Origin of the sequence: Streptomyces sp. F001 (genome assembly GCF_004187715.1) — a bacterium.
GTDB lineage: Bacteria > Actinomycetota > Actinomycetes > Streptomycetales > Streptomycetaceae > Streptomyces > Streptomyces flavusporus.
In genome coordinates this window covers 505,804-562,567 of record NZ_QZWF01000002.1, presented here as the reverse complement: position 1 = coordinate 562,567, position 56,764 = coordinate 505,804, and the positions used below count along the sequence as shown (strand labels likewise).

Annotated in this window: 51 protein-coding genes and 3 pseudogenes (2 of these 54 running past the window's edge); 33 read left to right on the top strand and 21 right to left on the bottom strand. The window is 70.9% G+C overall.

The features are described from left to right. On the bottom strand, window positions 1-408 hold the 5' portion of the coding sequence (locus StrepF001_RS10230) for a DUF4360 domain-containing protein (RefSeq protein ID WP_129797980.1). It extends 243 nt beyond the left edge of the window; 408 of the gene's 651 nt are visible here — the first part of the coding sequence; it begins with the start codon at window positions 406-408; its stop codon lies off the left edge, out of view. A gap of 612 nt (window positions 409-1,020) precedes the next feature. Then, window positions 1,021-1,446 carry a VOC family protein gene (locus tag StrepF001_RS10220; protein WP_129797979.1) on the bottom strand — a complete coding sequence of 142 codons (426 nt, stop codon included), beginning with the start codon at window positions 1,444-1,446 and terminating at the stop codon, window positions 1,021-1,023. Between the two features lie 120 nt (window positions 1,447-1,566). On the opposite strand from StrepF001_RS10220, the gene StrepF001_RS10215 reads away from it, so the two are divergent. Together StrepF001_RS10215 and StrepF001_RS10210 are read left to right on the top strand one after the other, a co-directional pair. Beyond that, window positions 1,567-2,004, top strand: a complete 438-nt coding sequence (locus StrepF001_RS10215; protein ID WP_129797978.1) for a hypothetical protein — start codon at window positions 1,567-1,569, stop codon at window positions 2,002-2,004. Window positions 2,005-2,139: 135 nt separating this feature from the next. Beyond that, window positions 2,140-2,850, top strand: a complete 711-nt coding sequence (locus tag StrepF001_RS10210; RefSeq protein WP_129797977.1) for a class I SAM-dependent methyltransferase — start codon at window positions 2,140-2,142, stop codon at window positions 2,848-2,850. A gap of 53 nt (window positions 2,851-2,903) precedes the next feature. Here the strand turns inward: StrepF001_RS10210 and StrepF001_RS10205 are convergent, their stop codons facing one another. The 4 genes from StrepF001_RS10205 to wecB are packed head-to-tail and all read right to left on the bottom strand — an operon-like array spanning window position 2,904 to window position 8,599. Then, window positions 2,904-5,087: a glycosyltransferase gene (locus StrepF001_RS10205; protein WP_129797976.1), complete on the bottom strand. Its 2,184-nt coding sequence runs from the start codon at window positions 5,085-5,087 to the stop codon at window positions 2,904-2,906. After that, the gene (locus tag StrepF001_RS10200) at window positions 5,084-6,889 is read right to left on the bottom strand and encodes a hypothetical protein (protein ID WP_129797975.1); all 1,806 of its coding nucleotides are present in this window, start codon (window positions 6,887-6,889) and stop codon (window positions 5,084-5,086) included. Before StrepF001_RS10200 ends, StrepF001_RS10205 begins: the two co-directional genes overlap by 4 nt. Next, window positions 6,889-7,518, bottom strand: coding sequence for a class I SAM-dependent methyltransferase (locus tag StrepF001_RS10195; protein WP_129797974.1), 630 nt, complete (start codon window positions 7,516-7,518; stop codon window positions 6,889-6,891). The genes StrepF001_RS10200 and StrepF001_RS10195 overlap by 1 nt, the downstream gene beginning before the upstream one ends. Next, on the bottom strand, window positions 7,511-8,599 hold the full coding sequence (wecB, locus tag StrepF001_RS10190; protein ID WP_129797973.1) for a UDP-N-acetylglucosamine 2-epimerase (non-hydrolyzing): 1,089 nt from the start codon (window positions 8,597-8,599) through the stop codon (window positions 7,511-7,513). The genes StrepF001_RS10195 and wecB overlap by 8 nt, the downstream gene beginning before the upstream one ends. Window positions 8,600-8,636: 37 nt before the next feature. On the opposite strand from wecB, the gene StrepF001_RS10185 reads away from it, so the two are divergent. From StrepF001_RS10185 to StrepF001_RS10175, 3 genes are all read left to right on the top strand, one after another. Beyond that, entirely contained in the window at window positions 8,637-10,085 is a 1,449-nt protein-coding gene (locus tag StrepF001_RS10185) for a glycosyltransferase family 4 protein (protein WP_240797360.1), read from the top strand. A 63-nt stretch (window positions 10,086-10,148) separates the two neighbouring features. Further along, window positions 10,149-11,477 (top strand): nucleotide sugar dehydrogenase, encoded by a 1,329-nt coding sequence (locus StrepF001_RS10180; protein ID WP_129797972.1) that lies wholly within the window; start codon window positions 10,149-10,151, stop codon window positions 11,475-11,477. Window positions 11,478-11,517: 40 nt separating this feature from the next. Continuing rightward, entirely contained in the window at window positions 11,518-12,684 is a 1,167-nt protein-coding gene (locus StrepF001_RS10175; protein ID WP_129797971.1) for a glycosyltransferase, read from the top strand. A gap of 7 nt (window positions 12,685-12,691) precedes the next feature. On the opposite strand, the gene StrepF001_RS10170 is transcribed toward StrepF001_RS10175, so the two are convergent. Then, window positions 12,692-13,066, bottom strand: coding sequence for a transglycosylase family protein (locus StrepF001_RS10170; protein ID WP_240797359.1), 375 nt, complete (start codon window positions 13,064-13,066; stop codon window positions 12,692-12,694). A gap of 212 nt (window positions 13,067-13,278) precedes the next feature. Between StrepF001_RS10170 and StrepF001_RS10165 the strand changes: the two genes are divergently transcribed. Together StrepF001_RS10165 and StrepF001_RS10160 are read left to right on the top strand one after the other, a co-directional pair. Continuing rightward, on the top strand, window positions 13,279-14,547 hold the full coding sequence (locus StrepF001_RS10165; RefSeq protein WP_129797970.1) for a GAF domain-containing protein: 1,269 nt from the start codon (window positions 13,279-13,281) through the stop codon (window positions 14,545-14,547). Window positions 14,548-14,707: 160 nt separating this feature from the next. Next, window positions 14,708-16,231, top strand: a complete 1,524-nt coding sequence (locus tag StrepF001_RS10160) for an aldehyde dehydrogenase family protein (RefSeq protein ID WP_129797969.1) — start codon at window positions 14,708-14,710, stop codon at window positions 16,229-16,231. Window positions 16,232-16,434: 203 nt separating this feature from the next. On the opposite strand, the pseudogene StrepF001_RS49450 reads toward StrepF001_RS10160, so the two are convergent. Further along, window positions 16,435-16,581, bottom strand: a pseudogene (locus StrepF001_RS49450) (integrase); the annotation flags it as partial. Next, the gene (locus StrepF001_RS10150; protein WP_129797968.1) at window positions 16,575-16,925 is read right to left on the bottom strand and encodes a hypothetical protein; all 351 of its coding nucleotides are present in this window, start codon (window positions 16,923-16,925) and stop codon (window positions 16,575-16,577) included. The pseudogene StrepF001_RS49450 and the gene StrepF001_RS10150, both read right to left, overlap by 7 nt. Before the next feature lie 41 nt (window positions 16,926-16,966). Here StrepF001_RS10150 and StrepF001_RS47410 point away from each other — a divergent pair, with 41 nt between their 5' ends. Further along, a complete protein-coding gene (locus tag StrepF001_RS47410; protein ID WP_240797358.1) occupies window positions 16,967-17,134 on the top strand; it encodes a hypothetical protein in 168 nt (55 codons plus the stop codon). A gap of 5 nt (window positions 17,135-17,139) precedes the next feature. Here the strand turns inward: StrepF001_RS47410 and StrepF001_RS45510 are convergent, their stop codons facing one another. Together StrepF001_RS45510 and StrepF001_RS49445 are read right to left on the bottom strand one after the other, a co-directional pair. After that, entirely contained in the window at window positions 17,140-17,280 is a 141-nt protein-coding gene (locus StrepF001_RS45510; protein WP_165396213.1) for a hypothetical protein, read from the bottom strand. 84 nt (window positions 17,281-17,364) lie between these two features. Beyond that, window positions 17,365-17,493 (bottom strand): hypothetical protein, encoded by a 129-nt coding sequence (locus tag StrepF001_RS49445; protein ID WP_276322807.1) that lies wholly within the window; start codon window positions 17,491-17,493, stop codon window positions 17,365-17,367. Between the two features lie 534 nt (window positions 17,494-18,027). Between StrepF001_RS49445 and StrepF001_RS10135 the strand changes: the two genes are divergently transcribed. The 21 genes from StrepF001_RS10135 (at window position 18,028) to StrepF001_RS10035 (ending at window position 45,555) form a co-directional block, all read left to right on the top strand. After that, on the top strand, window positions 18,028-19,506 hold the full coding sequence (locus tag StrepF001_RS10135; protein WP_129797966.1) for a sugar transferase: 1,479 nt from the start codon (window positions 18,028-18,030) through the stop codon (window positions 19,504-19,506). A gap of 73 nt (window positions 19,507-19,579) precedes the next feature. Then, the gene (locus StrepF001_RS10130) at window positions 19,580-20,896 is read left to right on the top strand and encodes a nucleotide sugar dehydrogenase (protein ID WP_129797965.1); all 1,317 of its coding nucleotides are present in this window, start codon (window positions 19,580-19,582) and stop codon (window positions 20,894-20,896) included. Further along, window positions 20,886-22,151, top strand: coding sequence for a glycosyltransferase family 4 protein (locus StrepF001_RS10125; protein WP_129797964.1), 1,266 nt, complete (start codon window positions 20,886-20,888; stop codon window positions 22,149-22,151). Before StrepF001_RS10130 ends, StrepF001_RS10125 begins: the two co-directional genes overlap by 11 nt. Beyond that, on the top strand, window positions 22,148-23,515 hold the full coding sequence (locus StrepF001_RS10120; RefSeq protein ID WP_129797963.1) for a Wzz/FepE/Etk N-terminal domain-containing protein: 1,368 nt from the start codon (window positions 22,148-22,150) through the stop codon (window positions 23,513-23,515). The genes StrepF001_RS10125 and StrepF001_RS10120 overlap by 4 nt, the downstream gene beginning before the upstream one ends. After that, window positions 23,512-25,014 carry a Wzz/FepE/Etk N-terminal domain-containing protein gene (locus tag StrepF001_RS10115; RefSeq protein ID WP_129797962.1) on the top strand — a complete coding sequence of 501 codons (1,503 nt, stop codon included), beginning with the start codon at window positions 23,512-23,514 and terminating at the stop codon, window positions 25,012-25,014. Before StrepF001_RS10120 ends, StrepF001_RS10115 begins: the two co-directional genes overlap by 4 nt. A gap of 3 nt (window positions 25,015-25,017) precedes the next feature. After that, window positions 25,018-26,940: an asparagine synthase (glutamine-hydrolyzing) gene (gene asnB / locus StrepF001_RS10110; RefSeq protein WP_129797961.1), complete on the top strand. Its 1,923-nt coding sequence runs from the start codon at window positions 25,018-25,020 to the stop codon at window positions 26,938-26,940. Window positions 26,941-26,958: 18 nt separating this feature from the next. Continuing rightward, window positions 26,959-29,130 carry a bi-domain-containing oxidoreductase gene (locus StrepF001_RS10105; RefSeq protein WP_129797960.1) on the top strand — a complete coding sequence of 724 codons (2,172 nt, stop codon included), beginning with the start codon at window positions 26,959-26,961 and terminating at the stop codon, window positions 29,128-29,130. After that, on the top strand, window positions 29,127-31,085 hold the full coding sequence (locus tag StrepF001_RS10100) for an alginate lyase family protein (protein ID WP_129797959.1): 1,959 nt from the start codon (window positions 29,127-29,129) through the stop codon (window positions 31,083-31,085). Before StrepF001_RS10105 ends, StrepF001_RS10100 begins: the two co-directional genes overlap by 4 nt. 8 nt (window positions 31,086-31,093) lie before the next feature. Then, window positions 31,094-32,620 carry a right-handed parallel beta-helix repeat-containing protein gene (locus StrepF001_RS10095; protein WP_129797958.1) on the top strand — a complete coding sequence of 509 codons (1,527 nt, stop codon included), beginning with the start codon at window positions 31,094-31,096 and terminating at the stop codon, window positions 32,618-32,620. 1 nt (window position 32,621) lies between these two features. Then, window positions 32,622-33,926: an O-antigen ligase domain-containing protein gene (locus tag StrepF001_RS10090; RefSeq protein WP_129797957.1), complete on the top strand. Its 1,305-nt coding sequence runs from the start codon at window positions 32,622-32,624 to the stop codon at window positions 33,924-33,926. Between the two features lie 2 nt (window positions 33,927-33,928). Beyond that, the gene (locus StrepF001_RS10085) at window positions 33,929-35,173 is read left to right on the top strand and encodes a glycosyltransferase (RefSeq protein WP_129797956.1); all 1,245 of its coding nucleotides are present in this window, start codon (window positions 33,929-33,931) and stop codon (window positions 35,171-35,173) included. Then, window positions 35,170-36,405, top strand: a complete 1,236-nt coding sequence (locus tag StrepF001_RS10080; RefSeq protein WP_129797955.1) for a class I SAM-dependent methyltransferase — start codon at window positions 35,170-35,172, stop codon at window positions 36,403-36,405. The genes StrepF001_RS10085 and StrepF001_RS10080 overlap by 4 nt, the downstream gene beginning before the upstream one ends. Then, window positions 36,402-37,229, top strand: coding sequence for a glucose-1-phosphate cytidylyltransferase (locus StrepF001_RS10075; protein WP_129797954.1), 828 nt, complete (start codon window positions 36,402-36,404; stop codon window positions 37,227-37,229). Before StrepF001_RS10080 ends, StrepF001_RS10075 begins: the two co-directional genes overlap by 4 nt. Then, window positions 37,226-37,873 (top strand): PIG-L deacetylase family protein, encoded by a 648-nt coding sequence (locus StrepF001_RS10070; protein ID WP_129797953.1) that lies wholly within the window; start codon window positions 37,226-37,228, stop codon window positions 37,871-37,873. Before StrepF001_RS10075 ends, StrepF001_RS10070 begins: the two co-directional genes overlap by 4 nt. A 3-nt stretch (window positions 37,874-37,876) precedes the next feature. After that, window positions 37,877-38,902: an SDR family oxidoreductase gene (locus StrepF001_RS10065; protein ID WP_129797952.1), complete on the top strand. Its 1,026-nt coding sequence runs from the start codon at window positions 37,877-37,879 to the stop codon at window positions 38,900-38,902. Beyond that, on the top strand, window positions 38,890-40,173 hold the full coding sequence (locus tag StrepF001_RS10060; protein ID WP_129797951.1) for a DUF4910 domain-containing protein: 1,284 nt from the start codon (window positions 38,890-38,892) through the stop codon (window positions 40,171-40,173). Before StrepF001_RS10065 ends, StrepF001_RS10060 begins: the two co-directional genes overlap by 13 nt. A gap of 5 nt (window positions 40,174-40,178) precedes the next feature. After that, window positions 40,179-41,477, top strand: a complete 1,299-nt coding sequence (locus tag StrepF001_RS10055) for a hypothetical protein (RefSeq protein ID WP_165396253.1) — start codon at window positions 40,179-40,181, stop codon at window positions 41,475-41,477. Next, window positions 41,474-42,421 carry a glycosyltransferase family 2 protein gene (locus StrepF001_RS10050; protein WP_129797949.1) on the top strand — a complete coding sequence of 316 codons (948 nt, stop codon included), beginning with the start codon at window positions 41,474-41,476 and terminating at the stop codon, window positions 42,419-42,421. Before StrepF001_RS10055 ends, StrepF001_RS10050 begins: the two co-directional genes overlap by 4 nt. Further along, window positions 42,418-43,665 carry a polysaccharide pyruvyl transferase family protein gene (locus tag StrepF001_RS10045; RefSeq protein WP_129797948.1) on the top strand — a complete coding sequence of 416 codons (1,248 nt, stop codon included), beginning with the start codon at window positions 42,418-42,420 and terminating at the stop codon, window positions 43,663-43,665. The genes StrepF001_RS10050 and StrepF001_RS10045 overlap by 4 nt, the downstream gene beginning before the upstream one ends. Continuing rightward, complete coding sequence (rfbC, locus tag StrepF001_RS10040) at window positions 43,662-44,213, top strand: dTDP-4-dehydrorhamnose 3,5-epimerase (protein ID WP_129797947.1); 552 nt, start codon at window positions 43,662-43,664, stop codon at window positions 44,211-44,213. Before StrepF001_RS10045 ends, rfbC begins: the two co-directional genes overlap by 4 nt. Window positions 44,214-44,220: 7 nt before the next feature. After that, the gene (locus tag StrepF001_RS10035) at window positions 44,221-45,555 is read left to right on the top strand and encodes a glutamate-1-semialdehyde 2,1-aminomutase (protein WP_129797946.1); all 1,335 of its coding nucleotides are present in this window, start codon (window positions 44,221-44,223) and stop codon (window positions 45,553-45,555) included. A 7-nt stretch (window positions 45,556-45,562) separates the two neighbouring features. Here StrepF001_RS10035 and StrepF001_RS10030 read toward each other — a convergent pair whose 3' ends face one another. Together StrepF001_RS10030 and StrepF001_RS10025 are read right to left on the bottom strand one after the other, a co-directional pair. Next, the gene (locus tag StrepF001_RS10030) at window positions 45,563-46,246 is read right to left on the bottom strand and encodes a phosphatase PAP2 family protein (RefSeq protein ID WP_129797945.1); all 684 of its coding nucleotides are present in this window, start codon (window positions 46,244-46,246) and stop codon (window positions 45,563-45,565) included. Then, on the bottom strand, window positions 46,243-46,449 hold the full coding sequence (locus tag StrepF001_RS10025) for a hypothetical protein (RefSeq protein ID WP_129797944.1): 207 nt from the start codon (window positions 46,447-46,449) through the stop codon (window positions 46,243-46,245). The genes StrepF001_RS10030 and StrepF001_RS10025 overlap by 4 nt, the downstream gene beginning before the upstream one ends. 15 nt (window positions 46,450-46,464) lie before the next feature. Here StrepF001_RS10025 and StrepF001_RS10020 point away from each other — a divergent pair, with 15 nt between their 5' ends. Continuing rightward, window positions 46,465-47,169: a transposase gene (locus StrepF001_RS10020; protein ID WP_129797943.1), complete on the top strand. Its 705-nt coding sequence runs from the start codon at window positions 46,465-46,467 to the stop codon at window positions 47,167-47,169. 754 nt (window positions 47,170-47,923) lie between these two features. Here the strand turns inward: StrepF001_RS10020 and StrepF001_RS47405 are convergent. From StrepF001_RS47405 to StrepF001_RS47395, 3 genes and pseudogenes are all read right to left on the bottom strand, one after another. Continuing rightward, the gene (locus tag StrepF001_RS47405) at window positions 47,924-48,199 is read right to left on the bottom strand and encodes a helix-turn-helix domain-containing protein (protein ID WP_240797464.1); all 276 of its coding nucleotides are present in this window, start codon (window positions 48,197-48,199) and stop codon (window positions 47,924-47,926) included. 156 nt (window positions 48,200-48,355) lie between these two features. Then, window positions 48,356-48,599 (bottom strand): annotated as a pseudogene (locus StrepF001_RS47400) (PucR family transcriptional regulator); the annotation flags it as partial. Next, window positions 48,509-48,970, bottom strand: a complete 462-nt coding sequence (locus tag StrepF001_RS47395) for a hypothetical protein (RefSeq protein WP_240797483.1) — start codon at window positions 48,968-48,970, stop codon at window positions 48,509-48,511. The gene StrepF001_RS47395 and the pseudogene StrepF001_RS47400, both read right to left, overlap by 91 nt. 286 nt (window positions 48,971-49,256) lie before the next feature. On the opposite strand from StrepF001_RS47395, the gene StrepF001_RS10010 reads away from it, so the two are divergent. The 3 genes from StrepF001_RS10010 to nhaA are packed head-to-tail and all read left to right on the top strand — an operon-like array spanning window position 49,257 to window position 52,770. After that, window positions 49,257-50,537: a nodulation protein NfeD gene (locus StrepF001_RS10010; protein ID WP_129797942.1), complete on the top strand. Its 1,281-nt coding sequence runs from the start codon at window positions 49,257-49,259 to the stop codon at window positions 50,535-50,537. A 31-nt stretch (window positions 50,538-50,568) separates the two neighbouring features. Continuing rightward, window positions 50,569-51,351, top strand: coding sequence for an SPFH domain-containing protein (locus StrepF001_RS47390; RefSeq protein WP_240797357.1), 783 nt, complete (start codon window positions 50,569-50,571; stop codon window positions 51,349-51,351). A 36-nt stretch (window positions 51,352-51,387) separates the two neighbouring features. Next, the gene (nhaA, locus tag StrepF001_RS09995) at window positions 51,388-52,770 is read left to right on the top strand and encodes a Na+/H+ antiporter NhaA (protein ID WP_129797941.1); all 1,383 of its coding nucleotides are present in this window, start codon (window positions 51,388-51,390) and stop codon (window positions 52,768-52,770) included. Between the two features lie 632 nt (window positions 52,771-53,402). Here nhaA and StrepF001_RS09990 read toward each other — a convergent pair. The 5 genes and pseudogenes from StrepF001_RS09990 to StrepF001_RS45500 form a co-directional block, all read right to left on the bottom strand. Beyond that, entirely contained in the window at window positions 53,403-54,512 is a 1,110-nt protein-coding gene (locus tag StrepF001_RS09990; protein ID WP_129797940.1) for an SPFH domain-containing protein, read from the bottom strand. A 29-nt stretch (window positions 54,513-54,541) separates the two neighbouring features. Then, complete coding sequence (locus tag StrepF001_RS09985) at window positions 54,542-54,979, bottom strand: NfeD family protein (protein ID WP_129797939.1); 438 nt, start codon at window positions 54,977-54,979, stop codon at window positions 54,542-54,544. Between the two features lie 352 nt (window positions 54,980-55,331). Then, window positions 55,332-55,586: pseudogene (locus StrepF001_RS09980) on the bottom strand (site-specific integrase); the annotation flags it as partial. A 318-nt stretch (window positions 55,587-55,904) separates the two neighbouring features. Continuing rightward, window positions 55,905-56,261, bottom strand: a complete 357-nt coding sequence (locus StrepF001_RS45505; protein WP_165396212.1) for a hypothetical protein — start codon at window positions 56,259-56,261, stop codon at window positions 55,905-55,907. Window positions 56,262-56,567: 306 nt separating this feature from the next. Then, window positions 56,568-56,764: the 3' portion of a hypothetical protein gene (locus StrepF001_RS45500; protein ID WP_165396211.1), read on the bottom strand. 313 nt of this gene lie beyond the right edge of the window; the window shows 197 of its 510 coding nt (coding positions 314-510); the start codon falls outside the window, past its right edge — the gene reads right to left on this strand; it ends in the stop codon at window positions 56,568-56,570.

Here is a 56,764-nt window from a genome sequence, read left to right as displayed (position 1 = left end):
GACCGTGTCCGAGGAGCCCTGGAAGTAGTACGAGGCCCGCTGAACGCCACTGGCACCGGGCTGGAGCGAGGCGAAGCCCCGGTAATCGGCGCTGGCGATGGCGTACGTGAAGCCCTGCGGCACATGCACGACCAGGTTGAGCTGGCAGTTCTTGCGGAACGCCGTGGGGTCGGCATTGCCGCCGACCTGAGCGAGGTATTCGCTGTATGTCACCGTGAAGGCCGTGTTGTCCGCGGAGACGGCGACGGCGGCGGTGCCCTGCGGGCAGCCGGAGCCATTCACCGTGGCGATCTTGATGACGATCCGGTCCGGGGGCGGGTCGACGAACCCGGACGACGGGTCCTGTGCGGGTACCGCGGTGGCGAACAGAGCGGCGATCGCACTGCTCAGGAGCAGCCCAGCAGCCATGGTTCTCCCTTCTGGTACTTCCGTGCGGGGGGGTGGCGACCATGCAGTTTGCAGACATGCACATGTCAATTCCCTCCAAGGAGAAACTGTGGACAACCTGTGCATGCCGGGAGCGCTCGCAGCGTACGCATCCAGGCATCGGGGGGCCAGAGCGATGTCCGGCCATTCCGCAGGCACGCCGTGTCGGTGGTGCTGATGACCGCGGCCGAACGGCGGGGCACCGAGACGGACCGGCAGCCGCCCCGGTAGCCCGCCGTGAGCCAGGCGATGCCCCAGGTGCGGCTGTTGGTGACCTGGGTTGGTGCTCCGGCCACCGCGATGGTCTCGGCCGTGGCGTCGCACCAGGTCAGGACCGTGGAGGTGTGGTCGGCCGCAGTGGCCTGCGGCGCTCCGGTGGTGACGATGTTCCATCCGGCGCGTCCCCCGCTGAGGTGATCCAGCGACGCGAAGAGCCGGGCCAGGTCCGCATGCCGACGAAGCCGGCCGTACGTCAAAAGCGGTCAACGAGCGGGCGTCGGGTTTGCCACCGCTGCAATGACAGCTTCGCCGGCGCTCCATGTCTGCGTAACAAATCAGCGTGGCGGGTGCCGGAGAGGCTGGTCGGCGGTCCTGTCAGACGACCGGCTCACCGATTCCCAGCAGGTTCCCCTCGCTGTCCCGGAACCAGGCTGCCCGTTCGCCACGTGCGCCCTTGCTCGGATAGTTGCCTTCGACCTCGGCGATCCCGTCCCTCGTGCGCAACCCGGGTACGTCGACCTCTTCGAACACCACGCCGCGCCGTTCGAGCTCCGACACGAGGGTGTCGATGTCGTCGACCTCCCATGCCATCTGGGTGAAGGTTCCGGGAGAGGCACCCGTCGACTGGAACACCACGAAGTCCACGCCGCCGCACCGGTACAGCAGTCCACCGGGCCGTTCGTCGACGGGCTCGAGGCCGAGCCGCTGGGCGTAGAACCGGCGAGCCCGGTCCAGGTTCTGGGCGGGAAGTCTGGTCGCCACGCGTGCCCGGGCCAGCAGGCTCCGGTCGTCTGCGTTCATGTCTTCAGTGTGCCGTGGTTCGGTGGCCGAGGGCCTGACCGACCCGACCACGGTTGAAGGACGATGTGGGTATGCAAGGGTGCTTCAGGCGTCAACTTCCCTTGGCACACGGAGGACTTCGTGCACCTTCTTCCCCGCTCCCTCCCCGGCTGGACCATAGCCGTCTTCGGTGTTCTCGCCGCCGCCATGGGCGCGGTGGGGCTGATCGCCCCGGATGCCCTGCTCACCCTCATGGGCCTTACACCCGTAGCGGGTACGCGCGCGGAGGCGGACCACACTCCGGCCTTTCTCACCGCCTCCTCCATGGCGGCGCTCAACATGGGCGTGTACTACGTGCTGGCCTCGCTCTCCGACTGGACGGCATTCTTCCGCTGGACTGTCCCCTTCCGCCTGCTCACCTGCACGGTCTTCACCCTCGCTGTGATCAGCGACCGAGCGCCGACCGCCTTCCTGGGCGTGGGCCTGTGGGAGGGCCTCGGTGCCGTCGCGACGGGTGCGGCCCTCCGCTACGAAAGGCAACGCATCCCCGCCGAGGTCGACGACCCGGCCGCCGCCTGACGCCGGGCGATCCGCCGCAGACCGGCTGCTTGCCAGGCGGCGGCAGCATGGCCGTCACGCCTTACGGGTGGCGGTTGCCGCGAACCACCGGCCGGATCCTGGTCCGCGGGTGCGGCACGTCCCTAGCCTCTGGGCATGGCGACCCTGTGGGACCTCATGCACGACTGCATCCCCGACGACCACGCCCGCCAGGTCACTTCGCGCTACTACCTCGACGAGGTCATGAGCTCGCCGGGCGCGCCGGACCAGGTGGTCGATCTGGGGTGCGGGCGGGGCACGTCTGCCGCACTGTTCAGGAGACACGATCCGAAGGTGCGGTGGGTGGGAGTCGACATCCGCGACTCTCCGGAAGCCTCGCAGCGTCGGCCCGGCGGCGACCCGGTGGTCCACTTCGACGGCGTCCACCTGCCGTTCTCCTCGGACAGCGTGCCGCTGATCTACTCGCACCAGGTCTTCGAGCACGTCTCGCACCCGCGGGACCTGCTGGCGGAGGTCGGCCGGGTGCTGCGGCCGGGCGGGCTGTTCATCGGCAGCACGTCGCAGTTCGAGCCGTACCACTCCTTCAGCCTGTGGAACTACACGCCGTACGGATTCCGGGTGCTGCTCGAGGAGTCCGGGCTCGCCCTGGAGGAGATCCGGCCCTCCCTGGACGGGGTGACGCTGATCATGCGGACCTACCACGGCGAGCGGAAGGCGGAGTACGGGCGGTACTGGAACGAGGAGTCCCCGCTCAACGCCGAGATCGACGGTTGGGCGGTGCGCACCAGGCGGCGGACGGCCCTGGTGAACCTGCGCAAGCTCACTTTCTGCGGCCAGTTCGCGTTCCGGGTCACAAAACCCCGGTGAGGCCGGCCTGGCTCACGCGGTCGCGTACGGGGCCGCGGCAACTGCGGCTGCCGTCAGCGGGACACCAGCAGTTCCGTCCAGTCCCGGGCGACCCGCTCCAGTGAGAACTCCTCCCGCACCTGTGTACGGGCCAGCTGCCCGGCGTCCCGCCAGCCGTCCTCCCCCAGCGCGGCGAGGGCGTTCGCCATCGCCTCCGGGTCCTGGTGGATCCACCGCCGGTCGTAGATCTCGTCCGCCCCCGGCCACGGCAGCAGGGCGGGGACGGCGGCGGAGGCCATGCCCTCGGCCGGGGCGAGGTGGAAGCTCTCGTCGTCGCTGGTGGACAGCACATTTCCGACGCGTCTCAGCCAGCTCGCCACGTCCGCCCCGAACTCGTCGAAGACCACCGCCCCGTCGAGCAGCGGCGAGGTCTGCATGCGGCGCAGTACGGCGTCGTAGTGGGCGCGTTCCTCGGGCTTGTTCCAGATCCACCAGTACTCCCAGGGCGGCTTGGACTTGACCGAGAGATGCCAGCGGCGGTCCCGGGCGCGCAGCGCCTCGAGGACGTCGAGGCCGAGGTCGAGGCGTTTGCGGCGGGGCGCGATGCCGATCATGCCCAGTCGGAAGCGGGCGCCGGGCGCCTTGGGGCGGTCGAGCTGGTCGGTGTCCACCCAGTTCGGGACGACCGTGACCTTCGACTCCGGCCAGCCCGTGTGCTCCAGGGTGCGGCGGGCGTAGTAGGAGCTGACGCAGATCACCTTGTCGACCGCGTCGATGTCGACCTGCCGCGGCCAGGCGGCGTCGAGTTCGAAGCGGTGCAGCCGGACGATGAGCCGGCTGCCCTGCCGCTTGTGGCGGCTGTACCAGACGGCGGCCGGACCGCACCACTCGACGACCACCACATCGGCCCAGTCGGCGAGTTCCCGGCTCGCGGCCGGATCGTGGCGGGCGAGCGCCGGCCAGGCGTCGATACGTACGTCGAGGCCGGGCAGCGCGCGGAAATGGTCGAGGAGCCGGGTGAGGAACTTCAGGTCGTGGCCCGCGACGCCGAGCCGCAGCGGCCGCGGCCGGGCGGCCACCGCGGGCGGCGCCGCGGGGAAGGCCTGGTCGAGCTGGGTGCGCCAGCGGTCAGCGGCGGCCTGGAGCGTGTACCGCGCGGCCACGTCCCGGCAGCGGTCGGCGGCAAGACGCCTGACCTCCGGCTCGCGCACGGCACGGACGATCACCTCGACGGCGTCGTCGAGTCCGGCGCGCCCGGGCACGTAGAGCGGGTAGTCGGCGCCGAGCAGCGCCTCGTGGGCGGGCGTGCGGTTGAGGACGACGGGCAGTCCGAGGGCACCGAACTCCAGGACCTTGGTGGACAGTTCGAGGCTCGCATCGAGGACCGGCTCGCGCCAGCCGAGGCCGAGGTCGCAGTCGGCGGCGATACGCATGGCCTCCTCGCGGGGTTGCCCTCCGTGGTGCTCGACGCCCGGCGTGCCGTCCAGCGCCCGGGTCATGGCGGTCCGGAAGTCGGGGTGGGCACGGTCGTCGTGGATCTTGTCCCCGACGGTGTGCAGCTCCGACCGTACGCCCCGTTCGGCGAGCAGGGACGGCAGACGTGTCATGGGCAGGGTGTTCCACAGGGGTGCGAACTTGCCGGTGTAGACGAGCCGGAAGGGGTCGTGCGGGCGCTCGTGCTCCGGCACCGGGAAGCCGGGCTCGGGCACGGCGGGCGGGCTGAGCACGCACTTGCCGCAGGCCTCGGGCACCCAGGTCTCCAGGAGGCAGCGCAACTCCTCGGTCTGGCAGAGCAGTCGCTGGGAGGCGTCGGCGATGCGGGCGAGCTCCGCGCGGGTCTCCTCGGTCATCTCGGCGGCCGACTGCGGGATGTCGGTGAGGTAGGCCCAGATCCGTCCCTCGAAACGGCCGTCCGCGACCACGCGCGCGACCAGTCTGCGGCCGCGCAGCACCAGCAGGTCGCAGGGCTCGCTCTCGTCGAGACCGGCGAGTACCTGCGATGCCTGCACGGGGGACAGCGGCCGGTCGGCCTGCCCGGGCAGCAGCCGTTCCTCGTACGGGCGGACCACGGTGACCCCGGGCAGCCCGGCCAGCGGGTCGATCAACCGCTCGGTGCGCACGGGCGCCTTGAGGACGAGCCTGGCCCGGCAGCCCGCCCGCGACAGTGCCTGCACCGTCGACTGGGCCCAGACCGCGGAGCCGTCGATGAGATTGAGGTCGACGTCGCCGTAGACGATCGCGTTCAGCGTCCGGCTCATGTCGGCTCCTTCCCGCACCAGGCGAACAGACGGTGCCCCTGACGCGCCCACAGCTCGGGCGGCACACCGGACGTCAGCAGCGACCGGCGCACCAGCAGCGGGCGCAGTTCGGGTACGAAGGTGTAGTCGTCGGCGGCGAGTGTGCTGCCCACGGCGTCGGCGCCGGAGTACTCCTGGGCGCACATCAGGTCGAGCAGCAGGGTGTCGGGGCGGTCCTCGGCCGGGTCCGTCCAGTCGGCCACCCACGGCGCGAGGGGCTCGCCGGTGCGTACGGTCACGCCGGCGGCGGTGAGTTCGTCGAGTCCGGTGGGATCGGGTACGACGACCTCGGCCGGCCGGTGCACCTGGCCGAGCACCTGGGCGGCGAGCCGGGCGACGTCGGCCCGGTCCTGTGGGGCGGCCAGCACACAGATGCGGCGTTCGGCCAGCGGATCTGCGGGGGCGCCGACCCGTCGCGCCAGCTCCGACAGGCGCACTCGGGTGCTGTCCGTCCGGAACACCTCGCGCAGTCGCTGTCTGCCGTCCGCTACCGGGTCAAGGCTCGCGAGCCGCACACCGGTGTCGGTGTCGAGGACGGCGTCCCAGGCGAGCCGCGTGAGCCCGGAGGCCGCCGATGCCGGGCCGTCCCGCCACAGTACGCAGGAGCGGCCGGCCGCCCTTGCCTCGGTGAGCAGTTCGGCCAGTTTCCGGTCCAGGTCGGGGGCGAGTCCGGTGCCCGTGAGCGACCAGGGCCCGTCGCCCGTGCAGGCGCTGAGCTGGACGACCAGGGCGTCCGGGTCGGTGCGCTGCACGATCAGCCGCCCGTCGTGCGGCAGTGCCCGGTTGACCACGGCGTCCGCCGCGAAGTCCGCGGCGGTGGAGTCGGTGAGCACTCCGGCGATCACCAACCGGTCGCGGGGTGTGGAGGCGAAGGCGCGGTGGGCGAGGTGGAGCCTCCCGTCCGGTGCCGCCTCCCGCGCGGCCGCCTGCGGTGCGGTGTGCGGGGGCGCGGAACGTGTGCGGGCTCGCCCCCGCCACAGCCCGTACAGCTCCCGTGGCAGCCGTGCCGCCCCGCGTCGGGGCGACCGCGCCGCGGACACCAGCGCCCTGCCCACCCGCAGCGAGGTCGAGCCCTCGAGCATGGCCACGCGCGCCTCGAGGACGCCGATGCGTTCCCGGCTGCCGCGCAGCGTGGCCGCCAGCTGCTCCTTCTCCCGTACGGCGGCGGCGAGGCGCTCGGCGAGCCCGTCCTGGTGGGCGGGACCCCGGGCGTCTTCCGCCTCCTCGAGGGTGCGTTCCAGGTCCAGCACCCGGGCCCGCAGTGACCGTGAGACCAGGTCGGCGAGGATGTACTCGTCGGCGATCCGCAGCGCGGTGGCGAAGCCTTCCGACGGGACGGGACGGCCGAACCAGTCGTGGGGTGGCAGCAGTTCGTCGGTGCGGGCGAACACCGCGCCCGCGTGCAGGTGCACGTAGTCCAGCGGTGCGGCGCGCAGCACCTGGCAGTGGTGGGTCACCAGGGCGTCGAGGAGCCGGTGGTAGGGCAGTTCGGGCCCTCGGTGGCCGAGGACGATCAGGCCGCGGGCCCCGGGGCGCATGCGTTGCAGTACGGCGAGGCAGTCGGCCTCGGTGCCGTGCAGCGCGGGGTCGGGGCCGTAGGACAGAAGGACCAACTCCCCTTCGCCCACGGCCTGTTCGCCGTGGCGCAGGGCGACACCGTCGGGGAGGTGGAGGTAGGGCTCCAGGTTGAGCCCGCCGTCGGTCGCGTCCATGACGGTGGTGACGCCGTCGAGGTGGGGGTGGAGCAGATCGGTCAGGCGCATCAGCGGGTCCTTGTGAAGACGTGGAAGCCGACCTCGTTCTCGCGGAAGCCGTACGGGGTGAACCGGGTGTGCCGCAGGCCGAGGCGTTGGAGCTCGTCGGCGTATTCGGCGGTCGGGCGGTGCAGGATGTAGTCACCGCGGGGTCTGCGTGTCCGGATGTCCTCGTCGGTGAGGATCAGCCGTCCGGTGATCCGGACCAGGGAGGCGAGGTTGCGCAGTCCGGCCGCCCAGTCCTGGTCGTCGAGGACGTGGAAGAGGACGTCGATGCAGAGCACGACGTCGTACGGCCAGGGGCTGCGCCACTCGTCCAGGGTGGCGACGGCGTAGCGCGGACCGCCGCCCTCGGCGCGGGCGTGTGCGACGGCCTCCTCACTGGCGTCGAAGGCGTCGACGCGGTGGCCGCACCGGGCCAGGGCGCGGGCGAAGTGTCCCTTGCCGCAGCCCGCGTCGAGCACGAACAGCGGGGCCGACTCGTCGGCCAGGTCACCGATCAGGGGGAGCAGGGTGCCGAGCCGCAACGCGTAGAAGATCTCGTTGCCCGCCCGGTCCAGGCCGATGTGCCCGCCGGATGCGAGGTCGTCGTGGTCGCGGTGGCGGGTGTCCCAGTAGGCGTGCGTGCGTTCAGACATGGTGGTCCAGCCAGCGGGTGACGACGGCGGCGATCCTGGCGCCCGCCCGTCCGTCCCAGAGCGGGGGGCCCTCTTCGGGTGCCGGCTGCCCGCCGTCCAGCACCTTGCGCAGGGCGGGCACCAGCTCGCGGTGCCCGACGAGCCGGTTGGTGCCGTGGGTCACCGTGACCGGGCGCTCCGTCGTGGTGCGCAGGGTCAGGCACGGCACGCCCAGGACGGTGGTCTCCTCCTGTACGCCGCCCGAGTCGGTGATCACGGCGGTGGCTCCTCGTACGAGGCTCATGAACTCGACGTAGCCGAGCGGTTCGAGGATGTGGACGCCGGGTGCGCCGTCGAGGCCCGCGGCGCCGAGTGCCGCCCGGCCGCGCGGGTGCAGTGGCACGGCGAGGTCGACGAGCCGGGCCGCCTCGGTCAGGGCGCGGGCGGCCGCCTTGGCCGCCTCGGGGTCGTCGACGTTGGCGGGGCGGTGCAGCGTGACCACGCCGTAGGTCTCGGGCAGCGCGTACGCGGCACGGGCGGCGGCCGGGTCGAAGTGGCCCAGATGGGTGAGCAGAGTGTCGATCATGGGATTGCCGACGAGATGGACGCGCCCGGGGTCGACGCCCTCCCGGGCGAGATGGCCGACCGCCTCGGGGCTGGTGACGAACAAAAGCTCGGCCAGCTGGTCGACCAGACGCCGGTTGATCTCCTCCGGCATGGTCATGTCGAAGCTGCGCAGGCCGGCCTCCACATGGGCGACGGGCATCCCCAGCTTGGCGGCGACGAGGGCGGCGGCGAGCGTCGAGTTGACGTCTCCGTACACGATCACGAGGGCGGGATCCCGCGCGGACAGCTCACCCTCCAGGGCGATGAGCAGATCGGCCGTCTGCCCCGCGTGGCTGCCGGAGCCGACGCCGAGGTCGGTGTCCGGCTCGGGCAGGCCGAGTTGCCGGAAGAAGATGTCCGACATCCGTTCGTCGTAGTGCTGACCGGTGTGCACGAGGACCTGGTCGCAGCCCGCCGCGCGCAGCGCGGCGACAACGGGTGCGGCCTTGACGAAGTTCGGTCGGGTGCCGACGACGTGGAGTACGCGGCCGTTCATGTCGTACGTTCTCCGCTCTTCCGCCTACCGTGACGGCATGTCCTGCCATATCCCCCGTGCGCTCAGTCTGGCCGCATCCGTGGCCTGGGGCGAACTGCGCCACGACCCCGCCCGGGCGGCGCTGCTCGGGGTACGGCTGCTGCCGCCGCCCGTGCGGCGCCGGGTACGGCCGCTCGAACGACGGCTCGCCGACCGCGCCCGGACGGCGGGGCCGACCGCTGCTCCGTCCGGGGGACGGGTGCCCGCCCCGACCGCCCGCACGGTCCGGCCCGTGCCGGGTCGGGTGCTTCATCTGGTGACCAACGGGTTGCCGTTCAAGCACGCCGGCTACACCGTGCGCACCCAGAAGATCGCCGAGGCGCAGCGGGCGGCCGGACTCGATCCGCACGTGGTGACACGGATCGGGTTCCCGGTGGCGCAGGGGGTGCTGGACGCCCGCCCGCTGCAGACGGTGGGCGGCGTGCCGCAGCACCGGCTGCTGCCGCCCTGGCTGCCGTACGGGCAGGCGGCGGTGCTGGCCCGCAACGCCGAGCTGGCGGGCCGGCTGGTGGAGCGGCTGAGGCCCGCCGTGCTGCACCCGGCCACCGACCACGGCAACGGGCGGGTGGCACTCGCCCTGCGCGAGGCCTACGGGCTGCCGGTGGTCTACGAGGTGCGTGGCTTCCTGGAGGACACCTGGCTGACGCAGGCGCCGGGGCGGACCTGCGACGACCCGACGTACCGGGCCAGGCGCGACCTGGAGACGCACTGCATGCGCGAGGCGGACGTGGTGCTGACGCTGGGCGCGGCGATGAAGGCGGAGATCGTGGCGCGCGGGGTGCCCGAGGAGCGGGTCCTGATCGTGCCGAACGCGGTGGACGAGGAGTTCCTGGCCCCGCTGCCGGACGGGGCGCCGCTGCGGGCCCGGCTCGGCATCGCGCCGGACGACCTCGTCGTCGGCACGGTCAGCAGTCTTACTCCACACGAGGGAATCGGCACATTGCTCCATGCGGGTGCCGAGCTGAGGCGTCGCGGCGTGCCGCTGCGGCTGCTGATCGTGGGCGACGGGCCGGAGCGCGCGGCGCTGCAGCGGCTGGCCGGCCGACTCGGTCTCACCGACGGGACGGCCCTGTTCACCGGTCGGGTGCCGCATGCCCAAGTACGGGATTTCCACGCGGTGTTGGACGTGTTCGCGGTGCCGCGCACCGATGAGCGCGTCTGCCGACTGGTGACGCCGCTCAAGCCGGTCGAGGCGATGGCGAGCGGTCTGCCGGTGGCTGCCAGCGATCTCCCCGCACTCAGAGAGCTCGTCAAGCCGGGAGCAACCGGACAGCTCATCTCAGGCGGATCCCCTCAGGCCTGGGCAGAGGCAATCGAATTCCTCCTTTACAGTGAAAAACGGCCCGAATGGGGGACGGCCGCACGCGAGATCGTCGCGCGCGACCGCACCTGGACGCGGGTCGCCTCGACGACCCGCGAGGCGTACCGCGCCCTCGGCTGCCTCTGAGGCGCGAACCCGGCCCGACCACGACCTCAGATCCGTGTCCGCCACGGGGCGAGGAGAACACCTATGCAGGTCGACCAGACCGAACCGCTCGGGGACGAGAGCGAACAGCTCGGGGAAGTTCCACAGGCCGGCACCGTCGAACTCGCGGTGATCGGGCTCGGCTACGTCGGGCTGCCGCTCGCGCGGGAGGCGGCGACGGTCGGCCTGAGAGTCGTGGGGCTCGACCGGGACCCCCGCGTGGTGGCGGGGCTCAACGCCGGACGCTCCCACATCGACGACGTGTCCGACGACGACGTCCGCCGGATGCTGGCGGCCGGCTTCACCGCGTCCACCGACGACGGCTGTCTCACCCGCGCCCAGACCGTGGTGATCTGCGTGCCGACCCCGCTCAACGGGGACGGCGGGCCCGATCTCAGCGCCGTCACGGCTGCCGTCCACACGGTGGCGGGCCGGCTGCGGCCCGGACAGCTCGTCGTACTGGAGTCCACCACCTATCCGGGCACCACCGAAGAAGTCGTACGACCGCTGCTGGAGCAGGAGTCCGGGCTGCGGGCCGGAGCGGACTTCGCCCTCGCCTTCTCACCGGAGCGCATCGACCCCGGCAACACCGGGCACGGGCTGCGCGACACACCCAAGGTGGTCGGCGGCTGCACCCCGTCGTGCGCGGCGCGCGCGGCCGCCTTCTACGGCAAGCTCGTCGACACGGTCGTCCAGGCGAAGGGCACCCGCGAGGCCGAGATGGCCAAGCTGCTGGAGAACACCTACCGGCACGTGAACATCGCCCTCGTCAACGAACTCGCCGTCATCAGCCATGAGCTGGGCGTCGACCTGTGGGACGCGATCCGCTGCGCGAGCACCAAGCCGTTCGGCTTCCAGGCGTTCCGGCCGGGCGCCGGAGTCGGCGGGCACTGCATTCCCATCGACCCGAACTACCTGTCGTACAAGGTGCGTTCCTCGCTCGGCTACGAGTTCCGGTTCGTCGAACTGGCCCAGGAGATCAACCGGCGGATGCCGGAGTACGTCGTACGCCGCGCCCAGGACCTCCTCAACACCGCCGGCCGTCCCCTGCACGGCTCTCGCGTGCTGCTGCTCGGGGTCACCTACAAGCCCGACGTCGCCGACCAGCGGGAGACCCCGGCCGTGCCGGTGGCTCGGCTGTTGCGGCAGCGGGAGGCCGAGGTCTCCTTCCACGACCCCCATGTCCGCGAGTGGTGCGTCGACGACGTGCCCGTCCCCCGCGTCGACGACCTGATGGCCGCCCTGCGCGACCACGACCTGACGATCCTCCTCCAGGACCACTCCTCCTACGACCTGCCCGCCCTCTCCGACGCGGCCCGCCTGCTGTTCGACACCCGGGGGCGGATATTCCGGCCCGGGGTCGAGGTGCTGTAGCGGGCCCTGTTCGAACGCGGAGCCGAAAGGTGCTGCTCTGATGCGGATACTCGTGGTCACCGTCGTCCACCATCCCGAGGATGCGCGGATACTGCACCGGGAGATCGCCGCCCTGACGGAGCGCGGCCACCGGGTCGTGTACGCCGCACCGTTCACCGCCCGCGGAGTGGAACCGCGCCCGGATGTCGAGGGCGTGGACCTCCCCCGAGCCGCCGGACGCGACCGCCGCGCGGCGCTGCGCGCGGCGCGGGCCCTGCTGGCCGAGCGCGGAGCGGAGGCGGACGTGGTGCTGTTGCACGACCCGGAACTGCTGCTCGCCCTGCCCGGCACACTGCGCCGGTGGCGGCGCGGCGGCCGGGCCCCGGTGACCGTGTGGGACGTGCACGAGGACACAGCGGCAGCACTGGCGATGAAGCGCTGGGTGCCGGCGGCTCTGCGGCCGCCGCTGAAGCTGGCGGTACGGGCGGCGGAGCGTCTGGCCGAGCGGCACGTGCGGCTGCTGCTCGCCGAGGACGCCTACCGGGCGCGTTTCCGCCGGCCCCATCCCGTGGTGCCGAACCTCGCGACCGTACCGCCCGAGCCGCCGGAGCCGCCCGGCACGGACCGAGTCGTCTATCTGGGGCATCTGTCCCGGGCGCGCGGCGCGCTCGACCTCATCGAGACGGCCAGGCTGCTCGGTCCGGACGTGCGGGTCGAGGTGACGGGGGCGGCCGATCTCGACGTGCGGGGCGCGCTCACCGAGGCCGACCGCGACGGCGTCCTGCGCTGGCACGGCTACCTGCCCAACGACCGTGCCCTCGCCCTGCTCTCCGGCGCCCTGGCCGGTCTGTCCCTCCTGCACGACCAGCCCAACTACCGTCACTCACGGCCCACCAAGGTCGTCGAGTACATGGCCCACGGCGTCCCCGTCGTGACCACACCGATTCCCCTGGCGGCCGGCCTGGTGCTGCGGCACCGCTGCGGCCTCCTCGTCCCGTACGAGAACCCGGCGGCGACCGCGGACGCGGTACGGCGGCTGCGCGCGGACACGCAGCTGCGCCTGGGCACCGCCGAACGCGGCCGCGCAGCGGCGCTGGCCGAGCTCGACTGGGCCGAGCGGGCAGCCGAGTTCACGGGCCGACTGGAGACATGGGCGAAGGAGGCGACCGCCGACCGGGATGCACGCCCGCCTGCGGTCGCCGCGGGAGACACGGCTCGTCCCGCCTGACGCCCCGTCACCCGGCTGAAGCGCAGGCCCACGCCGACATTCCCTGCAGGGCCGCCAGGCGTTTGGCCACAATGATCTGCTCTTCGCGAGTGGCCAGGTCGGCACGCGGGGCGTACTTCAGACCGCCGGCCGCGACCCAACTGGACTGCCTGAACTGCAGGCCGCCGTAATGGCCGTTTCCGGTGTTCGCCTTCCAGTTGCCCCCGGACTCGCACGCGGCGATGGCGTCCCAGTCGGCCCCGGACCGAATGGACGGCACGGCCTCCGCTCTGGTGGTGATGCCCAGTAAAACGGCGGCCGTCACAACGACGAGTGCGGTGCCCGCCCGGGGGCGGCGGCAGCTGCGAGCGTTGATCAGTTCAGCGTTTCGCGATGAGATCATATGCAGACTGTCGCACCGCGTGACGGAGAGTCCCGGCCTGCGACACGGGTTCGTACGCCAGACGGCCTCAGTCGGGACGTCGGCGGACTCGCCACGCCGACGTGGCCGGGCCGGACCGCGCGCCCCTTCGGAGACCACGGTCGAAACGGTTGTCCGCACACACCCTCCGAGCGACGATGTCCCCAGCCCGTCATCCTGTGTGGGAGGCCACGTTGACCGATCCGTGGGTGGCCCTGGAACCAGGGGCCGACCCTGCCGAGCGCATCCGCATACTGCAACGGGCCCACGAGACTTTCACCGAGATCGGTACGGTGCCGCGGCCGGTGCGTGGCGTAGTGGCCGACTCATGGCGTCGCTCGGTGCGGGCCGGCGTCAGGCCGGACGGCACCGCGAGCATCGAACTGACGGACAGTGACCTCGGTGCCTACCGGGCCGAGCATCCTCTGACACGCGTGATGCCGCTGTTCCGGGAGCTCATGGGAACATTCGCCTCCGACGGCCGGCATCTCCTCGCGGTGTGCGACGTACACGGCAGGCTGCTGTGGGTCGAGGGTCATGAATCGACCCGGAGACAGGCGGGGCAGATGAACTTCGTGCCGGGTGCGCGGTGGGCGGAGAGCGCCGTCGGAACGAACGCGCCGGGCACGGCGGTCGCCATGAACCGTCCGGTACAGGTGTTCGCAGCCGAGCACTTCATCCGGCGCGTGCAGCCGTGGACCTGCGCGGCCGCCCCCGTGCACGACCCGCGCACGGGGCGAGTGCTCGGCGCCGTGGACATCACCGGCGGGGACGGCCTCGCGCACCCGCACAGCCTGGGCTTCGTCCAGGCCGTGGCACGAGCGGCGGAGTCCCATCTGGCGCTGCTCGCCCCGGAACGGCCCGGCGCCCGCGGGTCAGAACTGGCCGTACTGGGCCGCGACGAGGCGCTGTTGACGACAGGCGGCCGGAGGATCCGGCTCAGCCGTCGGCACAGCGAGATCCTCGTCCTGCTCTCCCGCCACCCGGAAGGCCTGACCGGCCAGGAGCTCCTCTGTGCCCTGTACGAGGACGAGTCTGTGACGCCGGTGACGCTGCGCGCCGAACTCGCCCGGCTACGTCAGGTGCTCGGCCCCGAACTGCTGGCGTCACGCCCGTACCGGATCACGACACCCCTCGAATCGGACGTCGCCGTCGTCGAACGTCAGCTGGCGGCCGGCGCGGTCACCCACGCCCTGACAGCCTATGCAGGTCCGCTCCTCCCCACCTCTCAGGCACCGGCGGTGGTGCGGCACAGACGACGTCTCGCCGACGGCCTGCGCGCGGCACTGATCGCCCGCCGCGATCCCGACCTGCTGGCCAACTGGGCCCACGCGCCCTGGGGCGAGGACGACCTCGACGTGTGGCGAGCGCTGGCCACGGCCCGCCCGACTGCGGCGGTCCGGGCCCGCGTGTCCGCACTTGAATCGGAGCTGGCAGCGCCCAACGGCTGGGAGCACGCCTAGAAGTCGGCGAACGGCCCCCTTCGCGCGCGTGCGCCCCGGCGCCGGTCCTGAGTCACCCTCCGCGCAGCACAACCGCAACGTGGATGCAACGTCCGCCGTCCTAGCCTCCGGCGCAGAGCTGCCCAACGGCGGGCAGCGCTGCCGAAGGAGGCCATCCAGCATGACCCGTTACGCGGCGCCCGGAAGCGAGGGCGCGATCGTCTCCTACCAGTCGCGCTACGACCACTTCATCGGCGGAGAGTACGTACCCCCGGTCAAGGGTCAGTACTTCGAGAACCCGAGTCCGGTGAACGGGCAGCCGTTCACCGAGGTGGCGCGCGGCACCGCGGAGGACGTCGAGGCGGCACTCGACGCGGCGCATGCGGCCGCGCCCGGCTGGGGCCGTCTGTCGGCGACCGAGCGGTCCGACATCCTGCTGAAGATCGCCGACCGCATGGAGGCCCGCCTGGAGCCGCTGGCAGTCGCGGAGAGCTGGGAGAACGGCAAGCCCGTGCGGGAGACCCTCGCGGCCGACATCCCGCTGGCCATCGACCACTTCCGCTACTTCGCCGGCGCCGTGCGCGCTCAGGAGGGCTCGCTCAGCGAGGTCGACGACGACACGGTCGCCTACCACTTCCACGAGCCGCTGGGCGTGGTCGCGCAGATCATCCCGTGGAACTTCCCCATTCTGATGGCGGCGTGGAAGCTCGCGCCCGCCCTCGCCGCAGGCAACGCGGTCATCCTCAAGCCCGCCGAACAGACCCCGGTCTCCATCCACTACTGGCTGAGCCTGGTCGCCGACCTCCTCCCACCGGGCGTGCTGAACATCGTCAACGGCTTCGGCCCCGAGGCCGGAAAGCCGCTCGCGTCCAGTCCCCGGGTGGCGAAGGTCGCCTTCACAGGCGAGACGTCCACGGGACGACTGATCATGCAGTACGCGGCGGAGAACCTGAAGCCGGTCACGCTGGAGTTGGGCGGCAAGTCGCCGAACATCTTCTTCGACGACGTGTGGGAGAAGGACGACGAGCTGCGCGACAAGGCCCTCGAAGGGTTCACGATGTTCGCGCTGAACCAGGGCGAGGTGTGCACATGCCCGTCCCGCGGCTTGATCCAGCGCGGCAACTACCCGGACTTCCTGGCCGCGGCGGTCGCCCGCACCGAGCTGATCAAGCCCGGGCACCCGCTCGACACCGACACGATGATCGGCGCCCAGGCGTCCGGTGACCAGCTGGCGAAGATCCTCTCCTACATCGACGTCGGCCGGCAGGAAGGCGCCAGGGTGCTCACGGGCGGTGAACGCGCGGAGTACGACGGCGACTTGAAGGGCGGCTACTACGTGCAGCCGACCATCTTCGAAGGCGACAACCGTATGCGGGTCTTCCAGGAGGAGATCTTCGGGCCCGTCGTGTCGGTGGCCTCGTTCGACGACTTCGACGATGCGATCAAGATCGCCAACGACACGTCGTACGGCCTCGGGGCGGGCGTGTGGACCCGCGACATCAACACGGCCTACCGCGCGGGCCGGGCCATCCAGGCAGGCCGCGTCTGGACCAACTGCTACCACGCCTACCCCGCGCACGCCGCGTTCGGCGGGTACAAGCAGTCCGGGATCGGCCGGGAGACGCACAAGATGATGCTCGACCACTATCAGCAGACGAAGAATCTGCTGGTGAGCTACTCGCCGAAGAAGCTGGGCTTCTTCTAAAGGCCCGAGAAAAGGCGCCTGGCCTGGTCTTTTACCCGTCAGGCGCCTTGCGCTCGCCCCGCTCAGCGCGGAGGCCGGTCAACGTTGAAACCCCCGCTTCCTCCCACAGCTGTCTCGCTCCTGACCAGCGCCTCCGGACCAGTCATGGACCAAATGACCGACTTACCCGGCAGGTGCTGTTCCTTGGCTGACGCGGTGGAGTGCTGGAAGAGGACCTCAATGCTCTGCCCCGCACGGCGAGCGCACTCGGCCGGGTCCACGCCGGAGTACGGCCAGAACGAGATCCCGGCGTGCCGGCAATCGTGGGACCGCTTGGCCAGGCCGGAGGCGAGTTCCATGTGGGTCAGGACAGGAGGTCCGGAAGGCCTTCTCGCCTGTCGACGCGTTCTTCGAAGACAAGGGCCGACTGCGCTTCCGACGCCTGCGCCTCTTCGGAGCGTCCCAGCCCCCGCAGGATGGTCGCCCGCTCCCACCACACGGCGCCCGCCAGAACGGAGTGGGTGGCGCGGATGTGGAGGATTGCCTCGTTCATGAGGTACAGCGCGGCGTCCCAGTCGCCGAGATGCTGTTGCACGCGCTGTGCCATCAGCAGGACGTTCGCCAGATCCTCCGGCCGTCCCGTCCTCCGGCCGAGTCTGATGGCCTCGTCCGCGGCCCGTGCCGTCGCCCCGTACTGGGGCAGATCGATATGCACGGAGGCCAACTGCACGAGAGCCGCACTCTGTTCGGCATGATGTGAGTGGCAACGGCCACGTCGCCGAGGCCGACATCGGCCTTCAATCCGCCGGCCACGCCGACGAAGAACAGCGCCTCGGGCTCGAACATGCTGATGGCGCGCTCGGCGAGCACGGCGGCAGCCTGGTTTCCCTCCCCGGCCTCGGCGAGGGCGATGATCCATGGTGAGTCGGTCAGCCGGCCGACCTCGAAGAGCGGCCGGCCGCGTGTTGCCGCTGCTCCAGGTTGGCCGGATGCGCCCGCACCGCCTGGTGCTCCACCTCCAGGACAGTCAGGATGACGACCGTGCCGCGGTGGGAGGTGGCATCGCCCATGGGTGCGCCCTCCTGGTTGCTACGCGACGTCGAGCCGGAGGCGGTCGGGCATGACCCCGGGCTGTCGTCCCGGCGCAGCCCGAGTCAGTTCCGCAGACCCTCCATCGCCCCGCCCACCTCGGGCACCCACAGCGGCACGCCGTCGTGCACGAACAGCGGGAAGTCGTTGCCGAACCGGGCGCCGTAAAAGGCCCGCTGCAGCTCGCCGATCACTACCGCGCAGAAGCCGCGCCCGGGGGCCGGGCGAGCTGCTGGAGCGCGCGGTGGCGTCAAGGCACCCGTAGGACGGTCACCAATCGATGGATCCAACCTCAAAGCTTGAACACAAATTACACACATCCCCTCTACACACTGAGCCCCGATGGTCTAGATTGACCGTGCTTCAGCTGATCGAGCACGAAGCGACCAATAATGATCTACAGGTCCGGCGCTACGGAAAGCCAGCAGTCGCGTCCCCGGCGCCAGACGTGGGGGTGATCAATTCTTGGAGCCCGAGAGGGGGCCTTGGGTGCGGGGAGCACCCGAGGTATCGACGGGTTCCCGCGTACCTCGAGAGTCTGGCAGGGCATGCGAGTCTGCTGCCGCCAGGGTGGGTTGTTCAACCAGCGCTGAAACAGCCGGGATGTCATGCGCGGGGGGCGGGGGCCTCCCGAGGGGAGGAACAGCGCGGCGCGGGGGGCGGGGCGCCTCCCGGGGAGAAGCAGTGTTGGGCGAACACGTCGAACCACTGGGGACCTGGGGGGTTCTGTGCGGCAAGGGGGATTAGTCAGCCCGTTTCCGTCGGAGCGCGGGCGTCTGGCGAACGGGGCAATCAGCCGGCCCGCGATCGACTGGGAGCAGCGGTACCGCCGTACCGTGATCACCAGCGATACCGTGGCCACCGCCTTCGTGGTGGCGGCGATCGGCAACTTCTTCGGGGCCCGGGACGCGGCCAACTGGCACGAGAAGTGGGGAATTCTCGCATTCGGCACCGAGCTGCTGGTGCTGGGGGCGCTTGCGGTGAGCCGGTCGTGGGCTCCGGCCGTGCTCGGCCAGGGCGCCGAGGAATTCCGCCGTCTCGGACGCTCACTGTTCACGGCGACCGTCGTGCTGGCGCTCGGCGGGATCGCACTCACCTCGCGCAACATCAAGCTCTGGATCTTCGTCGCGATCCCCGCGATCGCGCTCATCACCATGACCGAGCGGTATCTGCTGCGCCTCTGGCTGCACAAACAGCGGAAGGAAGGAAGGTGTCTGAGACCGGTGCTCGCTGCCGGGAGCCCGGCCACCGTACGCGACCTGATCACCCGAACCCGCAGGCTCCCGCACCTCGGCTGGCGGGTGGATGCGGTGTGCACGACGGACGGTCTCGGGCTCGACGGTGACCAACTGGACGGAGTGCCGGTCGTCGGCCGCCTGGCGGACGTAGCCAACCATGTCCGCCGCGACGGCTACCGTGTCGTCGCGGTCACACCGGACCCACACTGGTCACCGGACCGGCTGCAGCGGCTGGCTTGGAACCTCGAAGGCAGCGACGCCGAAATGGTCGTGGCTCCCGTGCTGATGGAGGTGGCCGGTCCGCGGCTGCACATCGACGCGGTGCTCGGGATCCCGCTGCTGCGGGTCAGCATGCCGACCTTCACCGGGGGCCGGCGGGCGGTCAAAGAGGTCGTCGACCGGATGGGCGCGGCGATCCTGCTGATGCTGTTCGCACCGCTGATGGTGCTCGTCGGGCTGCTCGTGCTGATGGACAGTCGGGGTGGGGCGTTCTACCGCCAGCGCAGGGTCGGCAAGGACGGCCGCGAGTTCACCATTCTCAAGTTCCGCACCATGGTCGCCGGGGCTCACGGGGCACGTGCCGAGCTGGCCGACCGCAACGAGGGCGCCGGCCTGCTGTTCAAGCTCCGCCGGGATCCGCGGGTGACCCGGGTGGGAGCAGTGCTGCGCCGGTACTCGCTCGACGAGCTCCCGCAGCTTTTCAACGTGCTCACCGGATCGATGTCGCTCGTCGGCCCGCGGCCTCCGTTACCGGAGGAGTCCGCTGCGTACGGCCCGGACATCCGGCGGCGGCTGCTGGTCAAGCCCGGACTCACCGGCCTGTGGCAGATCAGCGGACGCAGCGACCTGCCGTGGGAGGAGGCGGTCCGCCTCGACCTGCGGTACGTGGAGGACTGGTCGCTCGCCCTGGACGCAGTGATCTTGTGGAAGACGCTGCGTGCGGTGCTCCATGGGCAGGGGGCCTACTGATGCGCGGAGGTCGTCGTCCGGCCGACGCGCGGACCGCAGGCCGCAAGGGCCTGCCTGGGGGGAGGAACGGGTCATGAGAGTCAGCGTTTTCGGGCTCGGCTACGTGGGCTGCGTGTCGGCAGCGTGCCTGGCCGGCATGGGGCACGAGGTCATCGGGGTGGACGTGAACCAGGTGAAGGTCGACCTGGTCAACGACGGAAAGGCCCCGGTGGTCGAGGAGCGGATCGGCGAGCTCATCGCCGACGTCGTGCGGACCGGAGCGTTACGCGCCACCGCCGACGTCCGCGAGGCGATCATGGGCAGCGAGGTGTCGCTGGTCTGCGTGGGCACGCCGTCGGAGCCCAACGGCAGCCTGTGCACCACGTACTTGGAGCGGGTCACCGAGGAGATCGGCGCCGCGCTGGCGGAGCGGGGTGGGCGGCACACCGTCGTGTTCCGCAGCACCATGCTCCCGGGCACCTGCCTGAACCTGCTGGTACCGATCCTGGAGAAGTACGTCGGCGGCACTGCCGGGGTGGACATCGGGGTCGCGGTCAACCCGGAGTTCCTGCGCGAGGGCACAAGCGTGCGGGACTTCTTCGACCCGCCCAAGACCGTCATCGGCGAGCTCGACCCGGCAAGCGGCGATGCGGTGATGGCGCTGTACGACGGCTTGCCCGGCGAGGTGTTCCGGGTGCCGGTCCCGACGGCCGAGGCGATCAAGTATGCGGACAACGCGTTCCACGGCCTCAAGATCGGCTTCGCGAACGAGCTGGGCGCGGTGTGCCAGGCGCTCGGGGTGGACTCGCACCAGGTGATGGACGTGTTCCTGGCCGACCGCAAGCTGAACATCAGCCCCGCCTACCTGCGGCCCGGCTTCGCCTTCGGTGGATCCTGCCTGCCCAAGGATCTGCGCAGCCTGGTCCACGCGGCGCAGCGGGCCGACGTCTCGGTGCCCATCCTCGCCCACGTGCTGCCCTCCAACTCCGACCATCTGCAGCGCGCGGTGGAGCTGGTCGAGCGCACCGGCAAGCGCCGGGTGGGAATGTTCGGGCTGTCCTTCAAACCCGGCACCGACGACCTGCGCGAGAGCCCGCTCGTCGAGCTGGCGGAGAGGCTCTTCGGCAAGGGCTACGACCTGCGGATCCACGACGCCAATGTGAGCCTCTCCCGGCTGATCGGCGCGAACCGCGAGTACATCGAGACCCGGCTGCCGCACCTCGCGCAGCTGCTCGCCGATTCCGTCGACGAGGTGCTCGAGCACGCTGAGGTGTGCCTGGTCGGGACCAGGGATCCGGCCGTGCTGTCGGCGCTGCCCCATGGCGAAGAACCGGTGATCGTCGATCTCGTCCACCTTCCCGACGCCGAGGCGCGCCGGACCGAACCGGGGTACATGGGCCTTGCTTGGTAACGCAACCAGCGGCGACGGGTCGAACCGGCGCGCGCTGATCCTGGTGGAGAACCTGTCGGTGCCGTTCGACCGGCGGGTGTGGCAGGAGTGCACGACGCTGCGCGACGCGGGCTGGGAGGTGCACGTCATCTGTCCCCGGGGAGAGAAGCGGGACACGGAGCCGGAGGCGGAGATCGACGGGGTACGGATCCACCGCTACCCGTTGCGCGCGGCCACCGGAGGACCGGCCGGCTACCTGCGGGAGTACGGATCGGCGCTGTGGCATACGGCCCGGCTGGCCCGCAAGGTCGGCCCGGTCGACGTGGTCCACGCCTGCAACCCGCCCGACCTGCTGTTCCTGCCGGCACTGTGGCTGAAGCGGCGCGGCGCGCGGTTCGTCTTCGACCAGCACGACCTGGTACCCGAGCTGTACCTCTCCCGGTTCGACCGCGGCAAGGATCTGCTCTACCGCGCCGTGTGCGCGCTGGAACGGCTGACCTACCGGGCCGCGGACGTCGTGCTCGCCACGAACGAGAGCTATCGGGAGGTCGCGCTGCGCCGTGGCGGTCGGCGGCCGGAGGACGTTTTCGTGGTGCGCAGCGCGCCCGCGGTAGACCGGTTCCAACCGGTGCCGCCCGAGCCGGAGTTGAAGCGCGGCAAGCCTCATCTGCTGTGCTACCTCGGCGTCATGGGCCCTCAGGACGGCGTCGACTACGCCTTGCGGGCCCTCGCGAAGCTGCGCGGCGAGTTCGGGCGGACCGACTGGCATGCGGTGTTCGTCGGCGCCGGCGACGCCTTCGACGCGATGGTGGAGCTGTCCCGGCGGCTCGGGCTCTCCGACCAGGTGCAGTTCACCGGGCGCATTCCGGACGCCGAGCTGGTGCGCTACTTGTCCACCGCGGACGTATGCCTCTCCCCCGACCCGCGCAATCCGCTCAACGACGTGTCGACCATGAACAAGGTCCTGGAGTACATGGCGATGGGCCGGCCGATCGTCTCGTTCGACCTCCGGGAGGCGCGAGTCTCCGCCGGTGACGCCGCCGTCTACGCGCCCGCCAACGACGAGGCCGAATTCGCCGAGCTCATCGCGCTGCTCCTTGACGATCCGGAGAAGCGGGCCCGGATGGGCAAGATCGGCCAGGAGCGGATCGGCGGGCCGCTTTCCTGGCGGAACTCGCAAGCGTCGCTGCTCGCTGCCTACGCCGCCGCCTGCCGTGACCGGACTCCGGTGTCGGCGGACGACCGGGTCCGCACAGGGAAGGGGCAGCGTCGTTGAGCGAGGACACGATACGCCTGGTCACGATCGGGCGGATTTTCCGTCGGCGGTGGCGGCTTCTCGCCGCCCTCGCCCTGGTGGGCGCGCTCGTCGGCTACGGCGCCTCGGTGGTGTTTCCGCCGCGGTACACGACCTCGGCATCGGTGCTGCTGCCGGGGCAGTGGGAAGAGCGCGAGCTGCTGACTCAGGTGGACATCGCGACCAGTTCTACGGTCGTTGACCGCGTGGCCGCCAAGCTTCGCTGGCCGGGCGTCAGCAGCGCCGACCTGCGGGATCAAGTCAGCGCCGAGGCCGCCGACGGGAACATCGTCAAGATCTCGGGTACGGCCGACACCCCGCAGCGCGCGCAGCAGCTCTCCGACCAAGTGGCCCAGCAGTTCGTCACATTCGCCGTGCGGATCGCAGGCGGCAGCGACGACTCCGAAGCGGCTACGGGGCCCGAGGCGTTGCGGAAGAAGGTGGAGGAGACCAACCGTCGCATCACCGAGCTGGCCAATGCGGCCGATCCTGGGAAGACCGTGGAGAGCGTGCAGGCCCGCACCGCGCTCGAGAAGCTGCGCACCTCGCTGGAAGAGGCCATGACGAAGCTGGACCAGGCCGACCCGGCGACCAGCATGGGCGGCATGGTCGTCATGGGGCCGGCGGCCCGGCCGACCGGCGAGGCGGCGCCGACGAGGATGCAACTCATCGTCGCGGGGGCGCTGCTGTTCTTCCTGCTCGCGGTCATCGGCCATCTCGTCGCCGCACGGGTCAATCGCCGACTGCGCACCGAACCGGAGATCGCCGCGGCGCTGGGCTCGGCGCTCCTCGGCACCGTCGACGTACCTGCTGAACGGCCCGCGCACCGGCCGGAAGGCGGTGGCTCACGGGCCTGGATCCGCCGGTTCCTCGGCGTCGACACGCCGTGGGACATACCGACCCCGCAGAGGTCCGTCGACGAGGCCGGCAGGCAGATCCGCTACCGGCGCGTGTGCGCTCGCCTCCGGGACCGGCTGCCGGCCCCCCGGCGGCTGCTGGTTGTCGTACCGGACGGCGACGAGATCGCCCGCCGGGCCGCCGGGCAGCTCGTCGCCGAGGCCGAGAGCGATCCGCTGCTGCGGGTGGTGGAGGTTTCGATGGAGCGGCCGATGGTGCCGGACCGCGACACCGAGTCCGGTGCCCTGGTCGTCCTCAGCGCAGGCAGCTGGACCGCGGAGGAGCTCGCCGGCATCGCCGAGGCGTGTGCGGACGGCGGGCACGAGGTCGTCGGCATCGTCGTCGCCGGCCCGGTCCGGGCCCGTCCGACGCGGCCTGTCGCCCATCCTCCGGATGACGCCACTCCCGCGCTCGCGGTGCACGGCCACGCGACGGGAGGTTCAGCGTGACGACGAGCAAGACTTCGGAGTCGTCGGCCGCCGCTCCGCTCCTTGACCTGCAGGCGCTGGTCGTGACGGTGCGCAGGCGCCGCCGCCTCTGGTGCGCCATGACGCTGCTGGGACTGCTGGCCGGCGCGGCGGTGGCGGTCCTGATGCCGCCGCAGCCGAGCGCGGTGACCAAGGTGCTGGTCGCGCACAAGGAGGACCAGCCGAACGACACCGGAACGCTGATCCGTACCGATGTCGAGCTGCTGCAGACCACGCGGATCGCCGACCAGGCCCTGCAGGCCCTCAAGTCCCCGGAAAAGCCCGAGGACTTCATGCGGGACTACCGGGGCACCGGCCTGACCAACAACGTGTTGCAGATCGATGTGACCGGTGACAGCGACGCGGAAGCGGTGGCCCGGGCCAAGGCGCTGGCCGACGCGTTCGTCGCGGACCACGTGCGGCGGATGCAGGAAACCGCGGAGGCCGAGGCCAAGGTCCTGCTCGACCAACGTGACCGCATGCGGGAGGAACTCGCCGAGGTCAACAAGGAGATCGGAGACCAATCGCCGAGCAGCGACCCGAAAGCGTCGGCGGGCATCGAGTCGCTCTTCTCCCGCCGGGCCGAACTCGACTCGCGGATCGCCGATTTCGACCAGCGCGCCGCGGAGGCGCGCACCGGCACGCCCAAGGTCATCGCCGGCACGCAGATCGTGGACGCCCCGCGCGCGGTGCGGCACTCCCTGCCCAAGGCCGCTGCCACCAACGCCGCGATCGGGCTCGTCCTCGGGCTCGTCCTCGGGCTCGCGCTGGCCGCGGTCGGCACGGTGGTGGCGGACCGCCCCGTGCTGCGCCGGGACATCGCGGCGAACCTGGGCGCCTCGGTCATCGCGGAGCTGCCCCGCCGCTCGGGCCGCCTGTGGCAGCGCCGACGGACCCGGACGGCACGCGAACGGCTCACCGTGTCCCTGGCCCGCACCATGCGCGGCTCCACGGAACCGGTGTCGCTGCTGGAACTGGGCTGTGCGCGCAGCGCGAGCGCGATCGCCCTGAACGTCGCCAGGGCAGTGGCGGCGGACGAGCCAGTGGTCGTCATCGACGGTCTGCCCGGCCCTCAACTCGCCAAGCGCCGCCCGAAGCCAGGAGACCCCACCGTGGTCAGCGGCGAGGGCGTTGCGGCCGTATCGCCTCAGCAGCGCCGGTTCGGCGTCGGCTCGGTTGCGCCCGGCACGGCATGGACCGACCTCCAGTACCTCGGCACCCAGACAGTGCTTGTGGTGCGTGCCGGGCACGGCAGCGCCGCATGGCTGCACACCGTGGCGCGGCAGCTCGCGGACCAGCGCATTCCGGTGATCGGTGTGGTGCTGATCGACCCCGACCCGCGTGACCGGACCGACGGCACGCTGTGGGACGGGCTGCACACCGCGCTGCGCGGCCGGAGCGAGCGACTGCCCCGGCACAACGGGACGGAGCGGCCGTCGTGGGCCATGCGAGTCCCTGACAACGACCAGGAGGCGCGGTAGGACATGTGTGGCATCGCAGGCACTTACCGATGGCCCGACGGGAAGCTGGTGACCGACCGGCTCACCGAAACCCTCGCCCACCGCGGTCCGGACGGGGAGGGCCGGTACGGCCACTCCGTCGGTGACGGCGAAGTGCACCTCGGGCACCGCCGGCTGGCCATCATCGACCTGTCCGAGACCGGCGCCCAGCCGATGGTCTCGGACGGCCTCGCCCTGACGTACAACGGCGAGCTGTACAACGCGCCCGAGCTGCGTGCCGAGCTGGCGGCCGCCGGGGTGCGCTTCCACGGTACCTCCGACACCGAGGTGCTCCTTGAGGCCTGGCGGCGTTGGGGCACCGACTGCCTGCCCCGGCTGCGCGGCATGTTCGCGTTCGGGATCTTCGACGAGCGAACCGGTGAGCTGGTGCTCGTCCGCGACCAGCTCGGCATCAAGCCGCTGTTCCTGCTCCGGCGCGGTGAGGGTCTGGTGTTCGCCTCCGAGCTCAAGGCGCTCGCCGCCGCGACCGGTGGGTCGCTGGAGGTGGACCCTGCGGCGCTGGTGGCCTCGCTTCTTTACTACTGGGTGCCGGACTCGCGCTGCGCGTTCCGCGAGGCGGAGAAGTTGCCGCCGGGGAGCTGGCTCAGGTGCCGGCCCGACGGCCGGGTGGAACGCGGCCGGTACTGGAACCTCCGGGACGTCGCCCACGAGGCCCGCGACAGCGAGCCACCGGACCTCGCCGCCATCGTCGAGGAGTCGACCCGCCGTCACCTGCTCTCCGACGTACCCGTGGCGACCTTCCTCTCCGGCGGCCTCGACTCCAGCTACCTGACCGCGCTCGCGGCCCGCCACCAACCCGGGATCTCCGCTTACACGATCGGGTTCCGCGCCGAGGACGCCAAGTTCGAGGCCATGCCGGACGACCTGCGCTACGCCCGGCAGGTGGCCGAGCGGTTCGGCGTCGACCTGCACGAGATCGAGATCGCTCCGAATGTGCTCGACCTGCTGCCGCACATGACGTATCACCTGGACGAGCCGATCGGTGACCCCGCCGCGATCAACACGTTCCTGATCTGCTCGGCCGCCCGGGAGGCCGGGGTCAAGGTGATGCTCTCGGGGATGGGCGCCGACGAACTGTTCGCGGGGTACCGCAAGCACCTGGCCAACCTGCTCGCGCTGCGCTATCAACGCGTCCCGAGGCCCCTGCGGCGGGGGGTGTCCAGGGCCGTGGACCGGCTGCCGGTCGCCACGTCCCGCCGGGGGTACCGGTCGGTGCGCTTCGCGAAGCGGTTCCTCTCCTTCGCCGATCTGCCGGAGGAGACCGCGTTCCGGCGCAGCTACACCATGTACGACCAGGACGAACTGCTCGCTCTCATCGACCCGGACCTGGCCGGGACGGTCGAGGACGTGCTGACCGAACACGCGGACACCTACCAGGACAACGACCTCGACGACTTCGTCAACCGCATGTGCCTGGGCGACGCCCGGATGTTCCTGCCGGGCCTGAACCTCACGTACACGGACCGCTCGAGCATGGCCGCGTCGACCGAGGTGCGGGTGCCGTACGTGGACGTCGAGGTGGTCAAGGCGGCGTTCGCCGTGCCCGGCGAACGCAAGATCGTCGGACGACAGGGCAAGGCCGTCCTCAAGGAGGCGGCCGGCTCGATCCTGCCCCGAGAGATCGTCTACCGCCCCAAGGGCCTGTTCAGCGCCCCGCTGCGCGCCTGGATGAGCCGGGATCTGGCACCGCTGGTGCGCGAGGTGGTCAACGACGGCGAGCTCGTCCGTTCCGGGTTCCTGCGCCGCGACGCGCTTTTGCGACTCGTCGCCGAGGACGCCGCCGGGCAGCGGGACCACTCCAAGCATCTGTGGCATGTGCTGACCCTCGAGTACTGGTATCGCGACGCGACCTCTGGGTCCGGCCAGCGCACTCGGTCAACGGCTTAGGAAAACAGAGGAGTTCGGGTGAAGCAGGTTGTGCAGAACTACAAGAGCGGCGAGCTGGCGCTGCTCGACGTGCCGGTGCCGGGGTGCAAGCCGGGCGGTGTGCTGGTCCGCAGCACCTACTCGCTGATCTCCACCGGGACCGAGCTCATGAAGGTGTCCGAGGCCGGCATGTCGATGCTGGGCAAGGCCCGCTCCCGGCCGGACCAGGTGGCCAAGGTCATGCAGAGCGTGGCCACCAACGGGGTGCCCGCCACCTACCGCAAGGTGATGGGCAAGCTGGACTCCTACACGCCGCTGGGCTACTCGCTGTGCGGGGTGGTCGAGCAGGTCGGCGCCGGGATCGACGACGTGAAGGCCGGCGACCTGGTGGCCTGCGCCGGCAACGAGCACGCGTTGCACGCCGAGTTGAACTGGGTGCCGAAGAACCTCTACACCCCGGTGCCGGACGGCCTCGCGCCGCGGCACGCGGCCTTCGGCACCGTCGGGTCGATCGCGCTGCAGGGCGTCCGCCAGGGCGAGCCGCAGCTCGGCGACGTGGCACTGGTCATCGGCCTCGGGCTGATCGGGCAGCTGGTGGTGCAGCTCCTCGCCGCCTCGGGAGTCCGCGTCGTCGGGGTCGACCCCGACCCGGTGCGCTGCGAGCTCGCCGAGCGTCTGGGCGCCGCGGCCTGCGGCGATCCCTCGTCCGCGGCCGTGGAAGCCGCCGTCGCCGAACTCACCGGCGGCCTGGGCGTGGACCAGGTGTACCTGGCCGCCGGCGGCGGCAGCAACCAGCCCGTCGAGCTGGCCGCCCGGCTCTGCCGGGACCGCGGCCGGGTCGTCGACATCGGCAAGTGCCGCCTGGACCTGCCGTGGAACGCGTACTACGAGAAAGAACTCGACGTCCGGTTCTCCCGCAGTTACGGCCCCGGGCGCTACGACCCGGAGTACGAGCTCGAGGGGCGGGATTACCCGATCGGCTACGTGCGCTGGACCGAGCGCCGCAACCTGGCGTGCTTCCTCGATCTCCTCGCCCGCGGCCGCGTTGACGTAGAGCCCTTGGTCTCCCACATCGCCGACTTCGACGACGCCGTCGAGACGTACCAGAGCCTGAAGAACGGCGACCTCAAGGCCGTAGCTGTGCTGTTCGAGTACCCCGAGCAGACGGTCGCGGCAAAGGCCCCTGCGGTCGCCGTGCCCGCGGTGAACGTGAAGCCGAGTCCGGCCCGCGCCGCCAAGACGCCGGTGCGCCTTGCGTTCGTCGGCGCGGGCAACTACGCGACGTCGATGCTGCTGCCGCACCTGGCACAGCGCGACGGCGTCGAGTTGTCGACCGTCGTCACCACGACGGCGCTGTCCGCGGCCAACGCGCAGCGGAAGTTCGGCTTCGCCGAGGCGACCACCGACCTCGACGCCGTGCTCGGCGACAAGTCCATCGACGCGGTGTTCGTGGTCACCCGGCACAGCTCGCACGCCGAACTGACGCGCAGGGCACTCCTTGCCGGCAAGACGGTGTTCGTGGAGAAGCCCCTGGCCCTCACCGAGGACGAGCTGGCCGGCGTGCTCGCGGCGGTGGAGGAGTCCGGCAACGACCGGCTGCAGGTGGGCTTCAACCGCCGGTTCGCGCCGCTGCTGCGGGAGGCCAGGGAGCGGTTCGGCGCCCGGACCGGTCCGGCGAGCCTGCGCTACCTGGTCAACGCGGGCCGGCTGCAGCACGGCAGCTGGTACCTCCAACAGGGCAGCGAGGGCTCACGGTTCACCGGCGAGGGCGGACACTTCATCGACACGGCGAGCTGGCTGCTCGACGCCGACCCGGTCTCGGTGTACGCGGTCGCCACGTCCGGCAACGAGGACCTGCAGGTCGTGCTGCGCTACCCGGACGGGTCCACCGCCACCATCAGCTACGTCACCACCGGCCCGGCCGGCTTCCCCAAGGAGACGCTGGACCTGGTCGCGGACGGCCGTGCGCTGCGGCTCGACGACTTCGTCCGTGCCTCGGTGTACGGCCGCAAGCGGTGGGTCAGTTCGCGGCTGCCCAAGGCCCGGGACAAGGGCCAGAACGCCGAGCTGGCCGCGTTCGTCAAGGCCGTGCGGACCGGTGGGCCGATGCCGGTGCCGCTTCAGTCGCTGGTCGCCACCACGGCGGCCACTCTCGCCGTGCAGGCCGGTCTGGCGGCCGGTGCCCCGGTGACGCTGGCGGGGGCGCGATGACCATGAGCGCGGGCTGGTACCTGCGGCGGCTGTCCCGGATGGGACCGCGGGAGGTCGCGGGCCGGGTGGGCGACGCGGTGCGCAGGCGGCGGTGGCGGTCGGCGCGGCCGGACTGCCCGAGCGTGACCGGCGCCCGGTTCACCGCGGTACTGCCCGCCGGGACGATCGCCGCGATACCTCCGGACGCCGCGAAACGTCTCATCGCCGAGGCGGACCGGCTGATGTACGGGCACGCCGAGTACTTCGGGGTGGTCCGCGACGACCTGGCCGACCCGGACTGGTGGTGCGACCCGAAGACCGGGCGCCGGGCCCCCTGGGGCTACGCCTTCGACGTGCCGTACCGGAACGAGGACGCGGTCGGGGACATCAAGCAGATCTGGGAGCTGTCCCGGCATCAGTACCTCACCGTGCTCGCCGCCGCCTACGCGATCACCGGGAACGAGCGGTACGCCGAGCGCGTGGCCGAGCACCTGCGGTCGTGGTGGGCGGCCAACGCTCCGCTGCACGGAGTGCACTGGATCAGCGGCATCGAGCTGGGCATCCGACTGCTGTCCTGGGTGTGGATCCGCCGGCTGCTCGACGGCTGGCCGGGCGCGGCCGGGCTGTTCGAGGGCAACCCGGTGGCGCTGAACCAGATCTGGCACCACCAGCGCTGGCTTGCCGCCTTCCCCAGCCGGGGGTCTTCGGCGAACAACCACGTCATCGCCGAGGCCGCCGGGCAGTTCGCAGCGGCCTGCGCGTTCGGGTGGTTCCCCTCCTCGGCGCGTTGGCGAGCCGACGCGCTGCGGTCGCTGGAGCGGCACCTGCGAAGCAACACCTTCGACTCCGGTCTCAACCGCGAGCTGGCCACCGAGTATCACGGCCTTGTGCTGGAACTCGGCCTGGCCGCGGTGGCCGAGGCGGATGCCGCCGACGTGCCGGTGCCCGCGTCGATCCGGCTGGTGCTGCTGCGGATGACCGACGCGCTCGCGGCCATCGTGGACAGCCGGTTACGGCCGCCGCGCCAGGGCGACGCGGACGACGGGCACGGTCTGGTCGTGGACGGCGCCGGCACCGACCGCTGGGCGTCGCTACTGGCCACCGGAGACGCCGTGTTCGGCCGGCTCGCCTGGTGGCCGACGGTGACCGGCACCGATATGCGCACCCCGCTGCTGGCCGCGCTCATCCGGCCGTACGTGAAAGACGGAACCGCACCGGCCGTGACCCGCCCGGCAAGCCGACCGGCTCATTTCGCCGACGCGGGGCTCACCATCCTGCGCGGTCCGGAAGAGATCTGGTGCCGCTGCGACGGCGGTCCGCACGGCTTCCTGTCCATCGCCGCGCACGCCCACGCGGACGCGCTGTCCGTGGAGGTCCGGCACGACGGGGTCGACGTGCTCGCCGACCCGGGGACGTACTGCTACCACGGGCAGCCCGAATGGCGGCAGTACTTCCGGTCGACCCTCGGCCACAACACCCTGCGGCTGGACGGCGGTGACCAGTCCGTCTCCGGCGGCCCGTTCCTGTGGACCCGGCATGCCCGCAGCCGCATCCTGGCCGCGGACACCTCCGACGAGGGTGTGGCCCGCTGGTGTGCCGAGCACGACGGTTACCAGCGCTCCGTGCACCGCCGCCGGGTGGAGCTGACAGCCGCGAGCCAGGAGCTGAGGGTGGTCGACGAGGTGCGCGGTCCGAACCGGGCCGTGCAGCTGGCGTTCCACCTCGGCCCGGCGATCGCCGCGGACCTCGTGGGGAACCGGGCCGTGCTCACCTGGACCCGGGACGGGGAGGGGCGCTCCGCGGTGCTCGACCTGCCCGGGCAGCTGAGCTGGCGGGCGCATCGCGGCGAGAGCGACCCGCCGCTGGGCTGGTACTCCGCCGGATTCGGGCGCAAGGAACCCACCACCACGCTGGTCGGCACCGGCTTCGCCGACGGCGCGGAGGGCTTCACCACCATGCTCAGGTTCCGCGGCTAGGGGGGCGCGTGGGGATCAAGAGGCGGCACTGGGCGTGGGCGGCGGCACCGCTGACGCTGGCCCTGCTGGCGGCGACCGGCTGTGACAGCACGTCGGACGCCGGGGCAAAGCCGACCGCTGCGCCGTCGTCCACGCCACCCGTGGCCCGGGTGTGCGCCAAGCCCGCGGTCGGGCCGGCGAAGGCGCCGGCGGGCGCGGTGACCGTCGACCCCGCGGTGGTCGGCGACCTGGCAGCGAAGACCGAGAACAGCCCGCCGAACACCACGTTCTGGCTTCGACCGGGCAAGCACCGGCTCGACCCGGACCGCTACGCCCAGGTCATCCCCAAGGAAGGGAACCGCTACCTCGGTGCGCCAGGCGCGGTGCTCGACGGCCGGAAGAAGAACCAGTACGCGTTCGGCGGCAGTGCCCCCAACGTCACCATTCGCCACCTGACCGTGCAGCGTTTCGTCGCGCCGCCGGACGAGGGCGTGGTCAACCATGACTCGGCCGACGGGTGGGTGATCGAGCACGCGACGATCCAGGACAACTCCGGTGCCGGGCTGATGGCCGGTGCCCGCCAGCGGGTCCGCGCCAGCTGTCTGCGCGGCAACGGTCAGTACGGCATGAACGCGTACAAGGCCGGCGGCCGTATCAGCGGCCTGGTGGTCGAGGGCAACGAGATCGTGGGCAACAACACCGACGACTGGGAGCGGCGGCGAGAGGGCTGCGGCTGCACCGGAGGCATCAAGTTCTGGGCCGTCAACGGCGCCGACGTACGCGGCAACTGGGTGCACGACAACCGCGGAACAGGGTTGTGGGCGGATACCAACAACAACGACTTCCGCATCGAGAACAACGTGCTCGAAGCCAACGACGGTGCCGCCCTGATCTACGAGACCAGCTACAACGCGGTCATCCGGAACAACATGATCCGGCGGAACAACTGGGTCGAGGGCCGCAGGGAAGCCGACCGCGGCGACAACTTCCCGTACGCGACGGTCTACCTGTCCGAGTCCGGCGGCGAACCACGGATCAAAGCCCGCACCGACAAGATCGAGATCTACCGGAACGTGCTGGAGAACAACTGGTCCGGGATCACCCTGTGGGAGAACGCCGACCGGTTCTGCAACAGCCCGGCCAACACCTCCTCCGGTGACTGCACGTTGCTGGTGAAGAGGACCGACCGCTGCGCGAGGCCGGCGATCGCCAAGGCACCGCTCTACGCCGACTGCCGGTGGAAGACCCAGCGGGTGGACATCCACGACAACCGCTTCGTGCTGGACAAGTCCGTCGTCAGGTGCACGGAGAAGTGCGACCGCATGGCGGTGCTGGCCAACTACGGCACCTATCCGGACTGGTCGCCGTACCAGGGTGAGCGGGTGGCCGAGGCGATCACCCGCAAGCAGCACAACCGCTGGCACGACAACGTCTACCTCGGGCCATGGAAGTTCGTCGCCCAGGACCCGAGCCGGGTGCTCGGCTTCGGGAAGTGGCAGGGCACGCCGTACCAGCAGGACGCGGGCAGCACCTTCCGTACACGGGCCGGTGGTTGACATGGGCGGAGACCTGCGGCGCGGTGGGCGGCCGGGCGGACCGGACACGGCGGGCACGCGGCCCGATGCCGAACCGCGCCCTGCCGGCACACCGAAGATCGTCGGGATCGTCTGGGGGTTGCTGGTCCTCAACACGCTCGGCTCCGCCGGGGCGAAGACCATCATCCCGCTGCCCCGTTCCCTCATCCAGATGGTCACCATGGGGGCGCTGGCCGCCGCGTTCGCGCTGGCGCTCGCCGTCAATCTCCGGCTGCGCATCCGAGCCAGCGCCTTCGTGTTCCTGCTGACCCTGCTGCTGGTGCCGAGCGTGATCTCCAGCGTGAACCTGGAGTCCGGGTTCGGCGCGCTGTTCCGCTGCGCCCGGCTGGCTCTCTTCGTCGGCACGCTGTGGCTGCTCAGCCGCTGGTGGAACGGCGGCCTGACGTTCGTCCGGCACCACATCCGGATGTACTTCGCGGTGCTCGGATCGGTGGCCGCCGGCCTGGTCATCTCACCGGGCGCGGCCATGCCCGAGCTCTACGGCGGACGCCTTGTCGGCGCGTTGTGGCCGCTCACCCCGCCGCAGATCGGACAGTACGCCGCGGTGATCATCGGGCTCACCGTGCTGCTCGTACTGGGCCGCCGGACCGACAGGGCCGGCGCGGCGGTGGTCATCGTGCCGTCACTCGTCCTGCTCGCGCTGACCCATACCCGGACGGCCACGCTCGGCCTGTTCATCGGGCTGACGTTGGCGATCGGCTCGCTCATCCTGACCAGCGCCGCCGCCCGCCGGTTCTTCACCTGGGCGGTGCTGTGCGCCGCGGTGGCCGCGGTGGGGTTCGGCTCCGCTCTCCAGGCGTGGTTCCTGCGCGGACAGAGCAAGGAGTACTTCACCAGCCTCACCGGTCGGGCCAAGGTCTGGGACGCCCTGCTGGCAGCGCCCCGGACGACCGCGGAGAAGGTGTTCGGCATGGGCCTGGGCGACAAGTCGTTCGGCGGGCTGCCGATCGACAACAGTTGGCTGGCTGTTTACCACGAACAGGGTCTGATCGGCGTCGCCTTGGTGGCGGCGATCATCATCGTGCTGGGCGGCGTCGCGTTGCTGCGGCCACCGTCGCTGTCGAGGGCCTGCGCGATCTTCCTGATCAGCTACTGCGCGATCGCGTCGTACACCGAGGCCGGGCTGGGCGACGCCTCGCCGTATCTGCTGCATCTGGCCGTGGCCGCCTCGCTGCTGGCGGCACCTGCCGCGGCCACTGCCCTCTCGACGCCCGAAGACCCTCGACGACGCATCCCGCGATGGGCCCGGAGATCGGAGGTGACCTGAGCATGCACGTCCTCGTGGTGCACAACCGCTACGCCTCGGCGCAGCCGAGCGGGGAGAACAAGGTCGTCGACCAGGAGGTGGCGCTGCTGCGCGCGGCCGGCCACCGGGTCGAGGTGTTCGAGCGGCGCAGCGACGACATTGCCGCCCGGTCCCTGCTGGGCAAGGCCGCGGTGCCGCTCCTTGTGCCGTGGAACCCGGCGGTCCGCGCGGAGCTCGCCGCTCGGCTGCGCACCGAGCGGCCGGACGTGGTCCACGTCCACAACGTCTTCCCGCTCCTGTCGCCCGCGGTGCTGGCCGCCTGCGCCGACGCCGACGTGCCCGCCGTCGCCACGCTGCACAACTACACCCAGGTCTGCCCGCCCGGCACGCTGCAGCGGGACGGCCGGCCGTGCACCGAGTGCGTCGGATCGGCGGCGCCGCTGCCCGCCGTCCGGCACGGCTGCTACCGGAACTCCCGCCTTGCGACGGTGCCGCTCGCGGTCAGCCTGTCGGTCAACCGGCGGCGGTGGTGGTCCGGCGTGGAGCGGTTCTTCTGCATCTCCGTGGCGCAGCGCGACGTCCTGGTGCGGGCCGGCATGCCGGCCGAGCGGCTGGCGGTGAAGCCCAACTTCGTGCCCGACCCGGGTACTTGTCGAACTGGCGCCGGCGAGCATCTGCTCTATCTCGGCCGGCTCGCGGAGGCCAAGGGCGTGCGGCTGCTCATGGCCGCGTGGGACGAGCTCGCAGCGGACGGCGGTGTGGGCGTGCCGCTCGTGATCGCCGGCGCGGGGCCACTTGAGCGCGAGGTGACCGCCTGGGCGGCGGGCCGGGACGACGTGCGCTACGTCGGCCTGTACGACCCGGCCCAGTGCCGGGAGGCCGTCGCGCGGGCGGTCGCCGTGGTGGCTCCCTCGACGTGGCTGGAGGCGTTCGGCCTGGTGGTCGTGGAGGCGATGGCGGCGGGGGTCCCGGTCGTCGCCGCCGGCCACGGCGCCTTCGTCGAGCTCGTCGAGGACGGGGTCACCGGGCTGCTGCACCAGCCGGGCGAGCCCGCCTCGCTCGCGTCCTGCATACGCCGGATCGCGGCCGAGCCGGCCCGCAACCGGGAGATGGGCCAGGCAGCCCGGCGCCGTTACGAGCAGGGTTTCAGCCCGGCCGTCGGCCTTGAGCGCCTGGTGGAGGAGTACCGCACCGCGATCGCGGGTCGGTCAGTACTGGCTCGCGGCGGGGACACCCGCGCGAGCAGGGGGGATGGGGACAGTAGATGACACGATGCCGACTCTGCGGCTCGGAAGCGATGACGAGCGTCGTCGATCTCGGGGCGACGCCGCCATGTGAGAGCTTTCTCGCCGCGGACCAACTGGACAAGCCGGAGCCGACGTACCCGCTGCACCTGCGGGTCTGCACCGACTGCTGGCTCGCGCAGATTCCTCCGCTGATCACGCCGGAGGAGACGTTCAGCGAGTACGCGTACTTCTCCTCCTACTCGACCTCCTGGGTGGAGCACGCGCGCACGTTCGTCGCCGATGCCGTACAGCGGCTGGGTCTCGGCCCCGACGCCTTCGTGGTCGAGGTCGCGAGCAACGACGGGTACCTGCTGAGGCACGTGGTGGACCGCGGGATCCGCTGCCTCGGCATCGAGCCGTCGGTGAACGTCGGCGCCGCGGCGCGGGACGCGGGTGTGCCCACGCTCACGGAGTTCCTGGACCCGGCCACCGGCGCCGCCGTCCGCGAAGAGCACGGACCGGCAAACCTGGTCGTGGCCAACAACGTGTACGCGCACATCCCCGACGTGGTCGGGTTCACCCAGGGGCTGCGCGCCCTGGTCGCCGACGACGGCTGGGTCTCCATCGAGGTGCAGCACCTGCTGACCCTGATCGAGGAGAACCAGTACGACACGATCTACCACGAGCATTTCCAGTACTACACGGTCGCGTCCGCGACCCGGGCGCTGGCGAGCGGCGGGCTCGCGCTCGTGGACGTCGAGCTGCTGCCCACGCACGGTGGCTCCATCCGGCTGTGGGCCCGGCCGGTCGAGGTGGCAGGCGAGCCGACCCGGCGGGTGGCCGATGTGCTGGCCCGGGAGAAGGCCGCCGGGCTGCAGGAGCTGTCCGGGTACACCGAGTTCTCCGCCCGGGTGGCCAAGGTGCGCCGTGACCTGCTGCAGTTCCTCGTCGAGGCGGCCGAGCGCGGCGAGACGGTCGTCGGCTACGGCGCCCCGGGCAAGGGCAACACCCTCCTCAACCACTGCGGCATCCGGCCGGACCTGCTCCCCTACACGGTGGACCGTAACCCCTACAAGCACGGCAGGTTCACTCCCGGCACCCGCATCCCGATTCTGCCGCCCGAGCAGATAGCTACCGACAAACCGGACTACGTCCTCGTCCTCCCGTGGAATCTGCGGGCCGAGCTGGTCGAGCAGCTGTCCTTCGTGCACGACTGGGGCGGTCGGCTTGTCTTTCCCATCCCGGAACTGAGCATTGTCGAGGTCAAGTCATGAAGGTCGTTCTGTTCTGCGGCGGTTACGGGATGCGGATGCGCAGCGGAGCCGCCGACGACGTGCCCAAACCGATGGCGATGGTCGGCCCGCGGCCGCTGATCTGGCACGTCATGCGCTACTACGCGCACTTCGGGCACACGGAGTTCATCCTGTGTCTCGGGTACGGAGCCCACCACATCAAGGACTTCTTCCTCAACTACGAGGAGACGACGTCCAACGACTTCGTGCTGCGGGGCGGGCAGACCGAGCTGCTGTCCACCGACATCGCCGACTGGACGATCACGTTCGCGCAGACCGGCATCGAGTCACCGATCGGGGAGCGGTTGCGCCGGGTGCGGCACCACCTGGACGGCGACGAGATGTTCCTCGCCAACTACGCCGACGTGCTCACCGACGCCCCGCTGCCGGAGATGATCGACCGGTTCGCCCGGCGCGACGCGGGTGCGTCGATGATGGTGGTGCCGCCGCAGTCGTCGTTCCACTGCGTGGAGTTGGGCGAGGACGGCCTGGTGGGAGGCATCACCGCGGTGAGCGAACTGCCGCTGTGGGAGAACGGCGGCTACTTCGTGCTCCGCCAGGAGGTCTTCGACCACATACCTGAAGGTGGGGACCTGGTCGCTGACGGATGTGCCCAACTGGCCAAGCACGGCCGGTTGGTGGCGTACCAGCACCGCGGTTTCTGGAAGCCGACCGACACCGTGAAGGAGCGGGCCGCGCTCGACGCCGCCTACGCCCGGGGCGACCGCCCGTGGGCCGTGTGGGAAAGGGACGGCGCGGGGGCGGGCGTGACCGGCAGCAGGGACGGCGCCGGAGCGAGGGCGTGATCCGGCTCGGGGCCGGGCGCCTGGACCGGATCGTCGCGGTGGGCGCGCACTGCGACGACATCGCCATCGGCGCCGGCGGCACGCTGCTGACGTTGTGCCGTGCGCGGCCGGGTATCCGTGTCGACGCGCTGGTGCTCTCCGGCGGCGGCAGCGAGCGGGAGCAGGAGGAGCAGGCCGCGCTCGCCGCCTTCTGCCCGGGCGCCGACCTGCGGCTGACCGTGCACAAGCTGCCGGACGGCCGGATGCCCGTGCACTGGGACGAGGCCAAGGCCGCGGTCGAGGAACTGCGCGCGCAGACCGACCCGGATCTGATCCTGGCCCCGCGCACCGATGATGCGCACCAGGATCACCGCGGCCTGGCGCAGCTGATACCCACCGCCTTCCGCGACCACCTCGTGCTCGGCTACGAGATCGTCAAGTGGGACGGCGATCTCGGCCGTCCGGCGGCGTACCAGCCGCTGTCGCCTCAGATCGCCGAACAGAAGGTGCGGCTGCTGCAGGAGCACTACCCCTCGCAGCGGCACCGGCCCTGGTACGACCGGGAGGCCTTCCTCGGCCTTGCGCGGATCCGCGGCATCGAATGCCACGCGCGCTACGCCGAGGCGTTCGCCGTCACCAAACTCACGCTCAACCTGGGGGGTTGAACCTTGCGCGTACTACTGACCGGACACCAGGGCTATCTGGGCACCGTGATGGCCCCGGTCCTTGCCGCCGCCGGGCACGAGGTCGTCGGGCTTGACGCCGGCCTGTTCGCCGACTGCGTGCTGGGCCCGTCGCCCGCTGACCCGCCAGGGCAGCGGGTGGACCTGCGCGACGTCACGGCCGAACACGTGGCCGGGGTGGACGCCGTGATCCACCTGGCCGCCCTGTCCAACGACCCGCTGGGATCGCTGGCGCCGGAGCTCACCTACGACATCAACCACCACGCGTCCGTGCGGCTGGCCCGGCTGGCCCGCGACGCCGGAGTGCGGCGCTTCCTGTACGCGTCGACCTGCTCGGTCTACGGCGCCGCCGGCGGCGACGACCTGGTGGCCGAGGACGCCCCACTGCGCCCGGTGACGCCGTACGCGGAGTCCAAGGTGCGGGTGGAGGACGACCTGCACGCGCTGTCCGACGGCGACTTCAGCCCGGTGTTCATGCGCAACGCCACCGCCTTCGGCTACTCGCCCCGGCTGCGCGCCGACATCGTGCTGAACAACCTGGTGGGCCACGCGCTGCTGTCCGGCGAGGTGCTGGTGCTCTCCGACGGCACCCCCTGGCGCCCCCTGGTGCACGCCGCCGACATCGCACGGGCCTTCGCGGCCGCGCTGACCGCGCCGCGGGAAGCGGTGCACGACCGGGCGTTCAACATCGGCAGCGAGATCAACAACGTCACGGTCGCCGAGATCGCCGGGCAGGTCGCCGAGGCGGTGTCCGGCGCGAAGGTGGTGATCACCGGGGAGACGGGCGCCGATCCGCGCTCCTACCGGGTGGACTTCTCCCGATTCCGTGCCGCGGTGCCCGGCTTCGACTGCGAGTGGACGGTGAAGCAGGGCGCGCTCGAACTCGCCGACGCCTACCGCAAGCACGGGCTGACCCGGGAGGACTTCGAGCGACGCTTCACCCGGCTTGCCGTGCTGCGCGCGGCGTCCGACGCCGGCACCGTCGACGACACCCTGCGGTGGCGCCGGTGACCGTGCACGGCGAAGAGATGTACGCCCTGGTGGAGCGGCTGTACCCGCTGTGCCGGAGCATCACCGGCGACGGTGTGCGCGCCACTTTGGACATCGTCGGCGAGTACATCCCGCTGCAGACGTACGAGGTGCCGACCGGGACGCAGGTGCTCGACTGGACGGTGCCGCAGGAGTGGAACATCAGGGACGCGTACATCGCCGACAGCGCCGGCAACCGGGTCGTCGACTTCGCCGCGTCCAGCCTGCACGTGCTCGGCTACAGCGTGCCGGTGTCGCAGACCATGCCCCTGTCCGAGCTGCGCGCGCACCTGCACACCCTGCCGGACCACCCGTCCTGGGTGCCGTACCGCACCAGCTACTACAAGCCGGACTGGGGGTTCTGCCTGGCCCAGGAGACCCTGGACGCGCTGCCGGACGGCGACTACGAGGTGCGCATCGACTCCACCCTCGCGGACGGCCACCTCACGTACGCCGAGTACGTGGTCCCCGGGCAGGTCCCCGACGAGGTGATCGTCTCCTGCCACGTCTGCCACCCGTCGCTGGCCAACGACAACCTGGCCGGCATCGCGGTGGCGACGTTCCTGGCCCGAGCGCTGGCGGAGCAGACGCCGTACTACACCTACCGGTTTCTGTTCGCGCCCGGCACCATCGGGGCGATCACCTGGCTGGCCCACAACGCGGAGCGGGTGGAGCGGGTCAAGCACGGCCTGGTGCTGGCCTGCGCCGGCGACTCGGGCTCACTGACGTACAAGCGGAGCAGGCGCGGCGACGCGGAGATCGACCGGGTGCTGCGGCATGTGCTGGCCGCCTCCGAACGCCCTCACCACGTCGTCGAGTTCACTCCGTACGGCTACGACGAGCGGCAGTTCTGCTCGCCCGGGTTCAACCTGGGCGTGGGCTCGCTCAGCCGGACCCCGTACGCCGGCTACCCCGAGTACCACACCTCGGCGGACAACCTGGACTTCGTCTCCCCGGAGGCGATGGCGGACACCCTTGCAGTCTGCCGCGAGGCGTTCGCCGTCCTCGACCGCAACCGCACGTACGTCAACCTCAGCCCCTACGGAGAACCACAACTGGGCCGGCGCGGGCTGTACGACGCGCTCGGCGGCCGCAGCGACACCAAACAGGCCCAGATGGCCATGCTCTGGGTGCTCAACCTCTCCGACGGCGAGCACAGTCTGCTGGACGTCGCCGAGCGGTCCGGGCTGCCGTTCGACACCGTCGCCGCCGCGGCCGGCGCCCTGCACGGCGCCGGGCTGATCAAGGCATGACGCCGATGACCGCCGAGGGGGAGCATCCGAAGACAACGGCGCCGCCGGCCGGATCCGCCCGGCGGGCCATCGTCGGCCGGCTGTCCTGGGGACTGGCCGACCAGGCGGCCTCCAGCATGACCAACTTCGCGGTGGGGATCTACGTGGCACGCTCGCTCGGGCTGACCGCGTTCGGCGTGTTCAGCCTGGCCTGGGTGACCTACGGCGTGGTGCTCAGCGTCTCCCGCGGGCTGGCCACGGACCCGCTCGTGGTGCGCTTCAGCGGCGTGTCGGACGCCTCCTGGCGCAGGGCGGTGGCCCGGTCGTCGGGTACCGCGCTCGGCGTCGGTGCCGCCATCGGCGCGGCGTGTCTGGTGGTCGGGCCGGCTTTCGGCGGCCGCGTGGGGCCCGCGTTCGCCTGCCTCGGCGTCATGCTGCCGGGGCTGCTGCTGCAGGACGCCTGGAGGTACTCGTTCTTCGCCGCCGGCACCGGGCGGAAGGCGTTCGTCAACGACCTCGTGTGGGGCGTCGCGCTCGTCCCGGCCATGGTGGTGGCGGCGCGCGTGGGCAGCGTGGCCGCTTTCGTACTCGCCTGGGGCGCGTCCGCCGCGGTGGCCGCGGTGTACGGCTGCTTCCAGTCCGGGATCCGGCCCCAGTTGACCGGAGCGCGCGCGTGGCTCCGCGAGCACCGCGACCTCGGCTACCGGTACCTGGTCGAGAACACCGGCGTCAGCGGCGCGAGCCAGCTGCGGGCGTACGGGCTCGGCGCGATCGTCGGGGTCAGCGCGGTGGGTATGGTCCGGGGCGCCGAGCTGCTGCTCGGCCCGTTCCTCGCCGTGCTGATGGGTCTTTCGCTGGTCACCGTCGCGGAGGCGGCACGGGTGCTGCGGCGGGCCCCGCACCGGCTGGGCAAGTTCTGCCTCCTGCTGGGCGGCGGGCAGGCCGTCGCCGCGCTGCTCTGGGGCGGGGCGCTGCTGCTGATGCCGGACCAGCTGGGCGAGTTCGTGCTCGGCGACGTCTGGCACGGCGCCTCTGATCTCATCGTGCCGGCCACGCTCGGCGTCGCGGGCGCCGGCCTCGGCACCGGCGCGGCGGCCGGGCTGCGCGCGCTCGGCGCGGCCCGGCGCAGCCTGCGCTCCCAGCTGTTCGCCTCCGCCTGCTATGTCGGCGGCGGGCTCGGCGGGGCGGCCGTGGCCGGCACGATCGGCTCGGCCTGGGGCGTCGCCGCCGCGACCGTCTGTGGCTCGGCCGTGTGGTGGCTGCACCTGCGGTCCGCCCTGCGCGAGCGCCACCACGATTCCATCCCCGAAGTGAGGACTCCATGACCGCCCATCCCCGGCTGAGCATCGGTCTGCCCGTCTACAACGGCGAGGAGTACCTCGCCGAGGCGCTCGACGCCCTGCTCGGCCAGACCTACGAGGACTTCGAGCTGGTCATCTCCGACAACGCCTCGACCGACGGGACCCAGGACATCTGCCGCCGGTACGCCGCGCAGGACTCGCGCATCCGGTACCTCCGGCTGCCTCGGAACATCGGCGCCGCGCCGAACCACAATTACGTGTTCACCGAGTGCCGCGGCGAGCTGTTCAAGTGGGCCTCGCACGACGACCTGTACGCCCGGGACCTGCTCCTGCGCTGCGTTGAGGCGCTGGACGAGCGGCCGGACGTCATCCTCGCGCACAGCGGCCAGGCGGTCATCGACGGCGACGGCCAGGTAAAGGTCCCGTACGAGTACGGGCTCGCCACCGACTCGCCGCACGCGCCGGAGCGCTTCCGCAGTCTGCTGTTCGAGCCCGGTGGCGACGACTTCTACGGGGTGATGCGGGCCGACGTGCTGCGCCGGGTGAAGCCGCACGACAGCTACCACCACGCGGACCGCACGTTCGTCGCCGAAATCACCCTGCACGGTCCCTTCCACCAGGTGCCGGAGCTGCTGTACTTCCGCCGCGACCACCCCACCCGAGCCGAGCGGGCGAACCCGTCCAAGCGCTCCCGGTGCGTCAACCTGGACCCGCGCCGAGCAGGCCCGCTGCACCCGACGCCCCGGCTGCTCACCGAGTACGTCTGGGGCTTCGTCGCGGCCATCCGGCGGGCGCCGTTGTCCCCGGCCGACCGGCGCGCGTGCTACCGCCACCTGGCCGCATGGATGACCAGCCGGATCCGGCCGGGCGCCGGCGAGCGGGTCGAGGACCGCGCCCCGGTCGACCCGGACCGGCTCACTGTCTCCGTCGACGCCCTCGTCGCCGGCCGTGACGGGAGGCAGGCATGACATCCGCGGACGAAACTCCGGTGCGCGTCGGGGTGTTCGGCCTGCTCGGCTCCGGCAACCTCGGCAACGACGGGTCGCTCGAGGCCGTGCTCGGGTATCTCCTCGCCGAGCACCCGGAGGCGGTCGTGGACGCGCTGTGCGGCGGACCCGAGGTCGTCGCGACCCGGTACCGGATCCCCGCGACGCGGCTGCATTGGTACCGCGGGGAGTACCGGACCGCGTCGCGTGCGGGCGCGATCGCGGCGAAGGGTCTGGGCAAACTCGTCGACGCTTTCCGCACCGCTGCCTGGGTGCACCGGCACGACGTGGTGATCGTGCCGGGCATGGGCGTCCTGGAGGCCACGCTGCCGCTGCGGCCGTGGGGCTTCCCGTACGCGCTGTTCCTGCTCTGCGCGAGTGGCCGGCTGTTCGGCACCCGGGTCGCGCTGGTCGGCGTCGGCGCCGCCGCTATCGGCAACCGGCCTACCCGAACCCTGGTGCGCTGGTCGGCGCGGCTGGCCACGTACCGGTCGTACCGGGACGCCCTGTCCCGCGACGCGATGCGGGCGATGGGCGTGGACACCGCGCGCGACGAGGTCTACCCGGACCTGGCCTTCGCCCTGCCGACGCCGGAGGCGAGCGCGCCCCCGGACGGCCCGCCGGGCCAAGTCTGCGTCGGCGTCATGGACTTCCACGGCGGCAACGACGACCGCGCCCGGGCCGAGGAGATCCACCGGCGCTACCTCGACGGGACAACCCGCTTCGTCCGGGCGCTGGTCGAGGACGGCAGGCCGGTCCGGCTGCTCACCGGCGACGCGTGCGATGCGCCGGTGGTCGCCGCGATCCTCGACGCGGTGGACTCGCCGCTGGTCACTGCCGCCGAGACGGCCTCGCTGGCCGACCTGATGAAGGAGATGGCGGCTGCCGACACCGTGGTGGCGACCCGCTACCACAACCTGATCTGCGCCCTGAAGGTCGGCACGCCGACGCTCGCTCTCAGCTACGCGGCGAAGAGCGACGCACTCATGGCGCAGATGGGTCTTGCCGCATACTGCCATCCGGCTCGCGAGGTCGACGCCGACCGGCTGCTCGAGCAGTTCCGGGCGCTGGAGAAGCGATCGCCGGAGCTGCGGCAGACCCTCACCGAGCGGAACCAGGTCGCCTCCCGGCAACTCGAGCACCAATTCACCGCCTTGACCGCAGCCCTGTTCCCGGCGACCGAGCACGCCCACGCCCACGCCCACGCCCGGCAGGAGACTCCATGAAAGTGACCGAAGTCCCGGCGGTCGCCGGCGCGTTCCTCTTCGAGCCGACGCCGTACGCCGACGAGCGCGGCTTCTTCTGCCGCACCTTCGACGCCGACGTGGTCCGCTCGGTGGGCCTCGACCCGGACGCCTTCGTTCAGGACAGCCTGTCCCGCTCGGTCCGGGGCGTGCTGCGCGGCCTGCACCTGCGCTCCGGCGCCGGCGAGGCCAAGCTGGTGCGGTGCTCGTACGGGAGCATCTTCGACGTCGTCGTGGACCTGCGGACGGACTCGCCGACCTACCGCAACGTGGCCTTCTTCGAGCTGTCCGGCGAAACGCAGATGACCCTGTACATCCCGGCGGGGTGCGCGCACGGTTTCCAGGCGCTGACCGACACCGCCGACACCTCGTACCGGATCGACCGCCCACACGATCCGGCCGAGGACGTGACGATCGCCTTCGACGACCCGGAGCTCGCCATTCCCTGGCCGCTGCCGGTCACATCGATGTCCCAGCGGGACCGGGAGGCGCCGAGCCTCGCCGAGGTCCTGCAGCACAAAGAGAGTTGAGGTCGGCGTGGACACCGAAGACACCGAAGAGCTCCTCCTGCCCCGGTCGCAGATGGCGAACGAACAGCTGCACGCCATGGTCCCCGGGGGCGCGCACACCTACGCCAAGGGCGACGACCAGTACCCCGAGAACCTGGCCCCGGTCATCAGTCACGGCCGTGGTGCCCACGTGTGGGACATCGACGGCAACCGCTACGTCGAGTACGGCTCCGGCCTGCGGTCGGTCAGCCTCGGCCACGCCCACCCACGCGTGATCGAGGCGGTGCGGCGGGAACTCGACCGCGGCAGCAACTTCGTCCGGCCGTCCATCGTGGAGGTCGAGGCCGCGGAACGCTTCTTGGCCACGGTGCCGACCGCCGAGATGGTGAAGTTCGCGAAGAACGGCTCCGACGCCACCACCGCCGCGGTGCGCCTCGCCCGCGCCGCCACCGGGCGCCCGCGGGTGGCCCTCTGCGCCGACCATCCGTTCTTCTCCGTCGACGACTGGTTCATCGGCACCACGCCGATGTCCGCCGGTGTTCCGGCGGCGACCAACGAGCTCACCGTGGCCTTCCCTTACGGGGACCTGGCCGCCACTCAGGAGCTGCTCACCCGGTACCAGGACGAGGTCGCCTGCCTGATCCTCGAACCCGCCACCCACACCGAGCCGCCACCCGGGTATCTCGCCGGCCTGCGCAAGCTGGCCGACCGGCACGGCTGCGTACTGATCTTCGATGAGATGATCACCGGCTTCCGCTGGTCCGAGGCGGGCGCCCAGGGCCTGTACGGCGTCGTCCCCGACCTCTCCACGTTCGGCAAGGCGCTGGGCAACGGATTCGCCGTCTCCGCGCTGGCCGGGCGCCGCGAACTGATGGAGCGGGGCGGGCTGCGTCACTCCGGCGACCGGGTGTTCCTGCTGTCCACCACCCACGGTGCGGAAACGCACTCCCTGGCAGCCGCGATGGCCGTGCAGACCACCTACGTCGAGGAGGGCGTCACGGCGCGGCTGCACGCCCTCGGCGAGCGGTTGGCCGCCGGTGTCCGCGACGCCGCGGCCGCCATGGGTGTCGGTAACCACATCGTCGTGCGGGGCCGGGCCAGCAACCTGGTCTTCGCCACCCTCGACGAGAACGGGCAGCCGTCGCAGCAGTACCGCACCCTGTTCCTGCGCCGGCTCCTCGCGGGCGGGGTGCTGGCCCCGTCGTTCGTGGTGAGCAACGCGCTCAGCGACGCCGACATCGACCACACCGTGGACGTGGTGGCCCAGGCATGTGCGGTGTACCGGAAGGCACTGGACGCCGCCGACCCCACCCCCTGGCTGGGCGGGCGACCGGTGAAGCCCGTGTTCCGCCGCCTGTCGTGACGTGACGTCAGCGGCGCTCCCGCCGACCGGCGTCGGCCATCCGGTCGACCAGCCGGTCAGCCATCCGGTCGACCAGCCACGCGGTCGCCGGTATCACCGCCAGCGCGGTGCACCAGCCGCCGAGGACGTCGGTCGGGTAGTGCGCGCCCAGGGCGACCTGCGCCCAGCCCATGGCGGCGCCGGCAACCAGCGCCGCGGCGAGCACGAGTAACGTGCCGACCGTCCTGCCGAGGCCGAACCATCCGGTCGCGAACAGCGCCACCACGAGGGCGAGCGCGGTGAAGAAGGCGGTGTGCCCGCTCGGATAGGACAGGTTGCCGTCGCCGTGGATGGTGCGTCCCACCAGGGGCTTGAGCAGCTTCGTCGTCCCCACGGTCAGGCCGGCACCGGCAACGACGAGCACCGCCGCACGAGGACGCCGAAGCAGCAGACAGCCCGTCACGGTGGCCGCGACCAGCGTCGCCGCTCCCACGGGCTCCCCCAGGAAGTCCGTGGCCAGAGCGACGTCCCGCCACGGCGGCCCCACACCGTCCACCGCCGCCCAGATCCGCGCGTCCACCATGCCGGGCTTGCTGTCGTCGGCATACAGGGCCCCGAGCACGACGACCACCAACGCGGCGAGGGCCGCAATCAGCCCGAGCCGCCCGCGCAGCGATGGGGGCAGCACCGCGGGCGACGACCGACCGGTCACACGCCCACCGCGTCCGGTCGACCTGCGGTGCTCTGCCGTGATCGGTAGATGGTGTTCCGGATCTTGACTGCTTGAGGCAGGGTGAGGGTGCGGCCGTTCATCCGGCCGGTGGGCAGCCATGAATCAGCGGCTTCCTGTTTCCCCTGCTCCAGGCCCTCTTGAAGACTGCCCGGCCTGCTTTCGGTGACCTTCTTGTCTGCCATGCGCAGCAGTGGTTCATGTCCCGGTCCCCATGGGACCACGAGCCGGTCAGCGACCGGCGGATCGACCTGCTGATGCACACGCCGGCGACCGTGCCCCACGACGGCGGGGCGTTGTTTCCCGACGACTCCGGTGACCGTAAGTCCGGGCACGCCACGGCCCATGTGTCCCGTCAGTACCTCGGCTCCCGCGGGCAGGTAGGAAACGGCATTGTCGCGGCCGTCACCGCCCGGGCCGATGAGCGCATGCCCTACCATCCAGCTCCCACCCTGCCCCAAGGGCCCGCCGATCCGGAGTTTCGCACCAAGGGCCAACTGGCCGCCCACCTGGTGGTCCGGGCCCGCCCCGCGCGCATCGCGTTTCGGGCTCTCGTCGCCGGCTGCCGCTGCAATCCCAGCGGAAGCCCGCACTTCATCGCCGAACTCGACCGCGCCGCGACCCCCTGCTTGGTGGCGGTCGAGCCGAACACCCCGCTCATGACCGAGACGGGGAAAAGCCCGCACACCGTCGCAGACCATCCGGCAGATGCGATGCACCTCCCCCTCCCGTCGGGGCAACACCATGTCACCCGCCGCTACCGCGATGCCGCGCCCCCGAGAACTGCCCGCTGCCGCCCGCCGACATGGCCGGGATCGTCAGATGTACGGGCTGCGCACGGCTGGACCGAGCAAGATTGCAAACACGTCAAGCGCGAACTGGGCTGGGCGATCCAACGCCACTGACGCTGGTCGACGTGACCTTCGGCTTCTGCCGGCGCCAACCCCACCAACGAGCCCCCGTCGTGAGCCCCGAACTCGCCGGCCTGTCCATCACCCTGGCCAAGGGCATCGGGATCAGTCCCTGCTTGCCACCCTAACCAACAATGCGGTCGCGGCAAACCGCCGTCGGAAAGTCTGCGTGTCAACCCTCCGCGAATGTGGTTCAGGATCGCTTTTCCGTGCCGGAGCCACGGAGTGTCACCGAAACCGCGATCGTGATGCGTCGTGGATGACGTCCTCCTGCGGGCCTCGACTTGGGCCCGGGGCACGTTGTTGGCACCGCTCAGCCCTACCGAGGCCGTCGCCACACAGCGTCACGGCCCCCAGGCACGACCGGGCTCCCGAACTCATGGAGCAGGCATGAACAGCACCCGGATCATCAGAAGCGGTCCCCTCCGGTACGCCACGGCGCAGCGCTTCGGCCGTCCCCCGGCCGGTGGCCGCCGACGACACTCGGCCCGCAAGCGCCACCCACCTCTGGGACGCCTCCTCGGCCGCCGCCCCGGACACCATCGAGACCAAGCGCGCCCAGCACGGCAAGACCGCCGAGATCACCGGCCTGAACGATCCCTGTACCCGCCTGCATATGGCTGGCTCGGCCGAGAGTTCGCCAGCAGCCACTGACAGCCGTCCCGCAGGTCACAGGCCGATGGTGTCCTACGGAACCAGGCGTGAGTCAAGAGATCCGGACGCGGGCGCCCCGTACAGCCGGATGGGATCAGTCGGCGGGCTGAAGGGGTTGCGACGGCCAGTCCAGGAGGCGTGCGCCGAGTGCAGCGGTCTGCAGGATGTACCGCTGGTCGGGGTCGATGGGGTCATGGCCGGTGAGCTGCCGGATGCGGCCGAGCCGGTAGGCGATCGTGCGCACGCTCATGCCGAGGCGGCGTGCGGTGGCGGTGTTCAGGCAGCCGCTGGCGAAGTAGGCGGTGAGGGTGTCCAGCAGCGGCTGGGGACCGCCGCGCGCTTGCTCCAGCCCGCCGAGGACGGTGGCCACCAGGTCGGTGATGGCTGCGCGGTCTCTGCCGAGGACTTGGAAGACCAGCACGTCGGAGGCGTGTACGACCCGGGCGGGCAAGCCGAGCTGGGTGGCGAGGTCGAGGGTGCTGCGTGCTTCCTGGTGGGAGCGGACGATGCCACCGGGGCCGCGCCTGGGCCGGCTGATGGCCACCTGGTGCTGCTCTCCGGCCGCTTTGCCCACGGCGGCGGCGAAGGCTTCGGAGGCGTCCGGTCCCTCTCCGGAGGACACACACCAGGAGGCCGTCCTTGGTGGTGGTCAGGACATCGCGGACGCTGAACCGGGTGGTCAACGCCTCCTCGACATAACGGCTGGCGGGATCGCCCGCGCCGAAGGGGTTCGCAGCGCGCGCGACGGCGACCGTGTGCGGACCGAGCAGTCGGAGCCCGAATCGTTCAGCCCGCTCGGCAAGCGGCCCAGGTTGGTGCGGCCTTCCAGAAGGTCGTCGACGAACTCCCGCCGCGTCGCCTCCTCCCCGCGGATGGCTGCCCGGTAGGCCGTTTCGTAGCCCTCGGTCAGTGCCACCGTCGCATCGGCGACCGCCCGCAGGTGGGCGGTCGCCACAGCCGCCAAGGCGTCCACGCCCTCGGCCCGGCACGCACCGGGCAGGTCCGACCACACGCGGCAGGCGGAGTCGAGATATTCGGTGATCAGAGCCGTGAGGGCTGTGCCACGGCCGGCCGCGGCGGCAGCCACCTCCCGCAGGCCCTGGAGTTCGCCCGCGCCCAACTGCCCTTTGCCGGCGGACACGTCGGCAAGCTGTCTCAAACAGCGAACCAGAGCTTGCGCCGTCGGAGACTCGCTGTCGGCGGGAGTCGCTGTGAACGGCACCGCAGGAGCGACGGCACCCACAGGTACATTCGGCCCGTTCTGTCCTCTCGGCATGCGGCCATTTTGCCGGAGGGCGGCAAAAAACAGCCAGGCCAGACGGCCTTGTCTGGTCGTCTCCGGCAGGCGTCCGGCGAGGCGGCCAGGATAATCCGTGAGTAAAACACCCAGCTGAGACCCCACGACAGGGAACGAGGGGGTCCGCGCCGTGCCCCGAGTCCGCCCCCTAGCTCCGCTCCGCAGGTCAGCCCAGCTCCTGCTGGTCGCTCTCGCCTGCCTGCTCGCCGTCCCCGCCGTCAGTGCGGCCGAGACACCATCCGTGCTCATCACGAAGGTGGACGGCACCATCACCCCTGTCGTCGCCGATCACCTCCAGGAGGGGGTACGCATCGCCGAGCGCGAACGGCACGCGGCCTACGTGATCGAGATGGACACGCCCGGCGGGCTGCTGCAGTCGACTCGGGAGATCGTGCAGGACTTCCTCGCATCCGACATCCCGGTCGTCGTGTACGTCACTCCGTCCGGTGCCCGTGCGGCGTCGGCGGGCGCCTGCATCGCGATGTCCGCGCATGTCGCCGCGATGGCCCCCGGCACCCGCATCGGGGCGGGCACACCCGTCACCGGTGAGGGCGAGGAGGCGAGCGACAAGGCGGTCAACGACGCCGTCGCGTTCGCCGTGTCGATCGCCGAGCAGCGCGGCCGGAGCACCGACTTCGCCCGGGACATGGTGCGCGAGGGTGCGGCCGTCTCCGACCGAGAGGCGGTGCGCGCAGACGTGGTGGATCTCGTGGCACCGTCGCGTACGGCCCTGCTCACCGAGTTGGACGGCCGCCGGGTCGTCGTGGGTCCTGAGGGGGACGAGCACGAGGTCGTTCTGCATACGGCGGGCGCCAGGACAGTGGAGCACGATCTCGGCTTCTTCGGTGAGGTCCGGCAGCTGCTGGCCGGCCCGGAGCTGGCGTTCCTCGTCCTCTCGATCGGGACCCTGGCCGTGATCTACGAGCCGGCGAACCCGGGGATCGGATTCGCCGGTGCCATCGGGCTGGTTCTGCTCGTGCTCGGGTTTGTCGCGCCGAGTGTGCTGCCCTTCCATGTCGGTGGCCTGCTTCTGCTGGTCCTGGCCGCCGGCCTGTTCGCCGCAGAGGTGCTCACGCCCGGGGTCGGTGTCTTCGCCGCGGGCGGGACGGTGGCCCTGGTGTTCGCCGGGATCCTGCTCTTCCGTGGCGAGCTGGGCGTGGATCCGACCGTTCTGTGGCCGACCGCCGTGGTGGTGGGCGGCGGCTCGCTGCTCGCCGGACGACTGGCGTGGCGGGCCCGGCGGGCCCAGGCGACCACAGGCGCCGAGGGCCTGCTGGGCCAGCAGGCCCTCGTAGTGCGAGCGGACGGTGGCACCGGTCAGGTGTGGCTCGAAGGCGCCTGGTGGACCGTCCGGCACCCGTCACCGCAGGGCAGCACGTCCGCGCCGTGGACATCAACGGCCTGGATCTGATCGTCGAGAGGGCCGACACGCCGGGCGGAACATGGACACCGGACTGATCGGCATCATTATCGGCGCGGCCGTCCTGCTCATGCTGCTGATGGCCTCGGTGAAGATTGTGCCGGAGTACGAGCGCGGGGTGATCTTCCGCCTCGGCCGGATCATCGGCGCCAAGGGACCGGGGCTGTTCTTCATCATTCCCGTCGTCGACCGCATGGTCCGCGTCTCCCTGCGGACCATCACGATGGACATCCCGCCGCAGGACATCATCACCAAGGACACCGCCACGGCGACGTTTCCCGGACCGCGGCACCGGACTTCTGCCCACCGACGGCATATCCAGGGGGTATCCGTGCGCGCATGTGATCCCGCAGACCCATACGTTTCAGTCACCAAGGACGCCGATGCGATCGAGGCCGTACGCCTGATCGTGGCGCAGCGACTGCCCGGCCTGCTGGTGACGGATTCCGAGGGACAGCTGTACGCAGCCCTGCCCGCGTGCGACGTGGTCCGGACACTGGTTCCCGGCTACGTCCAGGAAGACAGCGGCCTGGCGCATGTCATCGACGAAGCGCACGCCGATCACCTCTGCCGCGCTCTGAAGGGACGTACGGTCGCCGACTGCCTTCCCGTGGGACGGCCGTTCCTGCCGACCGCCGATCCCGACTGGACGGCCATCGAGATCGCCGAGTTGATGGCCCGCACCCGAAGCCCCCTCATCGCCGTGGTCGAACGGCCCGCCGACGGTCCGGGTCGACCCGTCGGCGTGATCACGGCCGTGCGCCTGCTGGAACGTCTCCTCCAGGCCGTGCGCCTGCAGACCTGAGGCCTCGAAGATCTCCGACCGAAAGGCACCGACTGTATGCCCCGCCGCAACAGCAGCACCCGCGCTTTCCTCGGCCGTCTCCCTCTGCCGGAGCGCACCTTCGTGGCGGACGCTCTGCGCACGGAGACCGTCGGCGGCATCGTGCTGCTCGCCGCCGCAGCGGTGGCACTGGTGTGGGCGAACACACCGCTGCGGAAGTCCTACGAGGGGATACGGGACTTCCACTTCGGTATTGAGGCCCTGGGCCTGGACCTCTCCGTCGCCCACTGGACGGCGGACGGACTGCTCGCGATCTTCTTCTTCGTCGCCGGCGCCGAACTGAAGCGTGAGCTGGTGGTCGGAGAGCTACGTGACCCCAAGACGGCGACCGTGCCGGTGGTCGCGGCGTTCAGCGGCATGGCAGTCCCCGCGCTCGTCTACGGCATCGTCGCAACGTCCATGGGAGGGACCTGGAACGGGTGGGCCGTGCCCATGGCCACCGACATCGCCTTCGCTCTGGGCCTGCTTGCGGTGATCGACACTCATCTGTCCTCCGCGCTGCGTGCCTTTCTGCTGACCCTGGCGGTCGTCGACGACTTGGGCGCCGTCACCGTCATCGCACTCTTCTACACCTCCACGATCCACCTGCCCGCCCTCATCGGCGCGGTACTCGGGCTCGGCCTGTTCTTCTGTCTGCACAACCAGAGGCGGGTGCACGGCTGGTACTGGTACATCCCGCTGGCTTTGGTGATCTGGGGCCTGACCTACGCCAGTGGCGTCCACGCCACCGTGGCCGGAGTCGCCATGGGGCTGCTGCTGCGCGTGGCGAAGGACGAAGAGGCGGGCCACCGACCGGCCGAGCAGATCGCCCACCTGGCCCGGCCGGTCTCGGCAGGGGTGGCCGTTCCGCTGTTCGCCCTGTTCGCAGCCGGGGTGAGCGTGTCGGGCGACACGCTGGGAGCCGTGGTCACCAGCCCGGAGCCCCTCGGCGTGGCACTGGGCCTGGCAGCGGGAAAGGTCTTGGGCATCTTCGGCGGCACGTACTTGGCCATCCGTTTCACCCGTGCCCGGCTCAGCCCGGACCTCGCTCTGCCAGACGTGTTCGCCCTGGCCGTGCTGGCCGGAATCGGCTTCACCGTCTCGCTGCTCATCGGCGAACTGGCCTACCCGAACCCGGCAGACCAGGAGCACATCAAGGCCGCCGTCCTGCTCGGATCACTGACCGCTGCGCTCGTGGCCTGCGTCCTACTGCGGCTGCGGAACAACCAATACCGGCGGCTGTACGAGGCGGAGACCGCCGACATGGACGCCGACGGCATCCCCGACATCTACCAGGCAGACAACACGATGGAACAGCAGCGCAACCCCGCCCCGAACCCCCCGAACGACCAGTCGCACCGAAGCGGCGGCCCTGACGGTCCGTCCGACGCCGACGGATGACCCACCACGCCCGCGAAAGCCACTCCCGTAAGCCGGCTGGTCGCCCAGAACCCGCCAGGCACACCGGCATCAGCAGTCCCTCGGCCATCTCACGCGCCGACAGCCGGGGCTCACGACGCGGGAAGCAGCCTGCAATCTCGCCCATCACCGCCCCCAGCGTCGCCGTCCATGCCTGCTTGGCCACCGCGGCTTCCACGGCCACCTGGTCCTTGATCGTCTTCGCAAACATTCGTGATCACGGTGGCCGTTCAGCTTCCTGCAGATACTCCCGCCGATCAGGGTGAACCCCTCAACGAGCAAGAACCACAGCTGCCGTGTCAGTGGTCGCCGCCGATGGAGTGCGTGCTGGTCCGGTCATCAGCGGTATCCTCAAGATCGGCACCTGGAGGTCCCCGGACACGGTGCGACCCGTATGCATGAAACGCGGCTTGCCGCCCCTGCGCGCTGTGGTCGACACATGCGATCCGGTGGCTGCTTCGACGAGTTGTTCATCAGCACCGGCGACGCCCGCGAGACTCAGGCCGAGTTCCCCTCCGGGCACCGGCGTTGAGCGGCACCGTGATCGACGTGCACGGTCCGACCGAGGGCTCTGGAAGTGTCACGGCGGTCCCTGGCGACAGCCGAGGGTGGGCTCAACCGCCGGACGTCTGCCCCCGGCGCGGCGTCTGGGGCGACTTCGCAGCCTCGGCCTCCGCCTTGGCGTCGCTCACCGCGGCGGCGGCCTGCTTCTCGGCCTCGTCAGCAGCCGCGGCAGCGTCGAGCGAAACCGTCCAGCCCGCATCGAGTTCCGGAGTCCGGCCTTCGTCCGACGTGTCGTCGGCGCCGGCGGTGGCTGCTTCCTCCGGTTGCGCAGTTCTGGGGGGACCCGCCGTCGACTGATCACCGAACGCACGGGTGACGGTCCGAACCGCCTCGGTCAGCTCCCCCGGGATCACCCAGAACGTGTTGTTGTCGCTGCTCGCCAGGTGCGGAAGCGTCTCGAGGTACTTGTAGGCCAGGATCTTCGGGTCGGCATTGTTGCGATGGACGGCCTGGAAGACGAGCTCCACCGCCTTTGCCTCACCGTCCGCCCGCAGGATCATGGCTTGTTGCGTGCCCTGCGCCTCCAGGATGTCCTTCTGCTTCGTGCCTTCCGCGGTAAGGATCTTGGCTTGCCGCTCCCCTTCGGCGTGCAGGATGGCCGCGCGCTTGTCACGCTCGGCCCGCATCTGCTTCTCCATCGCTTCCTTGATGGTGTGCGGTGGATCGATGGCCTTGATCTCGACACGGTTGACCCGGATGCCCCACTTGCCGGTGGCATCGTCGAGGACGGCGCGGAGCCGGGAGTTGATCTCCTCACGCGAGGTGAGCGTCTCCTCCAGATCCATGCTGCCGATGACGTTCCGCAGCGTGGTCACGGTGAGCTGATCGATCGCCTGCAGGTAATCAGCGACCTCGTAGGCCGCCGCCCGCGGGTCGGTGATCTGGTAGTAGAGCACGGTGTCGATGTTCACCACGAGGTTGTCCTCGGTGATCACCGGCCTGGGGTCGGACGAATAGACCTGCTCGCGCACGTCGAGTTTGGTGTTGATGCGGTCCGCCACCGGCACAACCAGGTTCAGGCCGGGTTGCAGCGTCCGGCGATATCGGCCGAACCGCTCGATGTTGTAGCGGCGCGCCTGCGGGACGATCCGCACAGTGGAGGCCACGAGGAAGACGACAACGATGGCCGCCACAAGAGTGAGGATGACAACTGGATCCACAGTGCCTCCGTTGCTGTGTGTTCAGCCGTTCATGGAAGGAGTTCGCGGGGGTAGACGATGGCCGTGGCGCCTTCGATCTCCATGACATCCACCAGCGCTCCCACCGGGATCACAAGGCTTTCGTCGAGGGCGCGGGCGGACCACTCTTCGCCGGAGAGTTTGATCAGGCCGCGGGTCGCGGTGACCTCCTGCATGACCTCAGCCCGCTTGCCGATCAGCGCATCACTGCCCTCGAGTGTGAGGGGTTGCTGTGCCATGTGCCGCAGCGCGACAGGACGGACGATGACGAGGCCCGCTGCCGCTGCTGCCCCCAGGGCCAGGAGCTGGCCGAGAATGCCGATGCCCAGACCAGCGACTACGGCGGCAACCAGCGCGGCGGCCGCCAGCAACCCGAAGACCAGTGTCAGGGTGAAGAACTCCGCAGCACCCAGTGCCGCGGCGGCGAGCAGCCATACGAACCACGGCATCGAATCGCCCTCCTTCAGGGGCCTTGTCCACCAAGCTACCTCCCGGACCGCCGGGCAGAAACAGACAGGCAGCTGTGGTTCTTGATCGTTGGGCGCCCACCCGGCCTCGGTCGGCTCAGCCATCACGGCGCCGTACCCACAGAGTGTCCTCAAGAGCGGACAACAGCGGTCACCAGCGGTGCGAACCCGCTCTCGCGGTGCCGCCGCTGAGTCACATAAGCGCAGGTCAACGACTACGCCGCCGCCCACGCGCCGTCGCTTCCCAAGCTGAGAGCGCGAGTTCGATTCTCGTCACCCACTCCATGACAAAGGCCCAGGTCATCGACCCGGACCTTTCTGCTGTCCGCTGTGATCACTCGCCGCGTGCCGGATTCGTGCCAGAACGCTGATCGTCTGGATCAGTGGTGTCTTCTTCTGGCACGGCCGCAGCTTCCTGGCGTGCCTTGCGTACGGTCGCGTCGAGACCGGCAGCAACTTCCTGCTGTCTCTCCTCGTCGGAGGGCTGGTAGATCATCGCGGCCTTCTCGGAGGACTGGCCGGCGCGGACCATCGTGTCCTTGAGAGTGGCGCCCGAGCGGGTGGACAGGGCGTGTCCGGTGTGGCGCAGGTGTAGGTGCCCCGTACGACGGCGGGGCCTCCGCGCAGGTGTAGTCGTTGGACTCGGCGGTGTGGTGCACGACCACCGCAGGCTCGCGGTCGACGAGCGCGACAAGCTGAACGGCCCGGCCGCCGAGGCCAAGCGGATCTACACGGTCGGCGTGCCCGACAACGACGTCACCGGCCAGACGGGCTTTCTGAACCTCGGTTCCCGCAGAAGACTCTCGGCCGACATGGCCATCGCGGTCGACACAATCGACCGACCGCACAGCACTCATCGGCACCGACGCACCACACCACCGTGGGGTCCTCGCCTTCCGGATGCCGGTCAGTCGAGTTGCCGAGGCTGCGCCCCGGACGGGCCCGTCCACGGCTCAGTCCGCCGTCCGAACCAGTCGGAGAGGGCCGCGCCGCCCTGCAGTCCCAGGCTCAGGAACAGCAGGTGGGGTGTGGTCACGGACAGCAGGATGTCGGCGGCCTCACGGGGCATGCCCGCCAGGTCGGCCACCGCGGGCACCAGGCCACCCACGTACAGCACGAGCGCGGAGACTCCCTGCACCCGGATCCGAGCCGGGGACCGCTGTGTGCGTGCCCTCCTCGGTGCCCAGCCGCGGAGCATGGCGATGCCGAGAGGCAGCAGTACGGCCGTGAACAGGCCGGTCCAGCACCACAGGAAGACCGCCATGTCCCACTCCCTCTCCGCGCTTCCCCGGCGCGAAGTCTGCCCCGCGCGCGGTCCGCCGTCACTGCCGGGATCCGGAAGTCTCCGGGCGCTCGGACCGCCCGGACACCGCAGCCCGCCACCACGCCGACTCGCCTGGTCATTCGAGGACCGGGCCCGGCGTGCCGGGCCCCGGCTCGGGGAGATCCCTTTCAGGACTTCGGCGAAGAGCAAGGAACTCGGCGTCGTCGGCATCCTCGACGCCCCGTATCGACGAGGCCCCGACCTTCGCCGGCCGGAAGGCCGGTCGGAGTCGCCGACGTTCGAAGTTCACTGCACAACCGGGCAGTTCCCCCACGCCGCGACCAGGGTTTCGGGGATCTGTGGGACATCGCCGCACCCGTGTGGCCAACGGGGGAAGCCATCGCTGGCGATGTAGATCCAACTGCCCCCAGATGTGCCGCGGAAGTACTTGGTGGCGCTGCCCTCGTCCTGCATACCCACGAGTTCCTCGTGCGTGGCACCGG

Bases quoted from the DNA above. Each gene is read 5' to 3' on its own strand.
- StrepF001_RS10220 (WP_129797979.1), bottom strand. From the start codon at position 1,446: ATGAACGCAGACGACCGGAGCCTGCTGGCCCGGGCACGCGTGGCGACC.
- StrepF001_RS10210 (WP_129797977.1), top strand. From the start codon at position 2,140: ATGGCGACCCTGTGGGACCTCATGCACGACTGCATCCCCGACGACCAC.
- StrepF001_RS10205 (WP_129797976.1), bottom strand. From the start codon at position 5,087: ATGAGCCGGACGCTGAACGCGATCGTCTACGGCGACGTCGACCTCAAT.
- StrepF001_RS10200 (WP_129797975.1), bottom strand. From the start codon at position 6,889: ATGCGCCTGACCGATCTGCTCCACCCCCACCTCGACGGCGTCACCACC.
- StrepF001_RS10195 (WP_129797974.1), bottom strand. From the start codon at position 7,518: ATGTCTGAACGCACGCACGCCTACTGGGACACCCGCCACCGCGACCAC.
- wecB (WP_129797973.1), bottom strand. From the start codon at position 8,599: ATGAACGGCCGCGTACTCCACGTCGTCGGCACCCGACCGAACTTCGTC.
- StrepF001_RS10185 (WP_240797360.1), top strand. From the start codon at position 8,637: ATGTCCTGCCATATCCCCCGTGCGCTCAGTCTGGCCGCATCCGTGGCC.
- StrepF001_RS10180 (WP_129797972.1), top strand. From the start codon at position 10,149: ATGCAGGTCGACCAGACCGAACCGCTCGGGGACGAGAGCGAACAGCTC.
- StrepF001_RS10175 (WP_129797971.1), top strand. From the start codon at position 11,518: ATGCGGATACTCGTGGTCACCGTCGTCCACCATCCCGAGGATGCGCGG.
- StrepF001_RS10170 (WP_240797359.1), bottom strand. From the start codon at position 13,066: ATGATCTCATCGCGAAACGCTGAACTGATCAACGCTCGCAGCTGCCGC.
- StrepF001_RS10160 (WP_129797969.1), top strand. From the start codon at position 14,708: ATGACCCGTTACGCGGCGCCCGGAAGCGAGGGCGCGATCGTCTCCTAC.
- StrepF001_RS45510 (WP_165396213.1), bottom strand. From the start codon at position 17,280: ATGGGCGATGCCACCTCCCACCGCGGCACGGTCGTCATCCTGACTGTC.
- StrepF001_RS10130 (WP_129797965.1), top strand. From the start codon at position 19,580: ATGAGAGTCAGCGTTTTCGGGCTCGGCTACGTGGGCTGCGTGTCGGCA.
- asnB (WP_129797961.1), top strand. From the start codon at position 25,018: ATGTGTGGCATCGCAGGCACTTACCGATGGCCCGACGGGAAGCTGGTG.
- StrepF001_RS10100 (WP_129797959.1), top strand. From the start codon at position 29,127: ATGACCATGAGCGCGGGCTGGTACCTGCGGCGGCTGTCCCGGATGGGA.
- StrepF001_RS10090 (WP_129797957.1), top strand. From the start codon at position 32,622: ATGGGCGGAGACCTGCGGCGCGGTGGGCGGCCGGGCGGACCGGACACG.
- StrepF001_RS10085 (WP_129797956.1), top strand. From the start codon at position 33,929: ATGCACGTCCTCGTGGTGCACAACCGCTACGCCTCGGCGCAGCCGAGC.
- StrepF001_RS10080 (WP_129797955.1), top strand. From the start codon at position 35,170: ATGACACGATGCCGACTCTGCGGCTCGGAAGCGATGACGAGCGTCGTC.
- StrepF001_RS10075 (WP_129797954.1), top strand. From the start codon at position 36,402: ATGAAGGTCGTTCTGTTCTGCGGCGGTTACGGGATGCGGATGCGCAGC.
- StrepF001_RS10055 (WP_165396253.1), top strand. From the start codon at position 40,179: ATGACCGCCGAGGGGGAGCATCCGAAGACAACGGCGCCGCCGGCCGGA.
- StrepF001_RS10050 (WP_129797949.1), top strand. From the start codon at position 41,474: ATGACCGCCCATCCCCGGCTGAGCATCGGTCTGCCCGTCTACAACGGC.
- StrepF001_RS10045 (WP_129797948.1), top strand. From the start codon at position 42,418: ATGACATCCGCGGACGAAACTCCGGTGCGCGTCGGGGTGTTCGGCCTG.
- rfbC (WP_129797947.1), top strand. From the start codon at position 43,662: ATGAAAGTGACCGAAGTCCCGGCGGTCGCCGGCGCGTTCCTCTTCGAG.
- StrepF001_RS10025 (WP_129797944.1), bottom strand. From the start codon at position 46,449: ATGGCAGACAAGAAGGTCACCGAAAGCAGGCCGGGCAGTCTTCAAGAG.
- StrepF001_RS10020 (WP_129797943.1), top strand. From the start codon at position 46,465: ATGTCCCGGTCCCCATGGGACCACGAGCCGGTCAGCGACCGGCGGATC.
- StrepF001_RS47390 (WP_240797357.1), top strand. From the start codon at position 50,569: ATGGACACCGGACTGATCGGCATCATTATCGGCGCGGCCGTCCTGCTC.
- nhaA (WP_129797941.1), top strand. From the start codon at position 51,388: ATGCCCCGCCGCAACAGCAGCACCCGCGCTTTCCTCGGCCGTCTCCCT.
- StrepF001_RS09985 (WP_129797939.1), bottom strand. From the start codon at position 54,979: ATGCCGTGGTTCGTATGGCTGCTCGCCGCCGCGGCACTGGGTGCTGCG.
- StrepF001_RS45505 (WP_165396212.1), bottom strand. From the start codon at position 56,261: ATGGCGGTCTTCCTGTGGTGCTGGACCGGCCTGTTCACGGCCGTACTG.